40 protein-coding genes are annotated in these 50,726 nt (G+C 71.8%); 19 read left to right on the top strand and 21 right to left on the bottom strand.

Going from position 1 to position 50,726, the window contains the following annotated elements:
* Positions 1-265 precede the first annotated feature (265 nt).
* The 5 genes from HTZ82_RS05360 (at position 266) to HTZ82_RS05340 (ending at position 3,977) form a co-directional block, all read left to right on the top strand.
* The gene (locus HTZ82_RS05360; RefSeq protein WP_175408108.1) at positions 266-676 is read left to right on the top strand and encodes a hypothetical protein; all 411 of its coding nucleotides are present in this window, start codon (positions 266-268) and stop codon (positions 674-676) included.
* Entirely contained in the window at positions 676-1,191 is a 516-nt protein-coding gene (locus HTZ82_RS05355; RefSeq protein WP_175408107.1) for a 3-hydroxyacyl-ACP dehydratase FabZ family protein, read from the top strand. The genes HTZ82_RS05360 and HTZ82_RS05355 overlap by 1 nt, the downstream gene beginning before the upstream one ends.
* Positions 1,188-1,943 (top strand): 3-oxoacyl-[acyl-carrier-protein] reductase, encoded by a 756-nt coding sequence (gene fabG / locus HTZ82_RS05350; RefSeq protein WP_175408106.1) that lies wholly within the window; start codon positions 1,188-1,190, stop codon positions 1,941-1,943. Before HTZ82_RS05355 ends, fabG begins: the two co-directional genes overlap by 4 nt.
* Positions 1,943-2,692, top strand: coding sequence for a 2-hydroxychromene-2-carboxylate isomerase (locus HTZ82_RS05345; protein ID WP_175408105.1), 750 nt, complete (start codon positions 1,943-1,945; stop codon positions 2,690-2,692). Before fabG ends, HTZ82_RS05345 begins: the two co-directional genes overlap by 1 nt.
* Before the next feature lie 85 nt (positions 2,693-2,777).
* Positions 2,778-3,977 (top strand): acyl-CoA dehydrogenase family protein, encoded by a 1,200-nt coding sequence (locus HTZ82_RS05340; protein WP_175408104.1) that lies wholly within the window; start codon positions 2,778-2,780, stop codon positions 3,975-3,977.
* 45 nt (positions 3,978-4,022) lie between these two features.
* On the opposite strand, the gene HTZ82_RS05335 is transcribed toward HTZ82_RS05340, so the two are convergent.
* The 9 genes from HTZ82_RS05335 to HTZ82_RS05295 all read right to left on the bottom strand — a co-directional run bounded on the left by HTZ82_RS05335 (position 4,023) and on the right by HTZ82_RS05295 (position 13,652).
* Positions 4,023-4,775, bottom strand: a complete 753-nt coding sequence (locus tag HTZ82_RS05335; RefSeq protein WP_175408103.1) for a BTAD domain-containing putative transcriptional regulator — start codon at positions 4,773-4,775, stop codon at positions 4,023-4,025.
* Between the two features lie 259 nt (positions 4,776-5,034).
* Positions 5,035-7,299, bottom strand: coding sequence for an MMPL family transporter (locus HTZ82_RS05330; RefSeq protein WP_175408102.1), 2,265 nt, complete (start codon positions 7,297-7,299; stop codon positions 5,035-5,037).
* A gap of 204 nt (positions 7,300-7,503) precedes the next feature.
* Positions 7,504-8,223, bottom strand: a complete 720-nt coding sequence (locus tag HTZ82_RS05325; protein ID WP_175408101.1) for a hypothetical protein — start codon at positions 8,221-8,223, stop codon at positions 7,504-7,506.
* Positions 8,220-9,197 carry a hypothetical protein gene (locus tag HTZ82_RS05320; protein WP_175408100.1) on the bottom strand — a complete coding sequence of 326 codons (978 nt, stop codon included), beginning with the start codon at positions 9,195-9,197 and terminating at the stop codon, positions 8,220-8,222. The genes HTZ82_RS05325 and HTZ82_RS05320 overlap by 4 nt, the downstream gene beginning before the upstream one ends.
* A 2-nt stretch (positions 9,198-9,199) precedes the next feature.
* Positions 9,200-9,484 (bottom strand): acyl carrier protein, encoded by a 285-nt coding sequence (locus HTZ82_RS05315; protein ID WP_175408099.1) that lies wholly within the window; start codon positions 9,482-9,484, stop codon positions 9,200-9,202.
* A gap of 76 nt (positions 9,485-9,560) precedes the next feature.
* Complete coding sequence (locus HTZ82_RS05310; RefSeq protein WP_175408098.1) at positions 9,561-10,865, bottom strand: type III PLP-dependent enzyme; 1,305 nt, start codon at positions 10,863-10,865, stop codon at positions 9,561-9,563.
* Positions 10,855-12,243 (bottom strand): ATP-grasp domain-containing protein, encoded by a 1,389-nt coding sequence (locus tag HTZ82_RS05305; protein ID WP_175408097.1) that lies wholly within the window; start codon positions 12,241-12,243, stop codon positions 10,855-10,857. The genes HTZ82_RS05310 and HTZ82_RS05305 overlap by 11 nt, the downstream gene beginning before the upstream one ends.
* A gap of 12 nt (positions 12,244-12,255) precedes the next feature.
* On the bottom strand, positions 12,256-13,185 hold the full coding sequence (locus HTZ82_RS05300; protein WP_175408096.1) for a 3-oxoacyl-[acyl-carrier-protein] synthase III C-terminal domain-containing protein: 930 nt from the start codon (positions 13,183-13,185) through the stop codon (positions 12,256-12,258).
* 95 nt (positions 13,186-13,280) lie between these two features.
* Positions 13,281-13,652, bottom strand: coding sequence for a hypothetical protein (locus HTZ82_RS05295; RefSeq protein ID WP_175408095.1), 372 nt, complete (start codon positions 13,650-13,652; stop codon positions 13,281-13,283).
* A 210-nt stretch (positions 13,653-13,862) separates the two neighbouring features.
* On the opposite strand from HTZ82_RS05295, the gene HTZ82_RS05290 reads away from it, so the two are divergent.
* Positions 13,863-14,381: a hypothetical protein gene (locus HTZ82_RS05290; RefSeq protein ID WP_217623686.1), complete on the top strand. Its 519-nt coding sequence runs from the start codon at positions 13,863-13,865 to the stop codon at positions 14,379-14,381.
* A gap of 449 nt (positions 14,382-14,830) precedes the next feature.
* Positions 14,831-15,730, top strand: a complete 900-nt coding sequence (locus HTZ82_RS05285) for an oxidoreductase (protein WP_175408110.1) — start codon at positions 14,831-14,833, stop codon at positions 15,728-15,730.
* A 120-nt stretch (positions 15,731-15,850) separates the two neighbouring features.
* On the opposite strand, the gene HTZ82_RS05280 is transcribed toward HTZ82_RS05285, so the two are convergent.
* The 8 genes from HTZ82_RS05280 to HTZ82_RS05245 all read right to left on the bottom strand — a co-directional run bounded on the left by HTZ82_RS05280 (position 15,851) and on the right by HTZ82_RS05245 (position 21,906).
* Positions 15,851-16,168 carry a putative quinol monooxygenase gene (locus HTZ82_RS05280; RefSeq protein ID WP_175408093.1) on the bottom strand — a complete coding sequence of 106 codons (318 nt, stop codon included), beginning with the start codon at positions 16,166-16,168 and terminating at the stop codon, positions 15,851-15,853.
* A 262-nt stretch (positions 16,169-16,430) separates the two neighbouring features.
* A complete protein-coding gene (locus HTZ82_RS05275; protein ID WP_175408092.1) occupies positions 16,431-17,567 on the bottom strand; it encodes a protein-L-isoaspartate O-methyltransferase in 1,137 nt (378 codons plus the stop codon).
* Between the two features lie 13 nt (positions 17,568-17,580).
* Positions 17,581-18,498, bottom strand: a complete 918-nt coding sequence (locus tag HTZ82_RS05270) for a radical SAM protein (protein WP_175408091.1) — start codon at positions 18,496-18,498, stop codon at positions 17,581-17,583.
* Between the two features lie 51 nt (positions 18,499-18,549).
* Positions 18,550-18,954 (bottom strand): hypothetical protein, encoded by a 405-nt coding sequence (locus HTZ82_RS05265; RefSeq protein WP_175408090.1) that lies wholly within the window; start codon positions 18,952-18,954, stop codon positions 18,550-18,552.
* On the bottom strand, positions 18,951-19,385 hold the full coding sequence (locus HTZ82_RS05260) for a hypothetical protein (RefSeq protein WP_175408089.1): 435 nt from the start codon (positions 19,383-19,385) through the stop codon (positions 18,951-18,953). The genes HTZ82_RS05265 and HTZ82_RS05260 overlap by 4 nt, the downstream gene beginning before the upstream one ends.
* 137 nt (positions 19,386-19,522) lie before the next feature.
* On the bottom strand, positions 19,523-20,761 hold the full coding sequence (locus HTZ82_RS05255) for a helix-turn-helix domain-containing protein (RefSeq protein ID WP_175408088.1): 1,239 nt from the start codon (positions 20,759-20,761) through the stop codon (positions 19,523-19,525).
* A 127-nt stretch (positions 20,762-20,888) separates the two neighbouring features.
* Positions 20,889-21,569: a cation transporter gene (locus HTZ82_RS05250; RefSeq protein ID WP_175408087.1), complete on the bottom strand. Its 681-nt coding sequence runs from the start codon at positions 21,567-21,569 to the stop codon at positions 20,889-20,891.
* A gap of 1 nt (position 21,570) precedes the next feature.
* Positions 21,571-21,906, bottom strand: coding sequence for a helix-turn-helix transcriptional regulator (locus HTZ82_RS05245; protein ID WP_175408086.1), 336 nt, complete (start codon positions 21,904-21,906; stop codon positions 21,571-21,573).
* A 148-nt stretch (positions 21,907-22,054) separates the two neighbouring features.
* Between HTZ82_RS05245 and sbnB the strand changes: the two genes are divergently transcribed.
* Genes sbnB through HTZ82_RS05225 form a run of 4 tightly spaced genes read left to right on the top strand, consistent with a single transcriptional unit; the run spans position 22,055 to position 36,766 of the window.
* Positions 22,055-23,143: a 2,3-diaminopropionate biosynthesis protein SbnB gene (gene sbnB, locus HTZ82_RS05240; RefSeq protein WP_175408085.1), complete on the top strand. Its 1,089-nt coding sequence runs from the start codon at positions 22,055-22,057 to the stop codon at positions 23,141-23,143.
* 35 nt (positions 23,144-23,178) lie between these two features.
* A complete protein-coding gene (gene sbnA / locus HTZ82_RS05235; RefSeq protein ID WP_175408084.1) occupies positions 23,179-24,201 on the top strand; it encodes a 2,3-diaminopropionate biosynthesis protein SbnA in 1,023 nt (340 codons plus the stop codon).
* Entirely contained in the window at positions 24,198-35,945 is an 11,748-nt protein-coding gene (locus tag HTZ82_RS05230) for an amino acid adenylation domain-containing protein (protein ID WP_175408083.1), read from the top strand. The genes sbnA and HTZ82_RS05230 overlap by 4 nt, the downstream gene beginning before the upstream one ends.
* Positions 35,942-36,766: an ABC transporter permease gene (locus HTZ82_RS05225; RefSeq protein ID WP_175408082.1), complete on the top strand. Its 825-nt coding sequence runs from the start codon at positions 35,942-35,944 to the stop codon at positions 36,764-36,766. The genes HTZ82_RS05230 and HTZ82_RS05225 overlap by 4 nt, the downstream gene beginning before the upstream one ends.
* 100 nt (positions 36,767-36,866) lie before the next feature.
* Here the strand turns inward: HTZ82_RS05225 and HTZ82_RS31720 are convergent, their stop codons facing one another.
* Positions 36,867-37,205 (bottom strand): hypothetical protein, encoded by a 339-nt coding sequence (locus HTZ82_RS31720; protein WP_217623685.1) that lies wholly within the window; start codon positions 37,203-37,205, stop codon positions 36,867-36,869.
* 289 nt (positions 37,206-37,494) lie between these two features.
* Here HTZ82_RS31720 and HTZ82_RS05215 point away from each other — a divergent pair, with 289 nt between their 5' ends.
* Positions 37,495-37,974: a hypothetical protein gene (locus HTZ82_RS05215; RefSeq protein WP_175408081.1), complete on the top strand. Its 480-nt coding sequence runs from the start codon at positions 37,495-37,497 to the stop codon at positions 37,972-37,974.
* A gap of 27 nt (positions 37,975-38,001) precedes the next feature.
* Complete coding sequence (locus tag HTZ82_RS05210; RefSeq protein WP_175408080.1) at positions 38,002-39,336, top strand: hypothetical protein; 1,335 nt, start codon at positions 38,002-38,004, stop codon at positions 39,334-39,336.
* Positions 39,337-39,550: 214 nt separating this feature from the next.
* On the opposite strand, the gene HTZ82_RS05205 is transcribed toward HTZ82_RS05210, so the two are convergent.
* Together HTZ82_RS05205 and HTZ82_RS05200 are read right to left on the bottom strand one after the other, a co-directional pair.
* Positions 39,551-41,677 carry an FG-GAP-like repeat-containing protein gene (locus HTZ82_RS05205; protein WP_175408079.1) on the bottom strand — a complete coding sequence of 709 codons (2,127 nt, stop codon included), beginning with the start codon at positions 41,675-41,677 and terminating at the stop codon, positions 39,551-39,553.
* A 21-nt stretch (positions 41,678-41,698) separates the two neighbouring features.
* On the bottom strand, positions 41,699-42,211 hold the full coding sequence (locus HTZ82_RS05200) for a hypothetical protein (protein ID WP_309235314.1): 513 nt from the start codon (positions 42,209-42,211) through the stop codon (positions 41,699-41,701).
* A gap of 334 nt (positions 42,212-42,545) precedes the next feature.
* Between HTZ82_RS05200 and HTZ82_RS05195 the strand changes: the two genes are divergently transcribed.
* The 3 genes from HTZ82_RS05195 to HTZ82_RS05185 all read left to right on the top strand — a co-directional run bounded on the left by HTZ82_RS05195 (position 42,546) and on the right by HTZ82_RS05185 (position 47,506).
* Complete coding sequence (locus tag HTZ82_RS05195; RefSeq protein WP_254711632.1) at positions 42,546-46,484, top strand: polymorphic toxin-type HINT domain-containing protein; 3,939 nt, start codon at positions 42,546-42,548, stop codon at positions 46,482-46,484.
* Between the two features lie 42 nt (positions 46,485-46,526).
* Entirely contained in the window at positions 46,527-46,916 is a 390-nt protein-coding gene (locus tag HTZ82_RS05190; RefSeq protein ID WP_175408076.1) for a hypothetical protein, read from the top strand.
* Between the two features lie 209 nt (positions 46,917-47,125).
* On the top strand, positions 47,126-47,506 hold the full coding sequence (locus tag HTZ82_RS05185) for a transposase (protein WP_175408075.1): 381 nt from the start codon (positions 47,126-47,128) through the stop codon (positions 47,504-47,506).
* A gap of 193 nt (positions 47,507-47,699) precedes the next feature.
* On the opposite strand, the gene HTZ82_RS05180 is transcribed toward HTZ82_RS05185, so the two are convergent.
* Positions 47,700-48,068: a hypothetical protein gene (locus HTZ82_RS05180; protein ID WP_175408074.1), complete on the bottom strand. Its 369-nt coding sequence runs from the start codon at positions 48,066-48,068 to the stop codon at positions 47,700-47,702.
* Positions 48,069-48,389: 321 nt separating this feature from the next.
* Between HTZ82_RS05180 and HTZ82_RS32010 the strand changes: the two genes are divergently transcribed.
* The 3 genes from HTZ82_RS32010 to HTZ82_RS05165 are packed head-to-tail and all read left to right on the top strand — an operon-like array spanning position 48,390 to position 50,619.
* Entirely contained in the window at positions 48,390-48,611 is a 222-nt protein-coding gene (locus HTZ82_RS32010; protein ID WP_175408073.1) for an MbtH family protein, read from the top strand.
* A gap of 5 nt (positions 48,612-48,616) precedes the next feature.
* Positions 48,617-49,567 (top strand): ATP-binding cassette domain-containing protein, encoded by a 951-nt coding sequence (locus tag HTZ82_RS05170; protein WP_175408072.1) that lies wholly within the window; start codon positions 48,617-48,619, stop codon positions 49,565-49,567.
* Between the two features lie 50 nt (positions 49,568-49,617).
* Positions 49,618-50,619 carry a helix-turn-helix transcriptional regulator gene (locus HTZ82_RS05165; RefSeq protein ID WP_175408071.1) on the top strand — a complete coding sequence of 334 codons (1,002 nt, stop codon included), beginning with the start codon at positions 49,618-49,620 and terminating at the stop codon, positions 50,617-50,619.
* The last annotated feature ends 107 nt before the right edge of the window (positions 50,620-50,726 follow it).

Below are 50,726 nucleotides of genomic sequence, written 5' to 3'. Positions count from 1 at the left end.
CCGCTGTGCCCACCCTCCCCCAAGCTCTCGGCTTCGCTCGAGCAGGGGGGACCCCCATCGCCCCTGGCGGAACGCATGCCCACAGCGAAACCGGCGGTCCCGGCCAGTGCGCCGCCCCGCAGCGGAAGCGGCGGTGCCGGCCAGTGCGCCGAACCGGCGGTTCCGGGCGGTGTGCCGTTCCGCAGCGGGAGCGGGGGAGGGCGCCACTGTGCCGCAGGACTGCCCGAGTCGCTGACCGTACGACCGACCCGAGGAGTGACCGATCATGATGCTTGAACAGGCCCTGACCATCCTCGACATGGAATCCGAGCCCGCGCCGCCGCCCGGTGGGGCGGTGACCGTGCGGGGGACCGTCACCGTCGATGCCGACGATCCGTTCCTGGACGGGCACTACCCGGGGTTCCCCCTCGTCCCCGGGTTCAGCCTCGTCCAGTACGTGCACGAGCTGGTCACCGGTGCCACCGGAGCGCCCGCGCACCAGCCCGCCGTGCTGGAGCGGGCACGGTTCCTGAGCCCGGTGCGGCCGGGTGAGGAGGTCCTGGTCGAGGCGCGTGTCCTGCACGACGAGGACGGGGTGCGCACCGACGCCGACGTCTCCGCCGGCGGCCGGCCCGCCGCCCGTATCCGCCTCCGCCTCCCGGCCGCCTTACCCGACACCACCCAGGAGCAGCACTGATGAGCACCTCCCGCGTCATGGCGGTCATCCCCCACCGTCGCCCCGCCCTCCTCGTCGACCGGGTCGTCGAGGTGGAGCCGCGCCGCCGGCTGGTCGCGCACAAGGCGGTCACCGTCGCCGAACCCGGCTACGGCGCGCTCAGCCGGAACCCGACCGACGAGGACTGCGCGTACCCGCTGGGGCTGCTCCTCGAGTCGTGGGCGCAGTGTGCCGTCGCGCTGGCCTGCTGGGAGGAGCCCAACCCGGACGTACGGCTGGGCAAGGTCGCGCTGCTCACGCAGGTCCGGGACGCCCGCACCCTCGCGCCGGTCCACCCCGGGTCGGTGCTCGCCCACGAGGTCACGGTGGTCCGCGACCTGGGCGACACGTACCTCGTGACGGGGCGCAGCACCGTCGACGGCACACCCGTCATGGAGATCGGCCAGGTCACGCTGGCGCTGCGCGACATGGAGGTCCTGACGGGCGCCGTCGCGGAATCTCCCGTACCCGAAACCACCACCCACGAGAGGGCATGATGTCCGCAGAGGAACACAACCGGCCGGTCGCGCTGGTGACCGGAGGCTCGCGGGGCATCGGCCGCGCCGTGGTGACCCGGCTCGCCGCCGACGGCTACGACGTGGCGTTCTGCTACCGCTCCGACCACGCGGCCGCCGAGGCCGTCGCCAAGGAGGCCGAGGCGGCCGGTGCCGCCGTGCTGACGCGGCGGGTCGACGTGGCCCGGCAGGCCGAGGCGGAGGCGTTCGTCCGCGCCGCCGAGAAGGAGCTGGGTCCCGTCCACGCGGTCGTCTCGTCCGCCGGGATCGTCCGGGACAACCCGCTGATCCTGCTGAACGAGGAGTCCTGGCAGGAGGTCCTGCGGGTCAACCTCGACGGCACGTACCACGTGTGCCGGGCCGCCGTGTTCGCCATGATGAAGCGCCGCACGGGCACGCTCGTCACCATGTCGTCCGTCGCCGGCGTGTACGGCAACGCCACCCAGACCAACTACTCGGCGTCCAAGGCCGGGATCATCGGCTTCTCCAAGGCGCTCGCCAAGGAGGTCGCGCCGCGCGGCATCCGCGTCAACGCCGTCGCGCCCGGCTTCATCGAGACCGACATGACGGCCGCGCTGTCCGACGGCGCGGGTCACGCGCTCGCACAGCGCATCCCGATGGGCCGCTTCGGCCGCCCCGACGAGGTCGCGGACCTCGTGTCGTTCCTGGTGTCGGACCGCGCCTCGTACATCACCGGGCAGGTGTTCGGCGTCGACGGCGGGCTGGTGCTGTGATGGCCCCGGCAGCCGCCCGCACGCCGCGCTTCTACTTCTCGCTGCGCAGCCCGTACTCCTGGCTGGCCTACCGCGAACTGACCGACCGCCACCCCGACGTGGCCGCCGCCGTCGAGTGGCGGCCCTTCTTCGAACCCGACGCGACGAGCGAGCGGCTCCTGACGGAGGCCGGCGGCTCGTTCCCGTACACGCCGATGTCCCGGGCGAAGCACCTGTACATCCTCCAGGACGTGGGGCGGCTGGTGAAGGAGCGCGGCCTCGCCATGACGTGGCCGGTCGACCGGAACCCCGTGTGGGAGGTGCCGCACCTCGCCTACCTGGTCGCCCGGGACGCGGGCCCCGAGTACGGCGCCCGGTACGTCGCGGCCGCCTACCGCACCCGCTGGGAGGAGGGCCGCGACATCTGCGACCGCGCGGTGATCGCCGGGCTCGGCGCCGAACTGGGCCTGGACCCGGACGCCCTGGCGGGCGCGAGCGACGACCCGGAGCTGCGCCGCCGCGGCGTGCGGGCGCTCCAGGACGTCTGCGCCGACGGGGTGTTCGGCGTCCCGTTCTTCACGCACGGCTTCAGCCGCTACTGGGGCCTGGACCGGCTGCCCGCGTTCGCCGCGCACCTGCGCGCCGCCGGGACACCCGCGGGGACGCCCGCCCGCGCCCTGCCGGAGCCGGTGCCCTCCGCCGTCGGCCTCGGCGCCGTCGGCCTCGGCGCGCACGCCACCGACGACGGGCACGCGGGCGGCTGCGGATGACGCGGATGACGTGGATGACGTGGATGACGCGGATGACCGCGACCACCGACGGCCGACCCGGCCGCGTCCAGGGGAGGGACGACCGATGAACGGAATCGACGACCGGCTGCACGCCCTGCGCCGCCAGTTCCAGGAGTGGGGGCACGACTTCCGCAAGCACGCCCTGGAGATCGACGCCGACCCGGAGGCGATCCGCCGCCACTTCGACCTGCCCGCCGTGCGCTACCTCGCCACGATGGGCGTTCCCGCGGAGTACGGCAACGAGCCCGAGCCCATCGCCGGCCACCGCTTCCTCGGCGAACGCGCCCTGGAGCGCGCCGTCATCATGGAGGAACTGGCCTGCGCCGACGCCGGAATGATGGTCGCGTCGCCGGGCCCGCTGCTCGCCGGGGTCCTCGTCGACATCCTCGCCGACCGGCGGCAGAAGGAGTGGTTCTACGGGCGGATGCTCGCCGAGCCGCTGTGGACCTGCTTCGCGCTCACCGAACCCGAGCGCGGCTCCGACGCCGCCGGCCTGACGACCGCGCTCACCCCGGCACCCGGTCCCGGCGGGGGACACGTCCTGAACGGCGCCAAACGGTACGTCGGCAACGCCGTACGGGCCCAGCTCGCCGTCGTGTTCGCCCGCACCCGCCCGGGGCCGCTGGGCGTGACCGCGGCGCTCGTCGACACCGCGCGGGCCCCCGGCTGGCGGGCCCGGGCCCTGCCGATGATCGGCCTGCGCGGCGCCATGATCAGCCACATCGACCTCGACGGCGTGGAGATCCCGGAGGAGAACCTGCTCGGCCGCCACCTGTCGCCCAGCCGGCGCGGCACCTGGGCGTTCGTGCAGACCTTCAACCGGCTGCGGCCCGGCGTCGCCGCCATCGCGGTCGGCATCGCACGCGCCGCCCACACGTACGTCCTCGCCAACCGCCGCGCCCTCAGCCGCGCCGACCGCGACCGGCTCGACGCGCTCGGCCGCCGTATCACCGCCACACGCGCCCTCGTGCACCAGGCGGCCGCGGCCGTGGACCTGCGCAGCACCAACGGGCACCTCGCGTCCGCCGCCAAGGTGCGGGCGGCGCAGCTCGCCGAGGACGCCACCCGCGAGGCCTGCACGTTCTTCGGGCCGGGCGCGCGGCTCGACCACCCGCTCCTCGACAAGCTGGCGCGGGACGCCCGGGCGATGGAGTTCCTGGAGGGCACCGGGCACATGCAGCGGCTCACCCTCTTCCAGGGGTACACGTCCGGCAAGTTCGACCGGGACGCGCCCTTCCCGGCAGCGCCGCCGGCCGCTGCCTGAAGGACGCGCCCGCCGGCGGCACACACGGGTCGACCCAGCCACGGGTCAGCCCAGCATCGCGTCCTGCGTGAGGATCGACTGGTAGACCTTCGACAGATCACGACCCGGCTCCAGACCGAGCTCCTTGACGAGCCACTGCCGCGTGCGGTGGAACACGTCGAGGGCCTCGGTCTGCCGGCCGTCCCGGTACAGCGCCAGCATCAGCAGCTGGCTCAGCCGCTCCCGCCCCGGGTACTGGGCGATGAGCTGCCGCAGCTCCGGGATGACGCCGCGTCCCTCGCCGATCCGCAGCCGCGCCGCGACCAGGTCCTCGCGGGCGCACAGCCGCTGCTCCTCCAGGTGCCCCGCCTCCAGATGGAGGCGGGGCCCTTCGTACAGGTCGAACAGGGCGGGGCCGCGCCACAGGCCGAGCGCCTCGTCGAGGAGCCGTACGGCCTTGTCGGGGTCGCGCTCCGCGGAGCCGCGGGCGGCGAGCGACAGGAAGCGCTGGGCGTCCACGGCGTCCGGCGGCAGGTCGAGCAGGTAGCCGCCGCTGACGGTGCGCAGCACCTCGTCACCGCGCCGGCCGGTCAGCGAGCCCAGGATGCGGCGCAGCCGCAGGACGTTGGCCTGGAGCGCGTTGCGCATGTTCTCCAGCTCGCGCTCGCCCCACAGTTCCGCCATGAGCTGCTCGTACAGGATGGGTGTGCCGGGCGGCAGGGACAGCAGCGCGAGGACGGTGCGTACGCGTTTGGAGACGACGTGGCGGTGCACGTCGCCGTGGATGACGGTCACTGATCCGAGCAGCTGCACTTCCATGGTGTCTCCCCGTTGCGGGCTCCGCGGCGGGTGGGGCGGAGCGGCGGCTCCGGCCATTGAGCCACCTGCTGCTCGGCCGCCACTCGGGCCGCCCTCGGCCGGACACGTGAACGATTCACGAGTGGCCCGCACGAAGGTCCCCGGCCGGGCGCTCGGGGCGCTCCGGCCGGGGACCGGGGTGGTGCGGTACGGCTGTGGGTCGTGCGTGGTGCGTGCGGCTCCGGGCCGGTGCGTACGGCTCTGGGGGGTGCCGTCGCGGTCAGGGGACCGGCTGGGTGGCCGGGACGCGGTACGGGGAGTCCGCGCCGTGCCGGTCGCCGCCGGCCGCCCGCGCCGCGGGGCGGGACGGCCACCACAGGACCGGGGTCAGCAGCTTCAGCGCGGCCGGCAGGATCACGATGCGGATGACCACGACGTCCAGGATGACGGCGACGCAGAGCCCGAAGCCGAGCTGCTTCATCTCCAGCAGGTCCGTGAACATGAAGCTGACGAAGACCGACACCATCACCACGGCGCCGCCGGTGACCACGCCCGCCGAGCGGGTGATGCCCTCCAGGACCGCCTCCGTCGTCGAACGGCCCTGCTGCACGGCCTCCTTGATGCGGCTGACCATGAACACGTTGTAGTCGGTGGACAGGCCGAAGAGGATCACGAAGAGGAACAGCGGCACACGCGACACGATGAACCCGTCGGTGTCGTAGTCGAGCTGGCGCTGCACCCAGTCGGACTGGAAGACCAGCACGAGCAGGCCGAGCGCGCCGCCGGCCGACGCCACGTTCAGGACGGTGGAGACGATGGCGACCGGTACGGAGCGGAACGCCACCAGCATCACGGTCAGGCTGAGCGCGAGGACCGCGCCGATCACCCAGGGCAGGGCCGACATCTGGTGGTCGAGTACGTCGGCGTTGCGGGCGACGTCACCGGAGACGGCCGCCTCGGTGCCGGCCAGCTTGCCGACCGTTTCCGGCACCAGCTCGCCACGCAGCAGCCGCAGCGCGTCCTGCGCCTCCCCGGAGTCGATCTGGTGCGGGGCGTGCAGCAGGACCGTGCCGGTCAGCCCGTCGTCGGACGTGCGGATGCGGGCGGCGTCGGCCCCGCCGTCGGCGGCGCGCAGCAGCGGCTGCTCACCGGCGGCCTTCACCAGGTCCCGCATGGCCTGCGGCAGTTCGGCGCGGTGCGCCTCGTCGGTGCGGACGGCCACCAGGTACGCGGCGCGCTCGGACGGGAACTCCTCCACCACCCGGTCGCGGGCCTGGACGGCGGCGACCTTCGGCAGGGTGCTGACCTCGGTGGAGGACAGTTCGATGCCGAGCGCGGGCAGCGACAGGGCGCCGACGAGGGCCAGTCCGGCGACGAGCGCGGCGACCGGGCGGCGCAGCACCGGGGCGAGCAGCCGCTCCCACGTACGGCCGGGGGAGCCGGGGGAGCCGGGGGAGCCGGGTGCGGCGGAGTGCGCGGAGTGCGCGGCGCGGTCGGCGAGCCGGCCGAGCAGCGGGAGGCGGGGGCGGTCCAGGGCGCGGCCCAGCTTGACGAGCAGCGCGGGCAGCACGGTCAGGGCGGCGCCGACGACGATCGCGACGACGGTGATGGAGCTGACGGCGAGCGACGAGAAGACGACGTCACCGACGACGAACAGGGCGGCGAGCGACACCATCACGGCGCACCCGGAGATGACGACCGTGCGGCCGGCGGTGGCGGCGGCGATCCGGACGGCGGACTCCTGGTCGAGGCGGCCGCCGGAGCGGGCGCGCTCCTCGCGTACCCGCTTGATGAACAGCAGCGAGTAGTCGACGCCGACGGCCATGCCCATCAGCAGGATCAGGCTGTTGTTGGCGCCGACGCTCGGGAAGACGTGCGAGAAGAGCTGCGACAGGCCCATCGCGGCGGCGACCGCCGACAGGGCGAGGAGCACCGGGACACCGGCCGCGACGACCGCGCCGAACACCACCATCAGGATCAGCAGGGTGAGCGGCAGCGTGATCCGCTCGGCGGTGGCGAGGTCCTCGCCCATGTTCGCGGAGACGCCCTGGCCCATCGAGAAGTGGCCGGTCTGCGCCACCTTCAGGCCCGGGTGGCTCTCCTGGACCGCGGCGGTGCGCTCCAGGAGGGCCGGGATGTCGGCGGAGACCTCGGCGTCCTTGCCCTTGGTGATGAGCGGTACGAGGACGGCCTGCCCGCTGGGCGCCCACACCGGGCTGCCGACCTCGGCGACCGAGGGGGCGCCGGTCATCCGGCGGACCACGTCCTGCGCGGCGGCGGTGGCGGCCTCGCGATCCAGCTTCTCGCCGGCGCGGGGCGTGATCAGGACCTTCTCCTGCAACGGGTCGAGGATGCCGCCCGCTTCGGCGATCTCCTCGGCGCGGCCGGCCTCGCCGACCCGGTAGTCGACGCTGTCGGCCACCCGGGTCCCGGCCAGGGATCCGAGGGCCAGGCACACGACCACGAGCACCAGCCAGCCGGCCAGCGCCCGCCAGGGGTGACGGGCGCTCCATGTGGCCATCCGGACCGTTAACCGCTGTTCCATCGCAGACTCCCCATCTCCGGGTTCGGGGCTATGACAACCCGCGCTTTGATGTGTAAGTCAAAGCTGACAGGTGACTTGTCGGGCCGTCAACTGTAGGTAGGGGATCGGTCAAAGCTGTCCGGAAGTGTTCGCTCCGGTGAGCGGGCGAAGAAAAGGGCCGGAGTGCGACCCACGCACCCCGGCCCGACGTACCCGTACCGGTGCCTACCAGCATCTCCCTCCGGCCACGCCGGCTTGTGCCGCCGCGGTCTCCTCCTTCTTCGGGGCCATTGCGTACGCCTCGGCCAGCACCTCCGAGACATACGCCACCTGGCCGGGACCGTCCGCCAGATATCCACTCGCGCCCAGCAGCCTGACCTGCCCGCGGTCGGCGTCCGTCAGCCGCCGCTGGAGATCCTCCAGGGCGGCAGGGGACAGTTGCCCCTCCGGTACGCCCGTGAGCACCGCACGGACCTCCAGATGCTCCACGAGCGCGTCCGCCACGGCCACCTTCACCAGTTGCTGCTGCAACAGCGGTGTTCCCTCGGGCCCTGCCGTACGGCTCCCGAGATGCGCCACCACCGCCTCGCGGAGCGCCTCCGACAACCCGAGCCGCAGCCACACCAGGCCCAGCGACCAGCCGGCCCGCCGGTCGGGCGGCCCGTATTCGGCCGTTGCCGCGATCTCCTGGCGGACCATCACCACCTCGCCGCCCGGCAGCTCGGCCGAGCCCAGCACCTCGGGCCCGCCCGGCGGCAGCTCGGCGGGCCGGCCCGCGCACCAGGCGCGCCCGGCCTTCAGCAGCGTCCGCGGCGTCACCACGGCGTGCCCGTGCGGCCCGCACGGCAGCAGCCCCGGCAGCATGTCCTCGCACAGCGCGTCCAGCGCGGGAGCCAGCCCCTCGTCGCGCGCGATCCGGTGGTACTCCTCCCAGGCCCGGCTCACCGCACGGCCTCCCAGCCCTGGAGGGGCACCGGCGCGGCCTCGGGCTCCACCACGCACACCCCGAAGTCGGCGCCCACCGGGTCGTACTCGGCCAGCACGAGGGGCCGCCCCGCCGGAAGCCCGGCCGACAGCCCGGCCGGTTCGCCCGCCGGGCCTTCGCCGGCCGGCCGCCCGGCCGTGAGCCGCGCAGGCAGCCCCGCCGGGCCTTCGCCCGCCAGGTGCGCCCACAAGGCCGTGCACGGGAAGCCTTTGCCGGTCTCCCGCACCTCCGCCAGACCCGCCGGCAGATCGCGCCCCGGCTCGATCCCGGCGCCCGCCACCACCGTCACGTCCCCGCCGTACGGGCGCAGCTCCTCCGCCAGCAGGTCCCGCACCTCGCCCGGCGCGACCCCGGGCAGCTGCCGCACCCGCGGCCGCACCCCCGGCGCCTCGTCCGCCGACAGGAGCAGCGCCACACCCGCGTCACCGGCCGGTACGGCGCCCTCCGTGTCGTACGGGAGCGTCCCCTGGTCCAGGATCAGGACCAGCGCCTGCCGCAGCCCGTGCCGCCGTACGTACTCGGTCGCCACGCGCAGCGCCGTGAACGGCGTCGCCCCGCCCTGCTCCGACAGCCCGAACGCGAGCGGGCCGTGCGGCCACGCCTCCGACAGGTAGGTGGTCGCCGCGTACCGGCAGTCCAGGTCCGGCGCGGCGTGCGCGACCACCGCCACGCCCACCTCCGCCGCGTCCGGGCCCAGCGACTCCACCAGCGCCCGCGCCATCGACGCGAACGTGTTGCCCGCGCCCGCCGCCGCCAGATCGGGCCGGTACGCGCGCCCGTACTCCCCGGCGATGTCCGTGAAGTGCCGTACGGAGAACGCGTCGTCGATCCGGCTCGTACCGGCCGGGAACACCCGGTGCACCACCCGCTCCAGGCGCAGCGCGGGCGCGGCCCGGGGGACGCGCGCCGCGGGCGCCGCCGATGTGCGGTACACGGTCAGCCGCCCATCTCGGCGAGCAGGAAGTCGGCGAGGGAGCGCACCGACTCGAAGTGGCTCATCTCCAGCTGGTCGGTGTCCAGTTCGATGCCGAGCGCGTCCTCAAGACCCATCAGCAGCTCGAACACGCCGCTGGAGTCGAGGCCGACCTGGTCGAACAGCCGGGAGTCCTCGGTCAGCTCCGGCAGCTCGTGGCCGAGCACCTCGGCCAGCGAGGACGAGATGGCCGCCACGACCTTCGTACGGCCGGCGGTGTCCTGCGCGAGGGAGGCGGTGTCAGTCATGGCACAACGGTCCTTTCGATACACGGATCGGTACACGGAATCTGAGGCGGGGCGGCGGCCCGGAGGGCGGACGGAGTCAGCCGGCGGCCGAGCCGGTCCGGTTCAGCAGGGCGGGCCCGGGCAGCCGCTGGTTGCGCAGCAGGTCGTCCGGGCGGTCCCGGTCGCGCACCAGGTGCGCCTCCCCGTCGAGCACGAGCACCTCGGCCGGGTGGCCGTGGCTGAGGAACAGCACGGGCGACGCGCTCGGCCCGTACGCGCCCGAGCACTCCACGCCGATCAGGTCGCCGGGCCGGACGTCCGGCAGCGGCACCTTCTTGCCGAGCGTGTCGTTCGGGGTGCACAGCGGGCCCGTGATGTTCCAGTCGCCGGTGGCGGGCTCGTCGAGCCGGTTGAGGACCTTCATCGGGAAGTTCCGCTTGACGAACGAGCCGATGCCGACGGCCGCCATGTGGTGGTTGGTTCCCCCGTCCGCCACGGCGAAGTTCTCGCCCATGGACGTCTTCACATAGCGGACGCGGGTCGTGTACGTACCGAACGGCGCGGTCAGGTACCGGCCCAGCTCCATCACCATGCGGGTCGCCGGGTGCCGCCGCGCGAACGCGTCGAGCGGCGGGTTGACCAGCTCCGCGAGGCGGTCGAAGTCCAGGTCCTTCTCGTTCTCGAAGTACGCGACGCCGAGCCCGCCGCCGACGTCCACCAGGTCCAGCGGGAAGTCCAGCTCCGCCGACAGGCCCTCGGCCAGGTCCAGGATGCGCCGGGTGTTCTCGGCGACGGCGTCCTCGCTGAGGATGCGGGTCCCCATGTACACCTGCACGCCCATGACCGCGACGTTCGTCAGGCCGCAGAGCAGCTCGCGCGCCGACGGGTCGCGGAGCTGCGCCTCGTCGATGCCGAACTGGCGCGGCTTGCCGCCCATCGTCAGGCCCGAGCCCTTGACGGCGAACTCCGGGTTGACGCGCAGCGCGACGCGGGCCGTGACCGAGCGTTCGCGGGCCAGCCGGTCGATCAGCTCCAGCTCGCCGAACGACTCGCAGATGATGACCGCGACGCCTTCGTCCAGGCAGGCCGCCAGCTCGGTGCGGCTCTTGCCGGGGCCCAGGAAGATGATGTCGTGCGGCGCGACGCCGGCGCGGCGCGCGGTGGCCAGCTCCGTCATCGACGAGACCTCGGCGCGGGCGCCGTGCGCGTGCAGCAGCGCGCACACCGCGATGTTCGGATTGGACTTCAGCGAGAAGAAGACCTCCAGTCGCGGGTGCAGCCGCTCCCGGACGGTGGTGATCCGGTCCCGCAGCCCGTTGCCGTCGTAGACGTACAGCGGGGTCCCGAACCGGTCGGCCAGCTCGGTGATCCCGATGTCCTGCACGGTGTGTTCAACGGGCATGGCCCACTCCTCCTGCCAGCAGCCGGGCGGTGACGCCCTCGTCGAGTGCGGTGAGCTCGTCGGGCGACGAGGCGACCGCGATTCCGTAGAGGCGCCCGTCGAACGGCTCACCGGGCGCTGCGGCCTCGGCGCCCGCGTTGACGGTCGCGAAGTTGTTCACGAGCAGCCCGGAGCGGCCGGCTCCGGGACAGACGAGATCACCGAGAAGGCCCCGGATCTCACCGAAGGAGCGTGGGCGGTCGAGCCGTACCGGGTAGTGCCGGGCGAGAGCGACCTGCCCCGGCCCGACGAACTTCTCCTGGAGCCGCACCTGGTACGTCGACATGTTGTTGCGGGCGTTGATCTCGATGACCGGCCACACCGCGTCGTCCCCGTCGAGCAGCGCGTCGACGCCGACCACGCCCGCGTAGCCGTCGGCGGCCAGCCGCTTGCCCAGCAGCTCGGCGGTCTCGCGCAGCGTCGCGTCCTGGGCGGGGGAGAGGTGCGCGGGGAAGCGGTGGCCCTTGTGGACACCGCCCTCGGTGACGGCGCGCTTGACGAAGTCGAAGTGGACGGAGCCGTCGCGGGAGACGGTGAACTGGTAGTTGAGATCCCCCTGATGAGGAACCCACTCCTCGACCACGAACGCGATACGGGACTCTCCCGAGCGCTCGACGCGCTGCCGGACCATGCGCAGCGCCCTGTCCATCCAGCGCTCGCTCTCCAGCACCACGATGCCCTTGCCGGAGACCCCGAACGCCTCCTTCACGACCGTACGGCGCCCCTGGGCGAGCAGCTCACGGGCCCGGTCCAGGGCGTCGGCCAGCTCGTCGACGCTCTCGCAGGTCCAGCCGGCGGGCTGGCGCACGCCCAGCTCGTCCGCGACCCGGCGGCTGTAGATCTTGCTGTTGACGTCCTTGCAGAGCGCGGCGCCCGGGGCGGCGAGCGGCATGCCCGTACGAGCGGACAGCTCCTCTTCGAGTACGGACACCCCGTGCGGCGAGAGCCGGGCACCGTCGGCGGCGAGAGCACGCAGGGTGTCGAGGAGAGCGGGGTCGGCGAGAACGTCCTCGGTGACCTTGCGCTGGGAGTCCTGCCCGGCCACGACGTGAATGTCGGGCAGCCCGAGTCCCAGCTCGGTGAGGTACTCCAGATAGGCGGGGTCCGGCGCGGTCTTGAGCACGACGTGGTCGCCCTCGCCGGCGAGCAGCAGCGCGAACTCGTCCATGCGGTTGACGACGGCGTTGCCGGAGGAGGCGGAGAAGCGCGGCAGCGTGTGCTCGCCGCGCGCCCACACCTCCTCCACCTCGAAGTTGCCCAGGAACACCAGGGGGGTGTCGTCGGCGCCGGTCACGGCGCTCTTGAGCCGGCGGCCGAAGCCGGCGAGCGGGCCATCCATGGGGGATCCTCCCTAGTGCTGGAAGACGGCGGCGGCGAAGGACTGGCCGAGCCCGGCCGAGGTCATCAGGTAGTGGTCGCCCGGCTTGAGCAGCCCCAGGTCGCGCACCGACCGGTAGTTGATGAACGGGTCGGCGCAGAAGCAGTGGGCGGTGGCCGCGATGTTGTCCAGGAACATGGCGCCGGCCGGGATGCCGAGGTTCTTCGCGGCGACGGTCCAGGAGACGCGGTTGACGTTGTGCGGCAGCACCAGCGCGAGATCGCCCACGCCGATACCGGCCTCACCGAGCGCGGCGGTGACGACCTCTTCCAGGGCGTCCTGGTAGATCCGGACGGCCTCCTTGGCGAGGTCGCCGACGAGGTCGATCAGCCCGTCGTCGCGGCCGTGGATACGGGCGGCGTAGCCGAGCATCCGGTCGCGGCCGCCGCCCGGGCCGACGAGGACGGCGGCGGTGGCCTCGCTCATGATCGACACGTCGGCGACCCACTGCGAGAACGGCGTGAGCGTCTTGTCGCCCGCGAGGATCAGCGCGAGCGCGTCGGGGTCGCCGTCGGCCTCCAGCAGCGTCCCCGCGAGATCCAGGGCCAGCAGCCCGGTGGCGCACCCGTGATCGGCGACGGCGAACGTCCGGGCATGCCGCAGCCCGAGCGCGTCCCGTACGTCCCGCAGCGGATTGACGGGATAAGGCGCGGTGGTGCGAAGCCCCTTGGCCCGGATCACATACCGGACCCGGTCCTCCTGCCCGGCCAGCCCCTCCAGCTTGCCGGCCGCGGCGAGCAGCAGCTCGCTCTCCGGCCGCTCGGGTGCCTTGCAGATCCGGTCCAGCCCGTACAGCCGGGTGAACCTCTTCACCTGCTGGTCGCTGAGACCCAGCGCATCCTTCAACGCGTCCACCGGCACGGTCTCCGGCAGATGACTCGACACCGCCACCAATGAGGTCATGCGCCGCACGCTAGGCAGCCGGCCTGACACCCCACTGACACCGGGCTGACGGACGAGGGGGGCTCCCCGGGCGATGCCCGGTGGCGGCGGCCGGACTAGGCGGTCCTGTCCTGCTCCCTGAGCCGCTCCAGCTCGATGCCGTGCTCGCTCATCCGCACGCTGACGACTCCGGCCGTGACGAGAGCGGTGCCGGCCAGCGCGAACGGCAGAGACGCGGCGAGGAGGGTGACCGCGACGGGCCAGTCACGTTCGCCGGTGGCGCACAGGCCGTCGTACACGACACGGTGACGGTCGAAGGGCGCCGAGCAGTCGGTCTGCCTCTGGTAGCCCTCGATGCTGTACGAGGTGAACAGCAGCACCGCGAGCCAGAGCCACAGCGCACCCGCCGCCGACAGCAGGACGACACCCCAGGTACGCAGCCGCCTGGACCGCTCACGGAAGCCGAGATCGTGTGTGGAGGCGCGCATGGGCGTCACTCTACGCACGTACCGGTCACTGGTGACTGACGCCCTGGTGGTTTGAGCACGCGTACTCATATGGGCGGTCGTCAGCAGCCCGCATGTTACGGACATGCGATCAACTTTCCTCCCGAAGTCCCTGCTGGCGGCCGCGCTCGGCGGCGGCGTCTCGTCCTGTCCGGCTTCGGCACGCAGAACGCCACCGCCGATCAGACCCCCATGGTGATGACCGCCGCGTCGACCGACGACGACGAACCGGAGGCGCGGTTCCTGGAGATGACGGACCTCATCTCGCAGAGCTGCGCCTCCGACGTCTCCGTCAGCGCCGATGAGTTGGCGTCGCCCTCCGCGGCCGGCACCACGGCGGCGGAGCCGACCCCCGACTCCACCCTGCCCGTCCTGGTCGACCCGGTGCCGCTGACCTCGACAGAGGAGTGCGCCGCCCAGAGGCACCAACTGCGCATCAACAGGGCGTTCTCGGGAACGGACACGGCCACGTACGAGGAGCTGCGGCACAAGCTGACGACCCTGAACTACCCGGCGGCGCGCATCCACCGCATGCCGAACTCCTCGGGCGAGCCCGTGGCAAGACTCGACCTGCGCGTCGGGGCCGAGCACTTGGCTCTGGAGGTCGCCGACATCAACAACGGCGTGATGGCGGAGGAGTTCGGCGCTCCGGAGGGCGTGAACGTGACCGAGGTGCGTCTGGAGCCGCAGCTCGACCCGCCCACATCCTGAGGCACCGCACCGTGATCAGGCCCCCGGGGCGCCGGTGGCCTTCGTAGGGGGCCGGTGTGCAGCAGCAGCCCTTGCGCCGCCAGGGCATGCTGCGGGCGCGCCGAAGGCCCCGACGCCATCGCTGCCGGGCTCCTCAAGGGCGGCCCCGCGCGGAGATCGGTTCAGCAACTACCGGTGGCAGTGAGCCTGCTCGACCTGCTGGAGGATGCGGGGAGGCCGGCGAGGGGATCGGCCGGTCCCGCTGCGGCTCGCGCTCCTGACAGGGGCGCTCGGGCCGGACGCTTCACCAGTAACAACTCGTCGTGGGCCATCGAGATTCCCGCTCGCGCTGTGACATTCCCCCAACGCTCCGCGCCTTCCAGCCAGCCGGTCACCAGCGCATACTCCAGAGCCGCCACGCCTTGAACTGAGGCTGGACGATGGCCTACCGGATGGAGCTGATGGAGAAGATGACATCGCACACGGTCTCGGCGGCGGCCGCCGGCACATGGATGCTCGGTGACCTCCAGGTCAACCGGATCGGTTTCGGGGCCATGCGCCTGACCGGCAGCAGCGCCTTTCACCAGGGCACGCCCCGCGACCGCAGCCAGGCGATCCACGTGCTCCGCCGCGCAGTCGAACTCGGCGTCAACCACATCGACACCGCCGCCTTCTACTTCTCCCGGCTACGCTCCGCCAACGAACTGATCAACTCGGCGCTGGCGCCCTACCCGGACGATCTCGTCATCGCCACCAAGGTGGGCCCGGCCAGGGATGCCAGCGGCGAGTGGGCCACCTCGGCGCGCCCCGAACAACTGCGTGGCCAGGTCGAAGAGAACCTGCGCCAACTCGGCCGCGACCACCTCGACTTGGTCAACCTGCGCCTCATGGGCCAGGACGACATCAGCGAGCACTTCGGAGCCCTCGCCGAACTGCGCGACACCGGACTCGTCCGCCACCTCGGCATCTCCGGAGCCCGACCGGAGCACCTGGCCCAGGCCCGAGCAATCGCACCGGTGGTCTGCGTCCAGAACCGCTACGGCATCGACACACCCCATGGGGAGGAGATGCTCCACGAATGCGCAGCACGCGGCATCGCGTTCGTGCCCTTCTTCTCCATCGCCGGCAAGGGCCGCGAGGCCGGAGCCGTCCAGGCCGAGCACGATGAAGTCCGCGCCGTCGCCCGCGCGCACGGAGTCTCACCGGCACAGGTTCGCCTGGCATGGACCCTGCAGCAAGGCGCACACGTGCTGGCCATCCCCGGGACGGGCAACCCCGAGCACCTCGTCGCCAATGTGGCAGCGGGCGCGCTACGGCTGGCCGAGGAAGAACTCCGACTGCTCAACTCGATCGACCGCACTGCAACCTGATTTCGGCCCCGTTGCCCGTGCTTGAGCAGGCCCCGTACCGGCCCGTGATCGGGGAGACAGACCCTAGGCGCCGCGCGACAAGTGGACGGCGCGGTGCGGGTGTCCCGTTCCAGGAACTCATTACTGAAGCGGAACCTTCCCCGCCATCGCGTCGAGGAACGTCACCTCGACACCGGCAAGGTACTGCTCACGCTCGACAAGGAAGCGCCTGGTGTGCGGCTGTGCCTCGTGGGCGTCGAAGGCCGCGCGGTCCGCATAGAGCTCGTAGAACACGCGCACCAGCGGCTCGCCCTCGGGCTGGTGGATGACGTAGGTCAGCGTGCCCGGTTCGCTCGACTTGACCCCGTCCAGGGTGCGCGCGCACAACGCGTCGAACGCCTCCGCCGCCAGATCGTCGCGCAGCGCGAAGCGGACGACCAGACCGAACCCCTCGCTCATGTGCACTCCTCTCTTCTTGACTCACACGGCAGCATCTCGCCCTGCCAGGCCGGCTCTCGGACCTCTCTGCGGGGACTTCGGTGGCACACGCTCAAAGTTTGCTGTCACAGGACACCATCTCCTTCGGGAGCCGAGGAAACCGGTGGCCAGTTCGGACGCTGGTGGTTCCGGTGGGCGCCCATGGCTCTCCTGGGATCTCGCGGCTCGCTGGGGGCTTTCGGTGCGTAGCAGGGTGAACACGCCCGAAGTGCTGTGCTGCCGGTCAGGTCACGGTCACTGACCAGGCGCCGCGCGACAGGCGGACGGTGCCGTCGGGGTCGATTCGCACCCGGGCGCCGTACACCGGTAGTGCGCCTTCGCGGTTGAGGCGGTGCCGGATGCGTTCCAGCTCGTCCCACAGCCGTCGCGGGCCGGCCTGGTGGACGGTGGGGGAGTCCAGGAAGCCGGGGGCCTCGGCGCGGGCCCAGGAGCCGTCTTCGTGGAGCATCCATACCGTACGGCGGTCGCCTTCCGCGGCCTTGCGGTAGTCGATGCCGGGGATCGTGAGCTCCAGCATCGACCAGACGTCCCAGGCGTCCGGTGGGTACAGCAGCGGGTAGCGGCTGGTCGTCACCTCCTCGCCGTCCGCTTCCTTGGTCTTCTCCCACAGTGCGTCCGTCGCACGCGGTGCGTAGTCGTCGCCGTGGCGGGTGCGCATGAACCCCGCCCGGTCCTGCGGGACGTGGCCGACCGCGCTGCCGTCGGCGGTCTTGTCGGCGACGACGATCAGACCGGTTCCGGCGAGGGTGGTCACCAGCCGTCCGCCGGGCCGCAGAGCGGCGAGCATGGCGGCCGGTACGGGGCGTACGGACACCGTGGACACGATCCGGTCGAACTCGCCGGGGAGGATGTCGGTGATGTCGCCGACGCCCATGTGCGGGCGCAAGCCCATTGCGTCGAGCCGGTTCCCCGCGGCCTCGACGAGGTAGGGGTCGACGTCGATGCTCGTCACGCGGTCCGCGCCCAACCGCCTGCACAGCAGTGCCGTGCCGTAGCCGGACCCGGTGGTGACCAGGACCCGCGAGGTGTCCGTGACCATCGCGTGCCGGTACATGCCCACGACCAGGACGGGGAGAGTGGAGGACGAGGTCGGCCGCCCCTCGGTGGTCTGCCCCGGTTCGGCGTGGTCGGCGTGCAGCGGCCCCACCCGGGTCACCAGGGTGTCGTTCGCGTACGTGGCGTGCATCCACGCCTCCGGGTCCGCCGCGCCGTCCCGCGCTACGTACCGGCCGTCGCCGGCGGACTCCCACCAGCGGGGCACCAGGAGGTGACGGGCCGTCGTCGCGAGCGGCGAACGCCACCGCGACTCGGGCCGGACCAGTTCCGTGGCCAGCCGCTCAGCGTGTGTCAGCCAGTCCATGCGTACGCGCCTCCTAGGTGTATTTCGGGTTGCAGGCCGGAGTGCGGGACGGGTCGCAGTCGTTGGAGTCCGCCGGTGTACAGGCCCCGGCCGCGCCCGGCGACGGCATGCACGAGTCCTCGTCGGGCGTGCACCCGCGTCCCGTACGGCGTGGCGGGATCGTCGCCGCGATCTCTGCCCACGGGGAGGACGCGAACACTTCCGCCAGGCCCTGAGTCCGCACGTTCCCGGCTGGAAGGAACCGCCCCAGCACGCAGGGGGTCACCTGTCCGTCCGGCATGATCGCGGCCCGGCCGCGTGCGCAGTTGCCGCACAGCTCCGACGTGCTCGGGAGCAGGGTCTTCGACGCGTTGCCGACCCCGCGCACGCGGTCGGTGTTGATGTCCTTCACACCGAGCGATTCGAGGTCTGCGCGGGCCTGGTCGACGCGCTGTCCGTCGAGGACGTCCACGATGCCCACCTGCACGTGGATGCCCCGGCGCAGGGCCTCGATGATGTTCGCGCGGGTCGCGGTATGGCTGCCCTTGCGGCCGGTCACGCGCTCGTGGTCCGCGGCCTGATCGCTGTAGTACGACGTGGCCAGGCTCACGCGCGGGTGCTCGAAGAGGGCCCAGTGCTCCAGCTTCACGCGGTACAGATTGCTGTAGACCTGTACCCCGAGCCCCTCGCCGAGAGCGTGCCGTACGAGCCCCGCGAAGTGCGGGTGCAGGGTGGGTTCGCCACCGATCATCTGGATCTTTTCCACACCGATGGCGGCGGCATCGGAGATCACGCGCCGCCAGTCGTCGGCGGTCATGGCGCCATGGCTCTTCGTGGGTCCCGCCTCGGCGTAACAGTGGCTCGGGCAGGTGAGCTGACACCGGCCGGTGATCTCCAGCTCAAGAAACGTCGGGGTCGCGGGCTTTGCGAGTGCTTCAGGAGCGATCGTCACTGAGTTTTCCTTCTCGGTCTGTGTCGAGGTGACCTGCCGGGGCCTCGCCGCTCACAGTCGGATCTCTTCCGGCTGCATGGCCAGCGGCGCCCAGGAGAACCGGACGACCACGGTGTCCGCGGCCAGGGCGGCGATCTCCTCGTAGCGCCGCTCGTGCAGCGACTCGGGTGCGATGCAGGCGGGCCATCGAGTGACGACGACATCGATCTCGTCATTGGCGGCCATGGCGCGGACCTGCCGCCATCCGTCGCGCTTCGCGGGGTCGGCCTCGCCGTACGGGTCGGTGATCTCGGCTACGACGGCCAGGCCGTGAGAGCGGGCGAACTCCCGCCCCTCGGTGAGGGCCCGTCCGACCGCGTCAGACTCGCCGGTGGGCCGCGCAACGCACACGTACGTCGCCGCACGGGCCGTGCCCTTGGCGATCGCTGGTGCGTATTCAGCAACGGGGACACTCATCGAGCCGGCCTCCAGTCCGAGCCGTACGCAGCGTCGGCAAGGCCCTGCCGACGGACCCTCTGCGCCGGTGTCCGGCGCGGCGGGGCCTCCGGGGCGAGGTCGGGCCTCCGGGTTGCGGCGAGGAAGGCGCCCTGCTCGCTCAGCAGCGCGCGGACCGCGTCGTATCCGCCCTCGATCGCGGCGAGCATGGCGGGGCTGTAGGTGACCACGCCACGCACCGTGCCGGTCGCCAGGAGCGACAGGACGCGGGCCCAGCCGGGACGGGACACCAACGGGATCAGCCGGTCGGTGTCTGTCACGGCCTCGACAGCGTCCCAGTCGCGGGCCGTGGCGTACTGCCTGCAGTAGTCGGAGAGCAGATCGACAGTGGGTGCGTCACCGGCCGCGACGTAGAGGGCGACGGGCACGCGGCCCGGGGTATCAGGGTTCATGTGCGTAACCATGGCGCCACGGACGGCGAGCATGAAGAAACGGGGCGGACGGGTTCGATGATCTGTCAGATTCGAAGCCGCCTGCCCCGTACGACTGTTGGGCGTTCAACGGGCCGCAGTCGTCCGCCCCGTACCAGTCACAGGGCTGTCCTGGCTGTCGCGGGCGGGAACCCGTCCGCACCGCTCGCCGGCACCCCGATCAGCTCCGACACCCGCCTCAGCCGTGCCGTCGACGCCTTCCCGACCTTCTGCACGATCACACCCGGCAACGTCTGGTGCCGCCCCCACTCCGGCGCCGCCCGCAGTGCCGTCTCCAGAGTGTCGAGGGAGGCGTCCCACATCTTCGCGTCGGCCTGGGCCATGGCCTTGTCCATGGCGTACCGGTTGCGCGCCGCCTGACTGAGCTGCGAGACGTCACGAATCGAGTCGGCGAGCGCGAGGGCCTTACCGGCCTGCCCGAGGGCGACGTTGATGCCGACGGCCTGGGTCGTCGCCGTCACCGGACCGAACAGCGTGCCGTGCGCCCGGTACTCTCGCCCCATCCGCGCACCGGCGGCGTGGGACTGCGACAGGAAGTCGGCTGCCCGCTCTTTGTCACCCATGCGAGACGCCACCACAGCGGCGAAGTTCACGTGAGACCCGTACACGGTCATGTCGTCCGGGGTCGCCGTGGAGAACCGCGGCTCGGTGTCCACGGCCGCCCTCTCCGCCAACCGCAGTGCCTCCGGCAGCCGTGCGTCCCGCAGGTACACCCACGCCCGCCCGGAGGCCACCAGGGCGCCGCGCAGGTCGTCCGCCGCCTGCTGGGCGTACCCCTGGGCGTGCCCGATCGCCGCGTACGCCAGGTCCCGGTTCCCCATCAGGTTCGCGACGTACCCGGCGATCCGGTACGCGTCCGACAGGACCCCCAGGGCGGGCGCCCGCTCGCCGTCCGGCCGCGTGTGGACGAGCGCGGCGGCCGAGGTGAGGAACGGCGCCGCGACCGCGCCCGCTTCGGTGTAGTGGCCCTTCCAGTACAGGTCCCAGCAGCGGGCCGTGATCTTCGTCAGCTCGTCCAGCGTGGGCGCCTCCTCGATGTCGCCCAGGACGCCGGCGGCCGTGTCGTGCACTGCCCGGGACAGGGCCCTCATGACCGTCCGGTCCGTCCGGTCCATCGCCCGGCGCGGGGCCTGCTGACCCAGGATCACCGACGTATCCACCCGAAGGGCGTCCGCGATGGAGAGAAGGGTGGGCAGCGTCAGCGCCTTGTCCTGCTCGGCCTTCTGGATCGTGACGACGGAAAGGCCGGTCATCTCCGCTAAGTCCGTCTGCCGGATCTCCTTCCCCCGGAGAATCTTGATTCGCTCACCTGTCGTGTAATCGGACCACTGAGCCATGATCGCGGTGCCCCTTCCGGTCGTTTCCGCCTACATCGGAAGGTACCCGCGTCCCGGCTCCTGGGGACACGCTTCGCCCGCCATCGTCGGGTACGCCCGCCACCGCGCCCTGATCAGGCCCCGGGCGTCAGTCGCAGCAGGCGCAGGGGGCAGGGGTCTTCGTGGGGGCCGGTGCGCAGCAGCCCTTGCCGTGCCAGGCGTCGCGGCCCTCCTTGACCGCGACCGCCGCGATGACCAGGGCGGCGAGCGGGTCCGCCCAGGACCAGCCGAGCGTGGCGTTGAGGGCCAGGCCGATCAGGAGCACCGCGGACAGGTACGTGCACAGCAGGGTCTGCCGGGAGTCCGCCACCGCGCTCGCGGAGCCCAGTGCGCGGCCGGCGCGGCGCTGGGCGGTGGACAGGAACGGCATCACCGCCAGGGAGAGGGCCGCCAGCACGATGCCGGTGAGGGAGGACCGTGCCTCCCCGGTGCCGGACAGGGCGCGGGCCGCGTCGACCGTGACGTACGCCGCCAGGGCGAAGAACGAGACCGAGATGATGCGCAGTGTGGTCTTCTCCCGTGCCTCGCGCACGGCGTGGTCGGTGGCCGAGAACTGCCAGGCGACCGCGGCGGCGGACGAGACCTCGATGACCGAGTCCAGGCCGAAGCCGATCAGGGCCGTGGAGGAGGCGATCGTGCCTGCGGTGATCGCGACGACCGCCTCGACGACGTTGTACGCGATGGTGGCGGCGACCAGCAGGCGTATCCGCTTCGCCAGCGCGTCGCGCCGGGCCGGGGCGGCGGGGCCTATGGAGATGTCTGCGGCCATGTCAGCAGCAGCCCTTCTCCTCGGCGTCCGCGCAGGTGCGGTCGGCCTCCACCGCCACGATCGCGGTGCGCAGGTCGTCCAGCGCGTGCCCCAGCCGGGCGTCGGCCAGCTCGTAGCGGGTGCGGCGGCCGACCGGCACCGCGACCACCAGGCCGCAGTCGCGCAGGCACGCCAGATGGTTCGACAGCCGCGTGCGGGAGATCCCGAGCCGGTCGGCCAGGTCGGAGGGGTGCGCCGGGGCCTCGCGGAGTGCGAGCAGCAGGCGGCAGCGGATCGGGTCGGCGAGCGCGCGGCCGAACCGCGCCAGCACCTCGATGTCGGAAGCGAGAGTCAGCACGGGAGCTGACTATACAGGTTCTGCTGAATTCAGCGGAGCCTGGATTCAGGGTGCGTGGGTCTCGGTCAGTTGGGTGTCAGCCGGCCGTCAGTGGCGTTTCCGAGCATGTGCGGTGTCCGTATTCGCCGTGTCAGGGAGCGTGGAACACATGCCGGTGTCGCAGTCGGGGCCGGGGCCGGTGGCCCGGCCGACGTTCGCCGTGATTCCGGGGGCGCAGGTCAATGGCGTGCTCCGCGGGCGGGAGAAGCAGGTCATCGACCTGGTGGAGGCGGCCTACCGGCTGCACGGGGCCGGCGGGACCGTCAACCCCGACTCGTACTTCCTGCGCTTCCCCGACCGTCCGGACGCGCGCATCATCGCCCTCCCCGCCTCGCTCGGCGGCGACGCCGACGGCCGCGGCGCCGTGGACGGCATCAAATGGATCTCCAGCTTCCCCGGCAACGTCGCCTCCGGGCTGCCTCGGGCCTCTGCCGTACTGATCCTGAACGATCCCGCGACCGGCTATCCGTACGCGTGTCTTGAGTCGTCCGTCATCAGCGCTGCCCGGACCGCCGCCTCTGCCGCGCTCGCCGCCGGCGCGCTCAGCCGCGCCCGTGGCGACGCGTCGAGGCCCCGGCGGGTCGGGTTCATCGGCGCCGGGCTCATCGGGCGGTTCATCCATACGTATCTGGACGCTGCCGGGTGGGAGTTCGACGAGATCGGCGTGCATGACCTGAAGGCCGAGCATGCTCAGCAGTTCCAGGGGTATCTGGAGCGGGGGCGCGGCGGCGGCGTCGGCCGTGTCGTCGTGCACGACACGGCCGAGGGGCTCATCCGCAGCAGTGATCTCGTTGTTCTCGCCACCGTCGCGGGCTCCCCCTATCTGCACGACCCCTCCTGGTTCTCGCACGCGCCGCTCGTGCTCAACGTGTCGCTGCGCGACCTCGCCCCCGAAGTCGTGCTGTCCGCCGTGAACGTGGTGGACGATGTCGACCACTGTCTGAAGGCCGACACCTCCGTGCATCTGGCCGAGCAGCTCACCGGGAACAGGGACTTCCTCAGCGGCACGCTCTGTGACGTGCTGACCGGGGCCGTACGGCCCGAAGCCGGGCGGCGGCCGCTGGTGTTCTCGCCGTTCGGGCTCGGCGTCCTCGACCTCGCCGTCGGCAGGTTCGTGTACGACGCGATCGCCCGCAGCGGCGAACTCGCCGTCACCGACGGCTTCTTCGATGAACTCGACCGCTATGGGAAGAGCTGAGCTGCGGCGTAGCGGCCGCGGGTGGGAGTCGTCCTGTGCCTGTCATATCCGCCCCCCAGGAGTTCAACGTCGACGACCTCTACGTCGACCTCCAGTGGATCTCCGGTCGTCCGCTCTACCTCAAGTGCGAGGGCTTCAACTTCGCCGGGTCCATCAAACTCAAGGCCGCCGCCGAAATGATCGCCATGGCCGAGCGCAGCGGCGAACTGCACCCCGGTGACATGCTCGTGGAGAGCTCGTCCGGCAACATGGGCGTCGCCATCAGCCTGCTCGCCAGCAGCAAGGGCTACCGCTTCACCTGCGTGACCGACAGCCGCTGCACCCTCGGCGCCCGCCGTCTCATGGAGGCCCTCGGCACCGAGGTCCACGTCATCACCGAACCGCATCCCCAGGAGGGGCTGCTCGGCGCACGGATCCAGCACGTCCAGCGGCTCGTCGCCGACCGCGCGGGACACGTCTGGCTCAACCAGTACTTCAACCCCGGCAACTGGCTGGCCCACTTCCAGACCACCGGGCCCGAGGTCCTGAAGAGCTTCCCCGAGCTGGACGTGATGTTCGTCGGCGCCGGCACCACCGGCACCCTCATGGGCACCGCCCGCTACCTCCGCCAGGCCAAGCCGTCCGTACGGATCGTCGCCATCGACTCGGTCGGCTCCGTCACCTTCGGCACCCCGCCGGGCCCCCGCTCCATCCCGGGCCTCGGGACCGGCGTACGCCCGCAGATCCTCGACGAGTCGTACGTCGACGACGTCGTGCACGTCGCCGAGACCGACACCCTGCGGGTCTGCCGCAGCCTCGCCGACCGCGGCTTCCTGTTCGGCGGCTCCACCGGGACCGTCGTCAGCGGCGCCCTCCACTGGCTGGACGAACGCGGCGGCGGCGACGGCCTCACCGCGGTGGCGATCGCGCCCGACCTGGGCGACCGCTACCTGGACACCATCTACAACGACCAGTGGGTCGAGGAGATCTACGGCACCGGCGTCCTGGACGCGGGCCCCCACGGCCACGCCCCGGAGCACCCCGGCGCCCCGAGCCTACTGAGCAGGGGAACCCCATGACCGACACCGCCGACCGCACCGAGGCCGCGACGCAGGAACTGCCGCTCACCGCCGGGCAGGCCGACATCTGGTTCGACGAGCAGCTCTCCGGCGCCGGCCTCGCCTACAACACCGCCGGCTACCTCGACATCCGCGGCCCGCTCGACCCCGCCCTCTTCCGCCGCGCCGCCTCCCGGCTCGCCGAGGAGGCGCAGTGCATGCGCTCCCGGTTCGTCCTCGATGACGAGGGTGGGCGACCCGGTCAGCGCGTCGAAACGCTGGCCGAGCTGCCCTACCGCGAGCTTGACTGCCGTGACGCGGCCGATCCTCTCGCCGCTGCGCGCGACTGGATGGGGCGCGACCTCGACACTCCCTTCACGCTCGACGACTTCCCGCTGTTCCGGCTCGCCCTCCTGCACGTCGGTGACGGCCGCGCGCTGTTCTACATGTGCATCCACCACTTCCTGTGCGACGGCTACAGCCAGGTCGTGTTCTGGCGGCGGCTGAGTGAGATCTACGGCGCGCTGCTCACCGGCGAGGACGGCGACGGCCTCGACGCGGGTGTTCTGCCGCCGCTCAGCGCGCTCATCGACGCCGAGCGGGCGTACACCGAGTCCCCCCAGGCCGAGCGCGACGCCGCCTACTGGGACGCCCGGTTCCCCGCCACGCCCGAGCTGGTCAGCCTCTCCGACGGCGAGTCCGAGCCCCGGCCCGGCTTCGTCCGCGACGCGTTCACGCTGCCGCCCGCCACCACCCGCGCCCTGCGCGAACTGGCCCAGCAGTCCTCCGTGACCTGGCCGACCGTCGTCATGGCCGCCGTCGCCGCCTACACGCAGCGCCGCACCGGGCAGCGCGACGTGCTGCTCACGGTCCCCGTCACCACCCGCGTCGGCGCCCTCATGCGCGCCGTCCCCGGCATGGTCGCCAACACGCTGCCGCTCGCCCTGCGCATCGACCCGTGGACCACGCGCGGCGAGCTGCTGCGGCAGGCGTCCCGCGAGTTCACGCGCGTCCTCAAGCACCAGCGGCACCGCGTCAGCCGCATCCGCCGCGCCATGGGCCTGCACAGCGACGACCGGCGCCCGTTCGGGCCGCTCGTCAACATCCTGCCGCAGCAGACCAGCATGGCCATCGGGCCCTGCGACGTCACCGTCAACAACCTGTCCACCGGACTCATCGACGACCTCGAACTGACCGTCGTCGACTCCGCCGACGGCGGCTCCACCGTGCACCTCAGCGGCAACACCGGGCTCTACGGCCAGGACGAGATCACCGAGCACGCCGCCGAACTCGGCCGGTTCCTCGAAGCGTTCGTCTCCGCCGGCTCCGACACCCCGCTCGGACGGATCAGCACCCTCGACGCGGACACCGTGCGCGCCCTGCTCGCCGCCGGCGCCGGGCCCGTCGACACCACGCCGTTCGAAGGCGTCGTCGTCCGCGTCCGCCGCGCCGCCGACACATACCCGGAGGGCGTCGCCGTCGTCGACCACGACGGCGAACTCACCTACCGGGCACTCGCCGGCCGGGCCAGCGCCCTGTCGCGGCGCCTCGGCACCGGCACCACCGCCGTCCTCGCCACCCCGGGCGCCGGGTTCATCACGGCCGTACTCGCCGCGCTCGGCGCCGGAGGCTCGTACGTCCCGCTCGACCCGTACGCGCCCGAGGCCCGGCTCGCGGACCTGCTGCACGACAGCGGCGCCACCGCCCTCGTCACCGACGACGCGCACCGCGACCTCGCCGCCCGCGTCGCCGAACGCGCCCGCACCGGCGCCCGGATCGTCGGGCTCGACACCGCCGAGGACCCGCGCGACGCCCTCGCGGAGCCCCGCGGCGGCGACATCGACCTCGCCTACACGATCTTCACGTCCGGCTCCACCGGCCGGCCCAAGGGCGCCATGGTGCACCGCGCCGGCATGGCCAACCACCTCCTCGCCAAGATCGAGGACCTGGACCTCACCGAAGCCGACACGCTCGTCCAGAACGCGCCCGTCTCCTTCGACATCTCCGTCTGGCAGATGCTGGCCCCGCTCCTCGTCGGCGGCCGCGTCCGCGTCGTCGACCGGGCCACCGCGGCCGACCCCGAGCGGCTGTTCCCGCTCACCGCCGAGGAGGGCGTCACCGTCCTGGAGGTCGTCCCGTCCCTGCTGCGCGCCGCCCTCGACGCCTGGGACGAGACCGGCGTCACGCCCCGCCTGCCCTCCCTCCGCTGGCTCATGGTCACCGGCGAGGCCCTGCCCGCCGACCTGTGCGACCGCTGGGCCGCCCGCTTCCCCGCGATCCCGCTCGTCAACGCGTACGGGCCGACCGAATGCTCCGACGACGTCACGCACGCCGTCCTCGGCCCCGGCGACGTCCCCGCCGGCCGCGCGTCGGCCCCCATCGGCCGTACGGTGCGGAACACCCGCCTCGTCGTCCTGGACGACGAGCTGCGCCCCGTACCGCTCGGCACGCCCGGTGAGCTGTACGTCGCCGGGGCGGGCGTCGGCCGCGGCTACCTGGGCGACCCGGTGCGCACCGCCTCCGTGTTCGTGGCCGACCCGTACGGGCCGCCCGGCACCCGCATGTACCGCACCGGCGACCGCGTCGTCCTGCACCCCGACGGGCGGTTCGAGTTCCTGGAGCGCCGCGACCACCAGGTCAAGGTGCGCGGCCACCGCATCGAGCTCGGCGAGATCGAGGCAGCGCTGCGCGCCCTCGGGCCCGTCCAGGACGCCGCCGTCACCGTCCACACCGACCCGGCCGGGCGCAAGAGCCTCACCGCGTACGTCGTCGGGTCGCCGGACATGGACCTGCGGGACCTGCTGGCCGAGCGGCTGCCCGCGTACATGGTGCCCGCCCGGTTCGTGGCGCTCGACGCGCTGCCGCTCACACCGCACGGCAAGGTGGACCGCAAGGCGCTGCCCGCGCCCGACTTCCACGCCCCGGAGCGCGAGCAGACCGCGCCGAACGGCCAGGCCGAGGAGATCCTCACGGCCGCCATGGCCGAGGTGCTGGGCCAGGCCGCCGTCGGCCCGGACGACAACTTCTTCGCGCTCGGCGGCGACAGCATCAGCGCCATCCAGGTCGTCGCCCGCGCACGCCGCGCCGGGCTCACGCTCAGCGCCCGCGACGTGTTCGACCACCGCACCCCGGCCGCCATCGCCGCCGCCGTGCCCCCGCCGCGCGCCGCCGCCCGCGCGGCGGCCGCCGCGGACGACGGCACCGGCGAGACCGAGCTGCTGCCCGTCGCGCACCAGCTCCGGGAGACCTTGGAGGCCCCGGAGACGCCCCTCGACGCGGTCCCGGACGCACCGGGCCTCGGCGGCCCCGCCCGCGAGTACAGCCAGTACGTCGCCGTCCAGGTCCCCGCCGGCGCCACGCCCGAGCTGCTCACCGCCGCGCTCCAGGCCGTCCTGGACCGGCACGACGCCCTGCGCCTCCGCCTCACCGTGCCCGTACCGGGCCTGTGGACGCTGGAGGTCCGCCCGGCGGGCGAGGTGCGCGCCGACGCCCTGCTCGTCCACGCCCCGGCGGCCGCCGGCACCCCGCTCGCCGAGCAGCTCACCGCCCACACGGACGCCGCGCGCGCCCTCCTCGACCCCGAGGGCGGCACCGTGCTGCGGGCCGTGCACCTCGACCCGGGGCCCGGGCTGCCCGGCCGGCTCGTCCTGGTCGCCCACCACCTGGCCGTCGACGGCGTGTCGTGGCGGATCCTCGTACCCGACCTCAAGGCCGCGTACGAGGCGGCCGCCGCCGGCCGCGCCCCCGGCCTCGACACCGTACCGACCTCGCTGCGGCGCTGGTCCCGGGAGCTGTCCGAGCACGCCCGCAGCAACCGCCGCGTCGGCGAACTGCCCCTGTGGCGCTCCCAGCTGACCGGCAACGACCCGGCGCTCGGCGCCCGCCCGCTCGACCCGGCACGCGACACGCACACCACCGCGCGCCGCCTCCGCGTCGAACTGCCCGCGGCCGCGACGTCCGCGCTGCTCACCGGCGCCCCCGCCGCGCTGCACGCCGACATCAACGACGTCCTGCTCACCGGCCTCGCCCTGGCCGTCGCCGACTGGCGGCGCCGCCGCGGCGCACCGGACGCCGGGCTGCTCGTGGAGATCGAGGGCCACGGCCGCGAGGAGTTCACCGACGAGCAGGACCTGTCCCGCACCGTCGGCTGGTTCACCAGCAGCTTCCCCGTACGCCTCGAAACCGGGGCGGACACCCGCGGCGACGCCCGCGCCGACGTCGGTGCCGCGCTCAAGCGGGTCAAGGAGCGGCTGCGCGAACTCCCCGACCACGGCATCGGGTTCGGCCTCCTGCGCCACCTCAACCCGCAGACCCAGGGCGTACTCGCCCGCTTCCCCGTCCCGCAGATCGGCTTCAACTACCTCGGCCGCTTCGGCGCCCCGAGCACCGGCACCCCCGGCGACTGGTCACTCGACGGCTCCGACGCCGTCGTCGGCCTCGGCGCACACCCCGACACACCCCTGCGCCACGTCGTGGAGCTGTCGTCCGTCGCCGAGGAACGCGCCGAAGGCCCCGTCCTCGTCGCCGAATGGGCGTACGCGGGCGAGCTGCTCACCGCAGCGGACGCCGAGGAACTCGCCGACGGCTGGTTCCGCGCCCTGGAGGCCCTCACCGCGCACGCCCGCACCGGCGCCGCCCACGGCCGCACCCCCTCCGACTTCCCGCTGGTCCGGCTCGGCCAGCAGGAGATCGAGGAGTTCGAGCGCGCCATCGGCCCGCTCGCGGACGTCCTGCCCGCGTCACCGCTCCAGCAGGGCCTGCTGTTCTCGGCCGAGTACGACACGGACGACGTCGACCCGTACACGCTGCAGATCGGCGTGGACACCGAAGGCCCCCTCGACCCGGCCGCGCTGCGCGCCGCCGCCGACGCGCTGCTGCGCCGCCACCCCAACCTGCGCGCCTGCTTCCCCGACCGCCCCAGCGGCGGCGACCGGGTGCAGGCCGTCCCGGAGACGGCGGCCGTCGGCTGGCGCGAACTCGACCTCACCGGCCTGCCCGACGAGGAGCGCGCCGCCGAACTGGACCGGATCACGGACGCCGAACTCACGCACCGCTTCGACGTGCGGCGCGCCCCGCTCGTCCGGTTCACGGTCGTCCGCACGGGGGAGCGCAGCCACCGGCTGCTGTGGTCCGTGCACCACGCACTCGTCGACGGCTGGTCCATGGCCGTGTTCGCGCAGGAGCTGTTCACGCTGTACGCGCGGTACGCGGACGGCGCCGACGACACCGCCGCCGCTGCGGCGCTGCCCGAGGCCGCCCCGTACCGGACGTACGCGGCCTGGCTGGCCGGGCGTGACGAGAGCGACGCGCGGGCGGCGTGGAAGACCGTGCTCGACGGCGTCGACGAGCCCACGCGGCTCGTCCAGTCCGCCGCGCCCGCCCGCGACACGGGCCGCACCGTCCCCGGCGAACTCCTCACGGACGTCGACGAGGACCTGACGGCCCGGCTCACCGCCTGGGCGCGGGAGCGCGGCCTCACCCTCAACACCGTCGTCCAGGGCGCCTGGGCGGTCCTGCTCGGCCGGCTCACCGGCCGCCGCGACGTGGTGTTCGGTGCCGTCAACTCCGGGCGGCCGGCCGACCTCCCGGGCATCGAGTCGATGGTCGGCTCGTTCCTCAACACCCTGCCCGTACGCGTCGTGCTCGACCCGGCGCGCACGCTCCCGGACATCCTCTCCGGCCTCCAGGAGCAGCAGTTCGCGATGGCCGAGCACCAGCACCTTGGCCTCGCCGAGGTGCAGCGGATCACCGGCGCCGGAGACCTCTTCGACACCGTCGTCACCTACAACAACTACCCGATGGCCGACGTCGGCGCCCTCAGCGGCCTCGTACCCGGGTTCACCTTCCACGGCAGCCACGCCAAGGTCGTCGCCGAGTACCCGTTCGCGCTGTCCGTCTACCCCGGCGACCGGCTGCGCCTCCAGGTCCAGTACGCGCCGGACGCCGTCGGCCGGGACCGCGCCGAGGAGATCACCGCCCGGTTCGTACGGCTCCTGCGCACCGCCGTCGAACGGCCCGACGAACCGGTCGGCCGCCTCGACGTGCTCACCGCCGACGAGCGGCGCACCCTCCTGGGCGACTGGGCGGGCCGGATCACCGCCGCGCCGCGCACCACGGCCACCGCCCTGTTCGAGCAGTGGGCCGCCCGCACACCCGGGGCGCCCGCCGTCCTGTACGACGGTGAGGAGATCCCGTATGAGGAGATCAACGCCCGCGCCAACCGCCTCGCCCGGCTCCTCGCCGCCCGGGGCGTCGGCCCCGAGCAGCTCGTCGCGCTCGCCCTGCCGCGCACCCCCGACATGGTCGTCGGCGCCCTCGCCGTGCTGAAGGCGGGCGCCGCCTACCTGCCGATCGACGCGGCCTACCCGGCCGACCGGATCGCCTACATGCTGGCCGACGCCGCCCCCGCCGCCCTGGTCACGGTCGCCGAACTGGCCCTGGACCTGCCGTCCGGCGACACGGACGGCACGGGCGGTACCGACGGCACGGACGACAGGGGTGACAGGGACGGCACCGACCTGATCGTGCTCGACGGGGACGCCACCGCCGCCGCGCTGGCGGACCTCCCGGCCGGCGACCTCACCGACGCCGACCGCACCGCGCCCCTGCGCCCGGACAACGCCGCGTACACCATCTACACCTCCGGCTCGACCGGCCGGCCCAAGGGCGTGGTCGTGGACCACGCCGGGTTCGCCGCGATGGTCGCGGCGCTCACCGAGCGGTTCGGGCTCAGCGAGGAGACGCGGGTCCTGCAGTTCGCGTCGTTCAGCTTCGACGCCTCCGCGTGGGAACTCGGCCTCGCCCTCTTCAACGGCGGCGCCCTCGTCATCGCGGACGACGAGTGCCGCGACCCCGGGCAGCCGCTCGTGGACCTCATCAACGACTGCGGCGTCACGCTCGCCGGGCTGCCGCCGGTCGTCGCGGGCGCCCTGCCCGAGGGGGCGGCCCTGCCGGCCGGGCTGACCCTGGCCGTCGCGGGCGAGGCCTGCCCGCCGGAGGTCGTGGCCCGCTGGTCGCCGCGCGTACGGATGTTCAACGGCTACGGCCCGACCGAGGCCGTCGTCGCCTCCACCGTCGGCGGGCCGCTGCGCACGGGCGAACGTCCGCCGATCGGCCGCCCCACGGCAGCCCACCGCGTGTACGTGCTCGACCGCGACCTGCGGCCCGCGCCCGTCGGCGTCCTCGGCGAGCTGTACGTCGCCGGGGGCCTCGCCCGCGGCTACCTCGGCCGCCCGGGCCTCACCGCCGCCCGGTTCGTCGCCGACCCGTACGGCGCCCCCGGCAGCCGGATGTACCGCACCGGTGACGTCGTGCGGTGGCTGCCCGACGGGCAGCTCGACTACGCGGGGCGCAGCGACGACCAGATCCAGCTCCGCGGCTACCGCGTCGAACTCGGGGAGATCGAGGCCGCCCTGGCCGCGCACCCCGGGGTCGCCGCGGCGGTCGTCACCGTCCACGAACCGGGCCCGGGCGACAAGCGCCTGGTGGCCTACCTGGTCCCGGAGGGCCCGGGCGACGCCGCGGGCACCGGTTCCGCGGGCACCGGTTCCGCGGGCACCGGCTCCGCGGCCAACGGTTCCGCGGCCAACGGTTCCGCGGGCGCCGGCTCCGCGCTGGTGGACGCGGTGCGCGACGAGGTCGCGGACGTGCTGCCGCAGCACATGGTGCCGTCCGCGTTCCTCGTGCTCGACGCGCTGCCGCTGACCACCCAGGGCAAGGTGGACCGCAAGGCGCTGCCCGTGCCCGAGAGCGCGGGACGCGGCGCCGCCGGCGGCGGGCGGGCGCCGCGGACACCCGTGGAGGAGATACTCGCCGGGCTGTTCGCGGAGATACTCGGCGTCGACCGCGTCGGCACCGACGAGGACTTCTTCGCTGCGGGCGGGCACTCGCTGCTCGCCACCCGCGTGGTGAGCCGGGCCCGCGCCCTGCTCGGCGTCGACCTGCCGATCCGGGCGCTGTTCGAGGCCCGCACGGTCGCGGGGCTCGCGGAACGGGTCGCGGAGGCGGCGGCGGGCGCGTCCGGCGCCGCGGGGGCGCGCTCCGCGCCGCGCCTCGCGCCGCGTGACCGTGCGGGCGACCGGGTGGGCGACCGGGCGGGCGACGTGGCGCCGCTGTCGTACGCGCAGCAGCGGCTGTGGTTCGCCAACCGCCTGGAGCAGGGCAACGGCAACCGCGGCACCTACAACGTGCCGTTCGCGCTCCGCCTCACCGGCACCCTCGACGTCCAGGCGCTCCAGGCCGCCCTGAACGACCTGGCGGCCCGCCACGAGGTGCTCAGGTCCGTGTTCCCGGCGCCCGACGAACTGCCCCTCCAGCACGTCCTGACCGCCCCGGCCGGCGACCCCGTACTGACCGCTCGTCAGGTCGCGCGGGACGCGCTGCCGCAGGCCCTGGCGGACGAGGCGGAGCGCGGCTTCGACCTCACCGCCGAACCCCCGCTGCGCGCCCGCCTGTTCACGACAGCGGAGGACCCGGGGACGTACGTCCTGCTCCTCGTCTTCCACCACATCGCCTTCGACGGCTGGTCCATCGGCCCGCTGCTGCGCGATCTGACCGCCGCCTACCGGGCCCGCGCCGCCGGCGGCAGGGAGCCGTCCTGGGGCCCGCTGCCCGTACAGTACGCGGACTACGCGGTGTGGCAGCGGGAGCTGCTCGGCTCCGCCGACGACCCGGGCTCGCTGCTGTCGGGCCAGCTCGACCACTGGACCCGCGCCCTGGCCGGGCTGCCCGACGAGCTGCCGCTGCCCCGCGACTACGCGCGGCCGCCGGTCGCCACGCACAGCGGCGGCGGCGTCGAGTTCCACCTGGAGCCCGCGCTGCACGCGGCGCTCACCGGCATCGCCCGGGACTCCGGGGCGACCCTGTTCATGGTGCTCCAGGCCGCGTTCGCGACGCTCCTCACGCGGCTCGGCTCCGGCACCGACATCCCGCTGGGCAGCCCCATCGCCGGGCGTACGGACGAGGACCTCACCGACCTCATCGGCACCTTCATCAACACCCTCGTCCTGCGCACCGACACCTCCGGCGACCCCGCCTTCCGCGACCTGGTCGACCGGGTCCGGGAGACCAACCTCGCCGCCTACGCCCACCAGGAGCTCCCCTTCGAGCAGATCGTCGACGCCCTCCGCCCGGCCCGCTCCCTGGCCAGGCACCCGCTGTTCCAGGTGATGCTGGTCCTCCAGAACACGGACTCCGGCGCGCGCCCCGAACTGCCCGGCCTGGAGCTGTCGGCCGAGCCGGTGCCGCAGCGCATGACCAAGTTCGACCTGCGGCTCCAGTTCGACGAACCCGACGGCGCATCCGGGGACAGCGCCAGCTCCAGCTCCAGCTCCCGAGCCGGGCGGCTGCGCGGAGTCCTGGAGTACGCCACCGACCTGTTCAACCGGTCCACGGCCGAAGGCCTCGTCGACCGTCTGCTGCGGGTGCTCCGGGCCGTGGCCGCCGACCCCGGCGTACGCCTCTCGGCCATCGACCTCCTCGACGGAAAGGAACGGCAGCGCGTGCTGACCGACTGGAATCCCACGGAACCCGAAACGGTGACGGACACCCTGCCGGAGCTCTTCGAGGCCGCCGTACGGCGCACCCCCGACGCCCCGGCCCTGGTGGCCGCCGACACCACCCTCACCTACCGCGACCTCGACGACCGGGCCGAGCGTCTCGCCCGGCACCTGCGGGCGCACGGCGCCGCGCCCGAGCGGATCGTGGCGCTCGCGCTGCCCCGAGGCCCCGAACTGGCCGTCGCCCTGCTCGCCGTCCTCAAGTCGGGCGCCGCGTACACCCTGCTGGACCCGGCGCTCCCGGCCGGCCGCATCGAGGCGCTCGCCGCGCAGTCCCGCCCCGCCGCGGTCGTCACCACGCCGGGGGCCGCCGCCAAGATGCCGCCGGGCACGCCCCGGCTGGTGCTCGGCTCACCCGCGCTGGACGAGGAGCCTCAGGCGCCGGAGCGGCCTGCCGACGCCGTCGCTCCCCGGCCCGGGCACCAGGCGGCCGTCGTGTACGCGGCGGACGCCGACGGGCGGCTCCTCGGCACGGTCGTCCAGCACGGCGCGCTCGCCGGGCACGTGGCCCGCGCGGCGGCCGAGGCGGCCGAGGAGGCTCCGGCCGTGCCGCTGCCCGCGCCGCTGAGCTTCACCGGCCTGGTCGCCGGCCTGTTCGCGCCGCTCGTCTCCGGCCGTACGGTACGGATCGACGCGCCCGGCGGGCGGCACCTGGCGCTCGTCGACGGGGCGCACACCGTCGACCCCGACGACCGCGTCCCGGCCGGCGCCTTCGCCGGCGGCCGCCCCGCGGGGCCCACGCGGGCGTACGTCCTGGACGAGCGGCTCGCCCCGGTGCCGCCCGGCGGCATCGGTGAGCTGTACCTCGGCGGCGGGCTGGTGGCCCGCGGCTACCTGGGCCGGCCGGGTCAGACCGCCGCGCACTTCGTGGCCGACCCGTTCGGCCCGGCGGGCGCGCGGATGTTCCGTACGGGCGAGCGGACGCGCTGGACCGAGGACGGCACGCTCGCCCCCGCGGAGCCGACGGAACTCCGCCCCGCGGAGGCCACCGAATCCGGTGCCGAATCCGGTGCCGCGGCCGGTGGCGCGGCTGGTGGCGCGGCTGGTGGCGCGGCCGAGGCTACGGCCCCGCGCACCCGCCGCGAGGAGGTCCTGTCCCGCGTCGTCGCGGAGGTCCTGCGCCGCGAGACCTTCTCCGTCGACGACAACTTCTTCGACAACGGCATGGACTCCATCCGCTCCATGCAGGTCGTCGCCCGCGCCCGCAAGGCCGGCGTCGACATCAGCATCGCGGACGTCTTCGCCCACCAGACGGTCGCCGCGCTCGCGGCCGAGGCCGACCGGCGTGAGGCCCCCGTACGGCAGGACCCGCCGCGCGGCTCGGTCATCGACGAGGTGTTCTCACAGCTCGGCTCACCGGACTCACCCGACGAGAACGACCCGTTCGCGACCGTCGTCACCCTGAAGCCGACCGGCAGCAGGCCCCCGCTGTTCTGCCTGCACAGCGGCGTCGGCTTCGCGCTCCCGTACGTCGGGCTCGCCCGGCACGTCGGGGACGACTACCCGATCTACGGCATCCAGGCGCCCAGCATCACCGAACTCGCCCCGCTGCACGCGACCGTCGAGGAGATGGCGGCCGCGTACGTGAAGCTCATCAAGCAGGTGCGCCCGCAGGGGCCTTACCACCTGCTGGGCTGGTCGTTCGGCGGCTGTCTGGCGTACGAGATCGCCGTGCAGCTGGAGGAGGGCGGCGACGAGGTCGGCCTGGTCGCGGACCTGGACTCGTACCCGCGCACCCCGGAGGAGGAGGTCGGGGACGACCAGACGCTGCTGGGCTGGGTCGTGGAGCTGGTGGGCGAGGACAAGAGCGCGTTCGCGGGCCGCGAGCTGACGGCGGCGGACGTCGTGGACGTCCTGCGGCGCGGCAACAGCCCGATGGCGGGGCTCGGCGAGGACCGCGTCCTGGCGATGCTGGAGACGATGCGCAACAACGGCAAGCTGATCGGCGGTTACGAGCCGCGCACCTTCGGCGGGCGGATGCAGCTCTTCGTGGCGTCGGCCAACCTGACGGACGACGAGGTCGCCGCGCGGACCGCCGTGTGGGCACCGCACGTCGCGGGCGGCATCGACGTCCACCGGGTGCCCTGCGCGCACGACTACATGATGCACCCGGACGCGCTCGCGCTGATCGGCACCGCCGTGGCCGCCGAACTCCAGCGGCTGCACCTGACCGCGGCCATGGGCGCGCCGACAGGAGCAAAGGCATGACGACGGCCGTAGTGCCCACCCTCTCCCACACCGGCCTGGCCGCCGTGGCCGCGGAGACGGCGGCGGTGGCCGGCCGGCGGCTGCGCCATCTGCGCATGGCGCCCGGCCGGTTCCTCGGTATCACGCTCAACCCCCTGCTGACCATGCTGGTCCTGGGCTTCCTCCTGGAACGGTCGCTGACCGTGCCGGGCGGCGGCGCCTACCAGGAGTACCTGTTCGCGGGCGTGGCCGTGCAGGCGGGGCTGGCAGGCATCGGCCCGACGGCGATCGCCGTAGCCGGAGACATGCGCGGCGGGGTGATCGACCGATTCCGCTCGATGCCGGTATCGCGCGGCGCGGTCCTGTTCGGCCACACACTCGCGGACTGGCTGGTCGGCCTCGCGGGCCTGGTCCCGGTAGCCCTGTTCGGCCTCCTACTGGGCTGGCGCCCGCACACCGGCCCCGCCGGGATCGCCGCAGGCTTCGCGCTCCTCGCCGCCTTCTCGTACGTGATGCTGTGGGTGGGCGTCCTGCTGGGCCTGGCCTCGCGCAGCCTGGAGACCATCAGCTCGCTCACACCCCTGGTGGTCACCGTCCTGCCGTTCCTGTCCAGCGCCTTCCTGGCCCCCGAGAACCTGCCGGCCGGGCTGCGCACGGTCGCCGAGTGGAACCCGGTGAGCGCGGTCGCCCAGTCGTGCCGCGACCTGTGGGGCAACCCGGCGGCAACGGGCGCCGGCTTCGCGGCCACCCACCCGGTGGCCGTGGTCGCCCTGACCCTGGCCGCGGTGTTCGTGGTGGCCTGCCCCCTGGCCCTCCACCGCTACCGCACGGCGGGCCACTGACCGGCCCACGTCCCCCCCTGAACCCGGAGCCCGGCCGCCCACATCCCCCGGCGACCGGGCTCCGACCGTCCTTGGATGGCTCGGGCCGTGGCGGACGGAGTCAGTGGGCGCCGTACGGGTCCACAGGGTCACGTCGTACGAACGGGACCGGGCGGGGGCCGCACATGGGGTGCCGGTACGCGTCGGGACGGGCGCCGGAGGCCGAGAAGCCCTCGATCACCTCGTATTCGCCGGTGATCACTCGGTCGCAGACGATGCAGTACTTGTTGACGCTCTCCGTGGTCACGATCGCGGCCTCCTCGCCGCCGAGTTGCTCATGCGCACCGCACTTCTCGGAGTGGCACGCCGTGCGGGAGCGCGGGTACCAGGCCGTAGGGCCAAAGCCGTCGTCGTAGTACCGCTTGCCGAGCTCGACAGCGACGCCTCTGGTCAGCCTCACCCCGCACCAGGCGCAGTCCATGCCGTACCGCTGCAACTCGGTCAGTGTGTCTGGTGGCGGCAGGCTGAGAGGCTGACGGCTCAGTACCGCTCGGCCGTCGCTCGACGACTCGGAGAGATCCGGGCAGTCTGTTGCCGCGTCGGTGAGAATCGCCTCAGCGAGGCGGCTTCTCGTCCGGGCCTCGTTCACGTTGACTCGGCGGCCGTGCTTCTCCGGGTGAAGGGCGAGTCGTCGCTGGTCGCTGTTATCCACATGCTGACGATCTCAACGGCGCTCATTGTCAGGAGATATGACAACCTACGACAGGGAGTCGATCTTGATTCGTGCGGTGACGATCACAGGGACTCGCAGCACCGGCCACAGGAGCCTCGACGCCTACGCGGCCCTCTTCGCCGACTACCTCGGAGCCTTCGCGGAGGGTGCGCACTTCTACATCGGTGGCGCGAAGGGGATCGACTCCCTCTCCCTGCTGTGGCTGGCCGGCAACACCCACGCCGACCTCACCGTCGTCGTGCCTGGCACCGTGGGTGAGCAGCCTGCCGAGGCTCGGCAGGCGATCACCCGCGTCCGTGGTCGCGTCAAAGAGGTCGTCGAACTCGGCGCCACCGAACTCGGCAGCCCGGCCTACCACGCGAGGAACCGGTGGATGGTCGACCGCTCGTCGATGACGATCGGCTTTCCCAAAGGCGATGAGCCGGCCTCAGGTACCTGGCAGACCCTCAACTACACAGCCGAACAGGGCAAGCCGCGCCTGATCGTCCCCGTGTAGCCGCCTGTCTGCTGCACCATAAGCCGTATGGAGGACAGAGCCGCTGGGGCGGCAGTACTGAAGCGGTTGCGGAAGCGGCGCGGTCTGTCCCTCGCCGCCTTCGCCCGTGCCCTCATGGCACTCGCCGACGACCTCCATCAGCCGCCGTTGCCCGCCGTGGCTAGCGTCCAGCGCTCCGTCGCCCGCTGGGAGGCCGCGCGACCCACGATGCCCGACGAGCGGTACCAACTCCTTCTCGGCCATCTCTACGCCCGCACCCCGGCGGGCGACATCGCGCTCGGTACTGGCAGCGACTTCGCCGAGTACCTCGACGCGCTGGGCCTGCTCGGTGAGAGCGAGCGACGCACCGACGAACTGCGCATGCTCGTTCTGTCCGCCGCCACCGATGCCGGTGGTGGCATGCTCGCGCTCCTCGCTCCCCGCGTACACGCCGGCCTCACCGCAGCTCTCGCACGCCCGGCGCAGCTCGACGAGCCGACCATCGCAGGACTGGGTTCCGTCGTCGCCGACGTCAACGCGGCGGTCGGCTCGCTGCCGATGGTGCGTCTCCAGCTGCTGCTCGCCCCCGCCATCGAGGCAGCGCGACGCCTGCTCGCAGGGTCGATGCCCGAGCCGCACGTCGCGCCACTGCGGAGCGTGGCGGTCGCCGGGATGACGCTCGCAGGACGGCTCGCCTTCGAAACACGGGACGACACCGCCTCGCACGCCCTGTACGCCGAAGCCACCCGGGAAGCCGGGCTGCTTGCTCAGCCTTGGCGGCAGGCCGGCGTCCACATGAGCCACGCACTCGTCACGCTCTACTCCACCCGGGGCCTCGACGACGCGCGACGCCTGGTCGACCTGGCAGTGCGTACGACGAGCACCGGGGAGAGCCCACTGCTGCGGGCCCGGGCCCACGCGCTCCAAGCGGAGTTGGCGGCGAGGGCCGGACACGAACGGCATGCGCAGGCCGCATTGGGGCTCGCCTGGTACGACATTGAGGCAGACCACACCGGCGACCCCGCCCCCACGTCGTTCTCCTCCGGCCACCTGCGCGGCTTCGAGGGTGTGTGCGAGTTGTATGTCGGAGACCCGGGTACGGCGCACGACCAGTTCGCCAGGTCGGCGGCGGCGTTGACGACACCTCGGGAGCAGGTGCAGCGGGCGATCGTCACCACGGATCAGGCCCTCGCCCGGATCCGGCTCGGCGAACCCCGCGCCGCTGCGGACCTGCTGCACGAGTGCGTGGCCGCAGCGTCCACCACAGGAGGCCGGGTGCCGGCGCTCCGGCTTCGGCGTGCCCGCCGGGAGCTGCGCCCGTGGCGGCGGGAGGAATGGGTGGCCGACCTCGACGACCACCTGATGGATGTGCTCGGCAGGTGAGGACGTGCCCGAGCTGTCAGGCTCGCTCAACGCGGTGTGTCGATTAGCGGAGGGCTTTCGCCGCATGGCCGAGCCTCCTCTGCCGGTGCGCCGAATCACGCCAAATGGATGTCGAGATCGTAAATCTCTCGTCCACAATGAGTATGTGAACCCTGCTCATTCAAGGCAGGGTGGCTGCCGCAGGGCGCGGCAGCCACCCGTCCTATCGCGGGAATCAGTTGTAGGCGCCGACAAGGTTGGTGGAGCTGTATGCCCAAGCGCCGGGGGCGGATGCCCAGCCGGCTTGGGCCCCGTTGAACAGGGCGTCGGGTCGGGCGGTCCAGGTCCACATCTTCACGACGTTGTCGCTCTGGTGGTTCATGATGGCGAGGTCATCACGTCCGTCGCCGTTGTAGTCACCGACCGCCATCTGCAGGCGCTTGACGTCGAGGCCGCCTGCACTGTTGAGCGTGAGCTTGGCGGAGCCGAACTTGTTCTTCCCGTCGACCTTCTCGAACAGCATGGTGCTGGTCTTGTCGCTGCCGTCGGCGTAGTCGTACCAGATCAGTGTGTCGTCGTGGCCGTCGCCGTTGAAGTCGCCGGCCTGCGGGATGGCTTGGTCCCACTTGAGCGACGTCTCCCACCACGGTGTGGGGCTGGCGAAGGTGCCGTTGGGCTGCGTGGTGAAGACGTAGGTCTTCATCCCGCTGCCACCCTGGTTGTAGTAGACGCCCAGCTCTTCGCGTCCGTCGCCGTTGAAGTCGCCGGTGACGAACTTCGTGCTGGTGCGCAGCCAGGTGCCCTTTGGGGCGGACCAGGAGGCGACCGGGGTGTTGAAGGTGCCGTTGGTCTTGGTGGTGAACGTGTGCAGCTTGGTGGTGCCGTCGGCGCCCGCGTACCAGACGGCCATGTCGTCGCGTCCGTCGCCGTTGAAGTCACCGGCCTGCGGCGTCATGTAGCTGTAGTGGAAGGGACCGCCTGCCGGCGAGCTCCAGGCTGGGATTGGGGTGGCGAAGCCGCCGCCGCTCTGGCCGAGGGCGACGAACGCCTTCACGCTGGCGTCGCTGTAGCCGCGCACCATCGCCATGTCACTGCGGCCGTCACCGTTGAAATCACCGGAGACGAACTTCATGTACCTCGCGTCCCACTCACCCACAGGGGCGGCGTAGGATTTGAACGGTTTGCTGAGGGCCCCGTTGTCGCCTTGGCCAAAGAAGGTGTACGTGGCGTCCGTACCAGCGCTGAAGTCGTACCATGCGCCGATGTCGCTGCGCCCGTCACCGTTGACGTCGTGGCGGACGACAGTATTGCTGGACCACTGGGACTGGTTCTGGGCGTCGTAGACGACGAGGTTACCTCGATCCTGGAGACGCACGTGGCCGCCTGGAGCGGTGGTCTTGGTCTGCCACAGCACGGTGTTGCCGTCGGCTGCCAGCACCTCAAGGTCTCCGGCACTGGTGAAACGTGCACTGGCGCCGGCGTTGCCTGCGGTGCCGCTGGCCCACAGTGTCTGGCCGGCCGCGGATGCCAGGGTGAGATTGCCGTCCGCCTGCATGGCCAGCCGTGCCGAGGCGGAGACGAGCATGTCTCCGGGGAGAAGACGTTGGTCGGCGATGAGACGCGATCGGAGCGTGAAGGTCGCGGTACGGGCCGCTACGGCATCGGTGCGGGTTTCGGTTTCGCCGAAACAGCCGCCCTGCCACGAATGGGTATTGACGCCGACGAGTTCGAGCTTGCCGTTGGCCTCGCGCAGGAGGGGGCCGCCGGTATCACCCTTGCAGATCGCGTCGCCCGTGGTCTTACCGGTAATGCCGAGCTGGACCTCGGTGACTGCGTTGACGGTGAAGGCAGCGGTGTGGAGCCTGTTGGGCACCCAGTTGGCCTTGGTGCGTCCGTAACCGGCGGCCGTGAGTGTGTCGTCGGCCGTGACGGGTGTGGTCGCAATGGTGACCGGGGCGATACCGGTGGCGGGGGCGGCAAGGCGGGCCATGACCAGATCGCGACCGGGCTGGCGTACCAAGTCGACGATCTCTATGACGTGCCCGCCGGTGGTGGCGGTCAGGTCGGCGCGACCGATGGTGGCGACGGTCTTCCACGCGGGCTTGCCCGCCTGGACCTCGGTCGTCCCATCGGTGAAGCAGGAGGCCGCGGTCACAAGCCATTCGGCATCGACCAGGGCACCGGAACAGGCACGCCTTGCATCGCCCTCGCCGATCTCCAGCTTGGCGGTGAACGCGTAGGCGCTGTCGCCAACAGGTGCGCCGGTCACCGCATGGGCAGGAGCGGTGGCGAGCATGCTGGTGGCGACAGCGGTGGCTGCCAGGGCAGCTGTCCACGCGACACGTGGACGTATTGCAGACACGATTGATTCCTTACTGCTGAGTCAGCCGGTGACGCGGAGTTCGACCAGGACGGAGGGCTTGTTGCCGGTGGTGTCGTCGCCTTCGCCGACGGCCGCCATGTCGTTCTTGGGTACGTTGACGACTGTCTCCGCGCCCTCGGCCATGAGCGTGGCGCGCACCGAGTGGTCTTCAGTCCAGATGTTGAAGGTGTTCGGAAGCTCCAGCGTCAGGTAGCCCGACGTGGCGGTGACGTCGAAGCAGAACCCTTCTTTGCTAACCCGTGATTCAACCCATATGTCGTTGGTGGGCCCGCAGTCGGTGAGCACGATGTGCCCATCACCCCTCTTGAGGGTGATGCCGCGCTCCTCGAGGATGCGCGCGGCTCCCGGGTGCTCGTAGTTCTCGATTGCGGAGGGCATGTCCCTGTCAATGGGTGCCTGTGGTGGCGCGGTGCGCGGGCTTGCCTGCGCGACGGCAAGGGTCGTGATGCCGATTCCTGCAAGAGCCACGCCGACGACGCCGGTCAGCAGAGCCCTACGGGCACGCTTAATCACCAAATTTCCTTCCGGTGGGTGCTGGTGAGCACAACATCTTCGCATATGTATGGGTCATGTAAAGTGATGAACTGTCATGGCGTCAAGCAGACAGTGCATCAGTGTGGTTGCGGAATCTCGAATTTCGCTTCCCGGTCGGGAGCTGCGGCGCCTCTGTCTCACGCCCTGACCCCTCAATGGGACCGGACAAACCACTCAAGTGCGATATGGGTTATGACTCCCATGCGCTTCTGAAGGGACTTACGTGTTGAGAGCACGATGGAGACCGGAAAGAACGACGAAGATCAGTGAAGGCGCTACTATGCCTTCGCATGTCCGCAGGGCGAAGGCAGCCATGCTCTCCGCCACTCTGCTGATCGGTTTGCTAAGCGCAACTCCGGCATACTCTGCCGACCCGGCCGACAGTGACGCGACTTTGCCGCAATTGTCGGCGCGCGGTCAGGTCGTGCAGCTGTGGACCCTCGGCGGCCCTGGCGTGAAGGCTGCGGCCGAGGCCGCGCTGCTTGGGTCGGACGAGGACGTCCAGAAGTTCCTCAGTGTCGAGTACGAAAGCGCCGACAATCACGACGAGCGCATATCGGCAGTCCGGGTCTTCAGTGTCGGTGGTCCCGCTGTGCGAGAGGCGGCCAAGACGGCTCTCGCCACGAACAATGCGGAGACGGTGCGGGCCTTTTTGAGGTCGGGCTGGCAGGCTCCGTTGGAGCAGGACCAGCGTGTCCAGGTCACCCAGATCATCAGCACCGGTGGTCCAGGTGTGAAAGAGAAGGGCATGGCCGCTCTGAAGGACGGCCCTGAGGCCGTGACAAAGTTCCTGGAGGAGGGGCAGTACGACGCGCGTGAGATGGACGAACGTGTGCAGGTCGTGCAGCTCATCAGCGCGGGCGGACCCGCGGTGGAGGCCGCGGGGAAGCTGGCGCTAAGGGGAACGCCGGACGACGTCCGCGAGTTCCTCGACGTCGGTCAGCATGTGGCCCGGGCCCGGGACGATGAGCGCGCCACCATCACACAGTTGGCAGTCCGGGCCGAGCAGGCCGGCGCGCAGGCCGCCGCCTCGAAGAACGCCGCCAAAGAAGCATCCGCTCGCGCGGTACAGGCCTCAAAGCTGGCGAAGGAAGCTGCCCAGAAGGCGGCTGATGAGACGGAAGCCGCCGGCAAGGACTCGGTCCGGGCCGCCAATGCTGCGGGCCGCGCGGCTGAGGCTGCGCGCGGAGCGGCTGCTGCTGCCCGTCAGGCCATCGGTGCGGCGAACGCAGCTAACCACGCGGCCCGCGTCGCGGCCAGCGCTGCCGCAGCCGCCGCGTCCGCCGCGATCGGAGCCGCCAACGCGGCGGCCAATGCGCGCAGCGCGGCCAGTGCTGCCGCATCGGATGCAGGCAAGGCCGGAACCGCCAGGGACGCCGCGGTGAAGGCCCGAGTAGCGGCGCAGGGAGCGAACAAGGCCGCAGCAGCCGCGGGTGCGGCGGGTCAGGCTTCCCTAGCCGCGGGTGAGGCCGCGTTGGCGGCCAAGGCCGCGTCGGGCAACGCCGACGCAGCCGCAGATGAAGCTGAGAGAGCCAGCGGCTTCGCTGACGCTGCGGGTGCGTCCTCCGGGGACGCTCGGGCAGCCGCCGCACAGGCACGCCGCCATGCTCATGAGGCGAGCCGCGCGGCAGCCGCTTCGGAGTCGCTGGCCCGCAAGTCGGCTGCGGCTGCCTTCGAGGCCCGTGACGCCGCCAACTCCGCTGCCGCCCATGCCACCAACGCCGCCGCAGCGGCCGACGAAGCCGCCGCGCACGCGGGCGAAGCCGCCACGGCCGCTGCTGAGTCCACCAAACACGCGGGTGAGGCAAAGAAGGCAGCCGACACCGCAACGAAGGCGGTGGACACCGCCAAGAAGGTGTTCGAGATCGCGCGGGAGACGGAGGCGGAGGACCTCGCCACCCGCACCGCGACGGCGATTGAACGTGCCAGGGACCTGAAGGCCGCCGACGACAAGTTGACCATCGGCCTAGGCCACGCCCTCAAGTACAACCAGGACCTTGACGCGGAGGCGGATCGGCTTGCCGCTGAAGCGGCCCAACCCGGTGTGGATATCCACGCCGTCGCGGTTAAGGGACGCAAGTTCGCCCTGGAGGTGATGAAGAACCGCGGCCCGTGGGGCCAGGAAGCCGCTTCCAGGTCCCTTGGCGGTACCGACGGCGAGATCCTGGAGTACCTGCGTTCGGGCTGGCAGAAGGCAGCTCAGGACGATGCGCGTCAGCGCGTGGCACAACTGGCCACTGAAAGCCCGTACGGTGCCGTCCGCACGGCAGCTGGCGAGGCGCTCAAGGGCGACGCGCAGCAGATCAACGCCTTCCTGGCCAACGGTCAGTACGAAGCAGCGATCTCCGACTATCGCGTCAAGGTCACCCAGGTCAGCAGTACGGGAGGTCCCAGCGTCAAGGAAGAAGCCGAGAAGGCCCTCCGCGACGGCTCGCCCAAGGCACTGCTCACCTTTCTCTACAGTGGCCAGTACACCGCCCGCATCATCGATGAACGCGTCCGTGCCACCCAGTTGAGCAGCAGCGGTGGTCCCGAAGTGGAAGCGGCCGCCAAGACCGCGCTATCCGGACCGCCCGAGAAGCTGCACTTCTTCGTCCAGGCTGGTCAGTATATGGCCGACCGCAAGGACCAGCTCGCGGCCACCCACGTTACTCAGATGCGGCAGCTGATTGCTGAGGCGGCAGGCACCGCCGCCACGGCGCAGAAGAACGCCTGGGAAGCGGCTAAGGCCGCCGCCATTGCCAACAAGGCTGCCGCCGAAGCAGACAACGCCGCCGACGAAGCCCAGAAGTCCGCCGCCCTCGCTGGCAAGTACGCCGAGGATGCCAAGGACTCCGCCAAGGCTGCTGAGGCCTCCGCCGTGCAGGCTGCGAAGTCCGCGGCCACCGCGCGTAGCGCCGCCAGTGCCGCCGACCGCGACGCCGCCGATGCCGAAGCCTCCGCCGCCCGCGCGGAATTCTCCGCCACTTACGCGCGCAACTCCGCCGAAGATGCTCACGACGCGGCCCGCGCGGCCCGCACATCCGCCCTCGCTGCCGGCATGAGCACCACCGTGGCGGACGCGGCTGCTTCTGCCGCATGGAAGCGTGTCGAGGAACTGCGCCGCGCCGAAGCCGCCGAAGCCGCCCGGCTTGCCGAAGAAGCGCGTAAACAGGAGGAGAAGAACAAGGACAAGCGGGCCTGCCCGCCCACGCCCTCCGCTGGCTGGTGCCTCATCAGCTCGGACAACACTTACTTCGACCCCACCCTGGCCATGGAATCGGCCAAGATATACGCAGAGCTGGCTGGGCTCACCGACCTTCAGCAGTGCATCAACGAACCGACCGTGGCGAGGTGCATCGAGTTCGCCATCGCCGTCACGCCTGTTGGTAAGATCAAAAAACTCGACAACGTCGTGGATGCGCTCGAAGAGCTGGCTGCGGTGGAACGAGCCCGCAAAGCAGCGAGTAAGTGCTTCACCTGTTTCCCTGCTGGCACTCGTGTTCTCATGGGGGGAAACACAACGAAGAACATCGAGTCGATAGGAGTCGGCGACCAGGTACTCGCCACTGACCCGGTGAGTGGCAAGACGGTGGAGCGGGCTGTCGTCGACCTCATCGTGACGGAACACGATAAGCGATTCAACGAAATCCGCCTGGCTACGGATGGCGGCATAGATGAGTTGACAGCCACTTACGAGCATCCATTTTGGTCCCCTTCGGAGAATGCGTGGATAGAGGCTGCCGACCTTCGCGTCGGCATGACGCTCCGCACTGATAAGGGTGCAAGTGTAGAGGTGCGAGGCAATCGCCCGTTCAATAAGCGGGCTCGCACTTACAACCTCACGGTAGACGACCTGCACACGTACTATGTATTTGCCGGATCCACTCCGGTTCTGGTCCACAACGCTGAAAAATGCAAGCTGTGGGAGAATTTGGAGCCGGATGATCGCCCCTGGCCCATTGAGCAGGTTCCATTCACGGCACTCGATGAACTGCATGAGGCTACCGGTAGATTCATTTATGTGGTGCTGCCGGGTGGCGAGCTGCGGGTGACCAGGATCGGGAGTATGTTCGGGCACATAGATCTAGCCCAGGGTGCACCTGTAGCAGCGGCCGGTGAGATTAAGCTGTGGCAGGGGCGGCTCAAGTCGATCGACAACAGATCGGGGCACTACCAGCCCAAGGGGGCGGAAGTGCGGGGGATCGCAGAGAATGCGTTCATCAAGGCCGGGTTTGACGTAGGTGAAAAGACATACAAGGAGCGTTGGTAAGTTCAAAGGTGTACCGAACTGGAGCTATAATCGGCCGATGGGATGGAAATGCCTGAAGTAGATGCATATGGGCTGTTGACGGAGGGCTTTCGTGAAGTTTCCAGGATCCTCGACGAAAGTAACTCCACGCTTGCCGTCGATCCGATCCTGGCCGAGCTGGCAGGTTTCGCCGAGCAGCATCCGGAATCGGACGGGTTGAGGCTTGCCATGATGCGACTGCTTGACTCGCGAGCTGTATCGGCGTCCGCTGAAGCGGTCCAATACTTCGCTCACAAATTCAGGTGGGGGTGGCTGGAGGCGGAAGTTCGCAGCCGTTACCTGGAAAGTGTCACGAAGCTTGATCGCAGAATGATTCGGCATTACGAGAGGATGCTGGAATCTTTCCGTGACGATTGGGAAGATCGAGATCTGTTTCCGAGTCTCGGCAATTAGTGGTCGACGGTAAGTCGATGAGTCGCGGTGTGAACCGCTTCGCGATGCAGCATCGAGTCCGCCTCTTGTGATTGCCTCCGTAGAGCCTCACCGACCTGGTCGGTGAGGCTCTACGAGCTCGTAACACGATCTTGTTGAGCGGTCCTGGTTGGCCGTGACCGGTGCGACAATTCGGCCGTTCGGGATGGTGTGAGTACCGGCCGTGGATCGTGGACGATGACCTGTGGGCGCAGATCAAGCCGTTGCTGCCGCCCTGGCCTGAGAGAGCGCCGGGGCCGCGGCCGGTGCCGGACCGGCTGCGCCTGCAGAACACTCTGTACGTGCTGCACAGCGACATCGCCTGGCAACTGCTGCCGTTGGAGTTGGCGTTCGGCTCGGGTCGGACCTGCTGGCGGCGGCTGGAGCGGTGGCAGAAGATCCGGAGTCTTCAACCAGTTGCACGGATCCTGCTCGCCGAGCTGAACGCGGCCGGCGAGCTGGACTGGTCAAGAGCGTGCGTCGACGGCTCCCACGTCCGCGCGAAACAGGGGAGGCCGACACCAGTCCGGCGCCGGTCGACCGGTGGAGGACTGGCAGCAAGCACCATTTGATCTGCGACGGACGCGGTACCCCGTTCAAGATCGTCACCACTGCCGCCAACGTCAACCACGCCACCCAGACCCTTGCCCTGTTCCACCAGTCCAAGAGCCTCGCCGTCCGCTGTAACGCCGCACCGCATGGCCGACGCCGGCCCCGGAGCTGACGAAGTGGCAGTTTCACGCCCGCCTGGGGCTTCCGGGTGCTCTAGCTGATGTATGCGCCGCTCAACGAGACACCGCCGAGCCCGGTCGGGCACTCGGCCCTGGCGGACTCGTAGCCCCTGGCGCTGCGCTTGATGCTGCCGTTGCCGCACGCGACGGTCACCCGCACGTCTCGGCCGCTCCCCACGCAGTTGAGGTGCCCTCGGCTACGGCCGGCGTACCAGTCGATCCAGCCGCTGCACCCGGGCGGGATGGCCATGATGGACACGCCCGACGTCGAGGCGGAGCGCGGGAGGGTCTGTGTCTCGCCGGAAGCGTGCGAAGGTGCGACGGACAGGGCGACGGCGGCACCGGTCGCCAGTGTGCCCACAGCTATGCGCTTGATGTGGCCCATTTCGGGCATCTCCGTCATCGGTCGGATGGTTGGGTTCGGCTCAGGCGTGGCCCCTGCGAGAGGTCACCTACCTCTCGGTCGGCCGGGCCGGTTCAACCCTGCTGACGTGAAGAACGTCGCGGCAAGAACCGTTCGCTGCCCCGGACGGACGTGGGGTTGTCCGGGCTGGTCGAGGCCGTGTTCGTGTCGCGTTCCGGACAACGGGGTGTGCTCGCCCAGGCGGGAGTCGAGCCGTTCATCAGGCGGGTGTCAGTCGCGGGTCAGTACGCCGGGGCAGCATCGGCACGTACCGCCGTAACACCGTCGTGCCCCAACACCCCCGGAAACGGAGCGTGCGCCGTGAGCAACCCCTTCGACGACCAGGACGGCTTCTTCCTCGTGCTGGTCAACAGCGAGGGCCAGTACAGCATCTGGCCCGCCTTCGTCGCCGTGCCCGACGGGTGGACCGTCGCCATGGAGGCCGGGACCCGGGACGCCGCCGTGGCGTTCGTGGAGAGCAACTGGACCGACCTGCGGCCGCTCAGCCTGCGCGAGCAGAGCGCCGCAGGCCGGAGCCGCTGAGCCCCATGAGCGCCGAACCGGCGATCGAGGCGACGGGCCTCCGCAAGCGCCACAAGGGCAGGACGACACTCGACGGCCTCGACCTGGCCGTGCCCGCCGGCACCGTCCTGGGGCTGCTCGGCCCCAACGGTGCCGGCAAGACCACCACCGTCCGTGTCCTGTCGACGCTGCTGCCCCCCGACGGGGGCAGCGCGCGCGTCGCCGGGTACGACGTGGTGCGCGAGCCCCGGCAGGTGCGTGCCCGGATCGCGCTGGCCGGCCAGTACGCCGCCGTCGACGAGCTGCTGACCGGGCGGCAGAACCTCATGCTCATCGGCAGGATGCTGCACCTGGGCCGGGCCGCCGCGCGGCGCCGCGCCGACGAGCTCCTCGGACAGTACGACCTGCAGGACGCCGCCGACCGGCCCGTACGCACCTACTCGGGCGGTATGCGGCGCCGCCTCGACCTGGCGAGCTGCCTCGTCGTACGGCCCGCCGTGCTGTTCTTGGACGAGCCCACTACGGGCCTCGACCCGGCCAGCCGCATCCTGCTGTGGGACGCCGTGCGCGGCCTCGTCGCGGACGGCGTCACCGTCCTGCTGACCACCCAGTACCTGGAGGAGGCCGACCAGCTGGCCGACCGGATCGTGGTCATCGCCGCGGGCGCGGTCATCGCCGAGGGCACCGCGGACCAGCTCAAGAGCAAGGTCGGCGAGGCCCGGCTGGAGTTCACCCTCGCGGACCGTACGCGGCTGCCGGACGCCCTGGCCGCCCTCGCGCCCGTCACCACCGGCGAGGCCCGCGTCGACGAGGAGCGCGGCACCGTCACGCTCCGGGTCGTCGACGGCATGGACGACGTGGCCGCCGCGGCCGCAGCCCTGCGCGACGCCGGGGTCCACGTCGGGGAGTTCGGGCTGCGCCGGCCGACGCTCGACGACGTCTTCCTCCATCTCACCGGGACCGCGGCCACCCCGTAGCGGGGCACCGGTCCGGTCCCGGACCTCATCCACCAGCGGGGGAGCGAGCCATGCTCAGCATTCACCTCACCGCGTCCGACCTGGCCCGTACCCGCCTGCGCAGCACCCTCGGCCCCGTCGCCGAGGGTGCCCTCGCCCTGGGCGTACTGGCACGGTCGGGCCACGCCGACTACGCGCGCTGGCGCAGCGAGGTCCTGGGGCGGCTGCGCCGCAGACCGGCACGCGGCGCGCCGCTGCCGCAGCTGCTGCGGTCGACCGGGGCCCCGGACGGCCTGCTGTACCTGCTCGAACGGACGTCCGCCGCCGAGCGGGCCACCGGCGCGCCCGCCCTGCCGAGGCCCGAGCACGGCCGGCTCGCCCTGGAGGTGTGGCGGGCCGGGGTCGCGCCGTACTGGGACCGCATCGAGGAGCGCCTGCGGGCCGAGTGCGAGGCACGCGGCCGTATCTCCATGACCGGGGGAGTGGAGCGGCTCCTCGCCACGCTGCACCCGCGCATCACCTGGCGGCCCCCCGTCCTGGAGGTCCACGACGGCCAGGGCGCCGACCGTACGGTACGGCTCGACGGGCGCGGGCTGCTGCTGTGCCCGACCGTGTTCCTGCCCGGGCGCGTGGGCCTGGTCGTCGAGTCGGAGCGCGAGACCGGCATGGCCGCCCTGGTGTTCCCGGCGCCCGCCGCCACGACGCGCCCGGCCGAGCTGTGGGGCGGCGCCGACACCAGCGTGCAGGCGCTGAGCGCGCTGGTCGGCCAGACCCGCGCGGCCGCGCTGCGGGAGCTGACCGCGGCCTGCTCCACGAGCCAGCTCGCCGACCGGCTCGGCATCTCGTCGGCCGGCGCCAGCCAGCACACGGCGGTGCTGCGCGAGTCCGGTCTGATCACGACGCGGCGGGTGCGCAACAACGTCGTGCACACCGTGACGCCGCTGGGGATGGCCCTGCTCAACGGGCGGCTCACGGGGCTCGGCCCGCTCGCCGTCGCGGACGGCGGCATCGACGGGCCGCGGCTCGCGGTCGAGCTCGCGACGGACCTCCACGTGGAGCCCGCCGCGAGCTGACGTGCCGTCATGTGCGGCCCTAGGTCGTGTCCGGCGGATCATGTCTGGGCCGCGGGGTCTGGCACGCACTCCCCCAAGCTCTCGGCTCCGCTCGAGCAGGGGGGACC

The sequence above is a fragment of the Streptomyces sp. TRM64462 genome, assembly GCF_013362995.1.
In the GTDB taxonomy this organism is placed as follows: Bacteria; Actinomycetota; Actinomycetes; order Streptomycetales; family Streptomycetaceae; genus Streptomyces.
This window is presented reverse-complemented; position numbering and strand designations above follow the sequence as displayed.

Coding starts and splice junctions, on each gene's coding strand:
- HTZ82_RS05360 (WP_175408108.1), top strand. CDS start 266: ATGATGCTTGAACAGGCCCTGACCATCCTCGACATGGAATCCGAGCCC.
- HTZ82_RS05355 (WP_175408107.1), top strand. CDS start 676: ATGAGCACCTCCCGCGTCATGGCGGTCATCCCCCACCGTCGCCCCGCC.
- fabG (WP_175408106.1), top strand. CDS start 1,188: ATGATGTCCGCAGAGGAACACAACCGGCCGGTCGCGCTGGTGACCGGA.
- HTZ82_RS05345 (WP_175408105.1), top strand. CDS start 1,943: ATGGCCCCGGCAGCCGCCCGCACGCCGCGCTTCTACTTCTCGCTGCGC.
- HTZ82_RS05340 (WP_175408104.1), top strand. CDS start 2,778: ATGAACGGAATCGACGACCGGCTGCACGCCCTGCGCCGCCAGTTCCAG.
- HTZ82_RS05335 (WP_175408103.1), bottom strand. CDS start 4,775: ATGGAAGTGCAGCTGCTCGGATCAGTGACCGTCATCCACGGCGACGTG.
- HTZ82_RS05330 (WP_175408102.1), bottom strand. CDS start 7,299: ATGGAACAGCGGTTAACGGTCCGGATGGCCACATGGAGCGCCCGTCAC.
- HTZ82_RS05315 (WP_175408099.1), bottom strand. CDS start 9,484: ATGACTGACACCGCCTCCCTCGCGCAGGACACCGCCGGCCGTACGAAG.
- HTZ82_RS05310 (WP_175408098.1), bottom strand. CDS start 10,865: ATGCCCGTTGAACACACCGTGCAGGACATCGGGATCACCGAGCTGGCC.
- HTZ82_RS05305 (WP_175408097.1), bottom strand. CDS start 12,243: ATGGATGGCCCGCTCGCCGGCTTCGGCCGCCGGCTCAAGAGCGCCGTG.
- HTZ82_RS05300 (WP_175408096.1), bottom strand. CDS start 13,185: ATGACCTCATTGGTGGCGGTGTCGAGTCATCTGCCGGAGACCGTGCCG.
- HTZ82_RS05295 (WP_175408095.1), bottom strand. CDS start 13,652: ATGCGCGCCTCCACACACGATCTCGGCTTCCGTGAGCGGTCCAGGCGG.
- HTZ82_RS05290 (WP_217623686.1), top strand. CDS start 13,863: ATGGTGATGACCGCCGCGTCGACCGACGACGACGAACCGGAGGCGCGG.
- HTZ82_RS05285 (WP_175408110.1), top strand. CDS start 14,831: ATGACATCGCACACGGTCTCGGCGGCGGCCGCCGGCACATGGATGCTC.
- HTZ82_RS05280 (WP_175408093.1), bottom strand. CDS start 16,168: ATGAGCGAGGGGTTCGGTCTGGTCGTCCGCTTCGCGCTGCGCGACGAT.
- HTZ82_RS05275 (WP_175408092.1), bottom strand. CDS start 17,567: ATGGACTGGCTGACACACGCTGAGCGGCTGGCCACGGAACTGGTCCGG.
- HTZ82_RS05265 (WP_175408090.1), bottom strand. CDS start 18,954: ATGAGTGTCCCCGTTGCTGAATACGCACCAGCGATCGCCAAGGGCACG.
- HTZ82_RS05260 (WP_175408089.1), bottom strand. CDS start 19,385: ATGAACCCTGATACCCCGGGCCGCGTGCCCGTCGCCCTCTACGTCGCG.
- HTZ82_RS05255 (WP_175408088.1), bottom strand. CDS start 20,761: ATGGCTCAGTGGTCCGATTACACGACAGGTGAGCGAATCAAGATTCTC.
- HTZ82_RS05250 (WP_175408087.1), bottom strand. CDS start 21,569: ATGGCCGCAGACATCTCCATAGGCCCCGCCGCCCCGGCCCGGCGCGAC.
- sbnB (WP_175408085.1), top strand. CDS start 22,055: ATGCCGGTGTCGCAGTCGGGGCCGGGGCCGGTGGCCCGGCCGACGTTC.
- HTZ82_RS05230 (WP_175408083.1), top strand. CDS start 24,198: ATGACCGACACCGCCGACCGCACCGAGGCCGCGACGCAGGAACTGCCG.
- HTZ82_RS05225 (WP_175408082.1), top strand. CDS start 35,942: ATGACGACGGCCGTAGTGCCCACCCTCTCCCACACCGGCCTGGCCGCC.
- HTZ82_RS05215 (WP_175408081.1), top strand. CDS start 37,495: ATGACAACCTACGACAGGGAGTCGATCTTGATTCGTGCGGTGACGATC.
- HTZ82_RS05210 (WP_175408080.1), top strand. CDS start 38,002: ATGGAGGACAGAGCCGCTGGGGCGGCAGTACTGAAGCGGTTGCGGAAG.
- HTZ82_RS05195 (WP_254711632.1), top strand. CDS start 42,546: ATGCTCTCCGCCACTCTGCTGATCGGTTTGCTAAGCGCAACTCCGGCA.
- HTZ82_RS05190 (WP_175408076.1), top strand. CDS start 46,527: ATGGAAATGCCTGAAGTAGATGCATATGGGCTGTTGACGGAGGGCTTT.
- HTZ82_RS05180 (WP_175408074.1), bottom strand. CDS start 48,068: ATGACGGAGATGCCCGAAATGGGCCACATCAAGCGCATAGCTGTGGGC.
- HTZ82_RS05170 (WP_175408072.1), top strand. CDS start 48,617: ATGAGCGCCGAACCGGCGATCGAGGCGACGGGCCTCCGCAAGCGCCAC.
- HTZ82_RS05165 (WP_175408071.1), top strand. CDS start 49,618: ATGCTCAGCATTCACCTCACCGCGTCCGACCTGGCCCGTACCCGCCTG.